Raw genomic sequence first — 47605 nt, forward strand, 5'->3', positions numbered from 1 at the left:
CCCCGCTCTGTTGATCCGCGACGGCTTTTCAACCGCGCGGTGGTCGTTTCAGCGCGGCAGAACCTGCTTTGCCCGTGAGAGCCTCACTCTGCGGGAAGTCGCGACCGATAGGGCGCGGTCAGCAGCAGCATGAACAGCGCGCGGTCAGCTTGGTACTTTGCGGCTGGACGACTTGGTTCCCGGCCCTGCACAATGACCGCGCCGTCGCTGGTGCAGATGCTCCAGGTCCATTTCCTTCGCCTGCGTTGCACCAGGTTCACTTCGAACATCGGAAACTCCGGTCTGACCATTCGCCGCCGCTTCTCGTCAAACATCCAGCTCTGGACTTGAACTCGGAGGGCCGACTTGTGTCTTCACCCATTTGGGTGATGAGCGGCTTGCACTGTCTGGGCAGTCCGGTCGAAAACGCGAGGTCGATGATCCCAGTCCGATCCGCGGCCTGCGGACGGACGACAGCTCAGCCGCCGTGTAAGGCCTTCCCGGCGAGCAGGCTGACGAGTTCCTGCTGGCGCGAAAGACCGGTCTTCGAAAGCACGGCTTTGAGCTGCGTACGCACCGTCTCTCGCGTAACGCCGATTGCTGCGGCGAGCGCATCCAGCGATTCCGCCCGTGCGACGCCGCGCGCGACCTGGGCCTCGGCCGGCGTCAGGTCGAATAGCCCTTGCAGGACTTCCGCAGTCGGCACCGCGCCGCGATCGACTGGAGTCACGACGACCATGAAGGTGGCGCGAGTGAAGACATCGCGGGCCGATCCGCGCACCGGGAGGACATGCAGGACCATCGCCACGCGATCCATCGCCGCTGCGATGGCAACAGATTTGACGGTCCGTCTGTTGCCGACGAACGGAGTCCCCAGCGCCGCGACGAACAGACCGTCCGCGGTGGCATCGGTCAAAGTCAGACGCTCGACGCGGTCGTGGAACATCGACGGCATCAGCGCTTCGAACAGGCCGTTTGCCGCGAGCAATCGGCCGCCTTCGCGCAAGATCGCTCCGGGCAGCCCGATCACCTGCAGCGCATCGGCCTGTGCGCGAGCACGCTCGAAGCCCAGGCGGTTTGCAGTCAGGCACGCCCGAGCCAGATGCGGCCTCAAGTCATCCAGGAACGAGACGATTTCGCGCGGCACCGGTCCATTGTCCTGGTGGCGTGGCATGACGATCGCAATCGAATCGCCACTCGGTATCGGGATGATCGTTCCGGCTCTGTAACCGAGCCCGTGCTTGCGGTAGAAATTGCAGTACACGTCATTGGTCGCAATCTCCTCCTCCGACACGAGGTCTCCATCGTTGAGGAAGCCGGCGTAGTTGAGCGCGGCGGCACGCGGCAGCAACGGATCGCGCTCGCTCCATCCTTCCTTCAGGAAAAGAGGCATGGCCTCGTTGTGATTGACGGAGTTGACCGCACTGACATAGCCGTCGCGGACGGCGAAGAGCAGGCCGCCATTCCCACCAATAGCGTGACCGATTTCACCGAGGATCTCGGGCCACAATGAGGTGATCAGCCCGGCCTCGTAGATGCGGTCAATCAGATGATCGAGATGCCCAAATCCGTTCATGCGCAGTACGACAACATCAATGACGCAATTATAGCCGGACGACCGGGCGACGCAATCAGCCCTTATGTGGAGGGATCGGCCTGGCTCTTCAGTGGTTCCCACTATGAGAGAACGGAGCCCGACGCTCTTGGCAGGCAGCGTAGCGCGGCAGTGGCGGAGCAGACATCGTCATCTTGGCGGTCGGAGCCTCACGCACCGTAGCCCATATTTGTCCTGAGCCACGAGCCGCTTCGCGCCGCAACATATGCAGCACAGAGGGCGGCGATTATCGAGACGTGATACTATGCGCATTGGTCCTCGCGCCGTGATGAGGGTCGAATGCAACGCCGGACGTTCATAGCAGGCACTGCGGCGCTGCTTATTTCGCTCCGTTGTTCGCGCGCCCAGGGGAAACGTCGTCGGCTCGGCTTTCTTGCTGTAGGTGATGGAGGCGGGAAGGCACTCAATCAAGCCGAACTGGCTCTGTTTGATGGGCTGCGAAGGCACGGATGGATCGATGGAGAAAACCTGGCAGTCGAGTATCGTTTCTCTCAACCGCCGGATCGACTACCAAGCTCGGTTGCTGAGCTGATTGCTCTCCGGCCCGATGTGCTGATCGCTGCGGGACCGCGGGCTGCCGAAGCCCTGAATTCGGCGACCGCGACAATTCCCATCGTGTTCGTGGCTGTGTTTGATCCGGTGGGGCTTGGCCTGGTGCGAAGTCTGTCACGGCCAGGAGGCAACATAACAGGCCTTGCGACCTCCCAGGGGGTAGCGATGGCAAAACAGATAGACATCCTCCGCGAACTGGTGCCTGGCGCATCGAACATCGCGATCCTGGTCAATCGCGGTAACCCAATGCACAGGCTGGTATTGGCCGAGGAGGTACCTCGCACCGCGCGGAATCTGGGCATAGCTCTGCAGATTGTCGAGGCAACCACGCCAGAGGAGCTCGATACCGCTTTTGCCTCGGCCGCCGCCCAACGCGCGGATGCATTGATTGTCCTGGGCGATCCCTTGACCGTTGTCCAAGGCCCACGAGTTGTCGAACTCGCCGCGAAGCATCGACTGCCGGCGTTGCATCTCTGGCGTCAATTCGCCATCGGCGGATTGATCGTCTACGGGCCCGATGTGACAGAACTGTTCCGTCGCGCAGGAGCCTACGTCGATAAGATATTCAAAGGCGCCAAACCTGCCGATATACCTGTAGAACTGCCGACCAAATACGAGCTGGTGATCAACATGAGAACTGCCAAGGCGCTCGGCCTCAGCGTGCCGACCTCATTACTACTTCGCGCTGACGAGGTGATCGAATAGAGTTCAGTTTGCTCCAAGCGAAGAGCGGCTTGTGGCCGTAGCTGACCTTACGCAAGCGCCGCCGGACTGCGTGTGGACCCAAAGCAGACCTTCTGATGTATTGTGATGCGGAGTGTCTTCCGCTCCATAAGACGAGTGGGCCAGCGTGGTTGTCTCATTCGAGCACCGGGTCGAACCCGCTGCATATGTCTATTTAGGCAGGCATTCCACGTTGTATGCGATAATGATCTGGGCCGGATCCGCTTTGCCGAGGCTCTTCAAATCTTCCAACCCGCTTCTGAGCTTGGCTCCCGCCTCGCTCAAACTTCCTTCAAGCGTGACTTTGGCTTTCCGGCACCGCTCCTCATTGGAGAACTCCTGGAAGACGACCGTTGGAAGCAGCCGCCATTCGGCCTTGTCGTTCGTCGCGGCGGGACTGATGGAATAGGAAAAGACATACATCAGCACCCACATCGACTTTCTCCAGCCTTTGTCTGCTCGATCCCACTGCCTGACAGGCATGGCGAACCTGGCCACACCTGCGCAGGCCGCTGCCGGTCGTCTGCTTTACTTCGACGACTTGCGTTCGAGTCGCAATCGCTGAGCCCTCATTCGCTTGATCTCTCGACTGAGGTCTTCACTCTTTTCGTCCAGGCGTTCGCTGCTCGATTTGGGCTGATCATCCTGGCGCAGCTTTTCGAGAGCTTTCTCGACCGATAGCTTGTTGGTTCCGGCCATAACCGACCTCGCTCCCGTCAACTAGGATAGTAGGAATTCTGTTGCGGGCAGATCCAATTGCCGTAGGTGGCCGGCGGTTGGCAATGTTGATTTAGGTCAACGGTCGGCGACGACGTGCGGCACCTCCACTGCACGCTCGATGCGGATCCAGGCCGCCACGAGCTCCCAGGCAACGGCGAGGATGATCGGCCCGATGAAGAGGCCGATGATCCCGTGCGCGATGGTTCCGCCGATCACCCCGACCAGGATGACCAGCGTCGGCGTGGTCAGCCCGCGCCCCATCACCAACGGCTTCAGGATGTTGTCGAGCAGACCGACGATGGCGAAGAAGATGGTGAACAGCAGCGCCGGCATGACATCCATGCTCATCCAAACCCAGATCACCACGGGGAGGAAAACGACGGCCGCGCCGATCTGCACGATCGAGAGCAACATCACGATGATCGCGAGCAGCCCCGCGCTCGGAATAGCGGCCAGCTTGAAGCCGACGCCGGCCAACAGCGCCTGGATGATCGCAACCCCGATCACGCCTTGCGACACCGCGCGGATAGTGGCACCGGAGAGCTCCAGGAAATGCTCGCTCTGGCCCGGCACGATCCGGAACAGGAAGCCACGGATCGCGCCTGCAAGCCGAGGGCCATGGGGAAACAGAAAGCCGGCCATCAGCACCGACAGCAGGAATTGCAGCGTCCCGACTCCCGCGCTGCCGGCGAGCGACAACAGGACACCTGCAACCGGTTTCAGATAGGGCGTGATCTCGCGCAGCACGGCCCGGACATTGGTGTAGGCGAGGTTCCAGAGGTCATAAAGGTGCGGGCCGATCAACGGCCACCCCTTGATTTGCTTGGGCGCGGCTTGGAGCACGACGTCGCCGGTGCCGATCTGGCTTGCAATGTCCTTGATCCCCTCGACAGCGCTGATGCCAAGCCAGGCCGCGGGACCGATGACGATGCCGAGCATGATCACGGTCAGGATGATCGCCGCCGTCCGCGGGCGACCCCCTAGGCATTTGGCCAGCCAAGTGAAGGCGGGATAGAATGCCACGGCAAGCACCGCGCTCCAGGTCAGGATCGGCACGAACGGCTTGATGATGAAGAAGGTCCACAGGATCAGCAGCGCCAGCAGTCCAAGCCTGATCGCGAGTTGCACGATATCGTCGCTAGAGAAAAGGTGACGAAGCGTTTTCAAGATGTGAGGCCTGCATCCAGTGGATTGACGCCATCCCTGGAGTCGAGGGCCGCCCCCGGTCTGCGAGCTTGATCCAGATCAACGGATGGTCGGCAGAGCACGGCTTCACCACAGATGGCGTGCGGATGCCGCCACCAAACGCGGTGCCAAAACACAGGTCGACGCAGCAAATTATGCTCGCAGTGAATTTCTGCGGAACGGGATGCCAGTCGTCATCCGCTTGCTCCGGCCGAACGATGAGGTCTGCATGCCGGCCGCACTGAGCACGCAAGCCAGCAGTTGCTGCAGCGCCGCTTCTTCACACCGAGGCGGCATTTCTCCGACAGGCAAGCGGTAGGTGATCAAGGCATCTTGCCTAACGAAGGCGGCCTCTGACCCGAACCGGATGCTCACCGAGTTCGTGTATGAACCATTTGAGTTGTGACCCCGACCAAGGGTCGGAAGAGGGTTCGGGAAATAGCGATATCGGGCGGATGAAGAAAGCTTCGAGCCCAAAATGATGAGCAATTGAATTATGCAGAAGCGCTTAACCTTCAATGCAAGGCAATTCGGACTTGATGGTCGAAAGGCGCTCTTCGTGCTGCTTCTGCTTTTCATGATCCCCGCGGGCGACTGCTCCGCACAGACACCGCCGCCGCCAATCGACGAACAAGCGTTCGAGCGCATGAAGCCGACGGTCGTGAAAAGATTGGCAACCCGCTTTTCGCTCGGCGCATTCGCCGGCCGCTTCGAGGAGACACGGCTCGGCGCGGTGCGCAAAGCCGTTGGCGAAGGAGCCATCCACCATCAGGGTGACGCCGGAGGGAGTGTCTATTGGCTCTGTTATAGGCGCGCGCAGCATCGACTATGGATCGTGTCCGGCGGAGAGATAGGCGGCCCGGATCATCTCGTCACGGAGATCATGGAAGAGCTCGCCGAGAAAGGCACGGAGGCCTCGACCGGGTGCCCCACCATCCCCGAACAATTCGCGCCCGTCGTCTTCGACGGCAAGCTGCATTTGGGTATGTCTCGTATGGAGGTCGTTAAAGCGCTGGGACCGCCGTCGCAGTCGGAGGCTGCTCAGATGATGTATTCTCACGCCGGAAAGCTCGCAAACGGTTTCGACGAGACCGCATGGTTCATTCTCCGGTTTCGCGAGGACAAGCTCGTGTCCATGCGGGGTGGCAAGACCACGACGAATTGAAAGTGGCTGCCATCCGCTCGCGCCAAGGTCCGCTTTTGGCCCCCTAGCTGAGTTCGTCGATGCTTGGTCGCAAGTCCACAAGTGACCCTAAGCAGACACCACCGAGCCTTCAGCAGTCTGGGAATTCAGTTTGTTTACAACGGATAAAGTGGCACATTGGACCTTGCGATACGATCTCCACAGAGATGGAGCGATATAGCATGGCCAATGTGGACGAGACGATCCGCGCTTACGGAGCTGCTTGGCTGGAGGTCGACGAAGCGGAGCGCCGTCGGCTCTTGCAATTTGCTTGGAACGAGGATGGAATTTATCAGGATCCGACTGCGAATGTAGTGGGTCGAGAAGCATTAATCCGGCATATCGCCGACTTCCATAAACGTTTGCCGGGTACGACGATCATCTTCGCAAGTGGTGTCGATCATCACCACGGGAAATTTCACTTCTTATGGAAGATGATCGGGCCCGATCGACAGGTTACCGCCGAGGGTCGTGATTTCGGCGAGTTCGATGTTGATGGTCGTATAAGCAGCATTGTGGGCTTTTTTGGTCAACCACCATCACCCGGTCGCCGACTAGCTCGCGAGGCAAACGTCGGAGACCGACTACGCTACCTGTAAGTTCGGCGCGCTTTGCAAAGTGGCGCGATTGAAAGAAGCGGACTTGTGGGTGCTATGTTGCCTTAAGGGAAGATCATCCTTCCGGTCCTGGAATGAAGCAGCGCCACAACGGAATCATTTTTCCCTCGGCGTAGGACGGCCACCACCAAACCATCGCCCTGCCGCTGAGGTTCTGCCGGTCGAGCACGACAGAGTTTGGCACGTCAAACCATTGCCCCCGTTCACTTGGCCGCTGCGGATCTGTCAGAAGGACTCTATAGCCATCCTTTGCCGTGTCCCACTCGGCCTCCGCATGTTGGCCGTCCCCGCCATCGCAGCACGGCTGACCTGCTTTGTTCTTGAGACTCTTGAACCAGGCGTTCAGTTCTGGCCGCATCTGGTCATGTGAATTGGCTGTATTGATGCAAAAGGACGTGATCGCACATAATCCCACCGTGCGCGCTACCATCAAGCAATGCAGATGCACCTGTCCATTGGAGCTGGTCATGGAAACCTCCGTTTCCCTGCCCATGTGCGTGGGTCATCGGAACCGCGCGAAGGTTCATGGTGCCGGTTCCAAAAACGGCCTACTATCACGAGCCCGTAGCCTGTTCGCCGGCTCAAGTCTCCTTCTGGCCCAAAGCTGACCTTGCCCCGCTGTCCGACTAGCGTCAGCTTTAGACCCAGACCGGACGTTCACCCTTTGCGTCGCACTGACGCATACTCAAAGAGGAACTCTACTTCAGGGCTCCGGTTGAGGAGCTCTCACCCAAAAGGAGGTTCGTCATGAAGCTGGTCGCGATACTGGTTCTCGGTACCTTTGCCCTGAGTTCGGCAGCGAAAGCAGATCAACCTGGACCTGACTGGATGCCAATGGAGCAAGTGAAAGCCAAGGTCATGGAGTCGGGCTATTCGCAGGTCACCAAGCTTGAAGCCGACGACGGCCAGTGGGAGGGCGAAGGCGTTAAGAACGGACAGAAAATGGAATTTCATGCCGACCCTAAAACCGGCGTCATCACGCGCGAAAAGCCGGACCATTAAAGCTTGACGGCATCCGGAGGGGGGCGCCGTGACGCTAGGCCGCTTGCGTCCCCGCCCTTGAAGGGAGTGAATTGATCGGTCCGCGATTGGCCCAAAGCTGACCTTGCCCTGCTGTCCGCCTAGCGTCAGCTTTTGACCCGGAGGGAAAATTGAAGTCCCGCCAAAACAGGATTGGATGTCAAGGCCGCCCCAGATGAAAATCCGCCTTTCCGACACCCTGCACCAAGATGAGCCGACATCTTTTTCCGTCTAGCGGTGTGACACGATGCGGGACACCCGGCATAACGTCATATCTCTCACCGACATTAACGTGCACGGCGTTGCCCGGATTGTGAGTTTCGATGACGGCCGTGCCTTCAAGAATAAAGAAAATATCGCATATCTGAGTATGCCAGTGCCAGGCGACACATTCGTCACCAACAAGACTCATAGCCGAAACCCGAAGGTCCGAACCAACCGCTACATGCTCCAAGCCATAAGTGCGCTCGCTAGGCGGCCGAAGATTATTCCCGGGATCCATTGTTGTTCTCCCTTGCTGTGGTTTAGCTCATTTCCTTTCACCTTCAGACCCCAGCTTGCGAAGCCGAGCGCTATCGCAGACTACCCAAAAATGTCCCAGCCGGGCTAAAAAAGGTTCTCTCGGCGGATAGAACAAGTGGGCAATCGCGCGCGTCGAGCGAGACACTTTCATTGTCACTTGCGTCAACTAGCCTGACTTTCCCGACCGCACTCGCCGCATTCTCCGAGCGCGGTGTTCGCGCTGGAGAATGCTGACTCGGAGGAGGAATGCCCGTCCCCGTCGTCGATGATCAATGTTGGCGCGCCAAGCGGTGCAAAATGGCATATACTCCCAAGCCGGTAGTATTACAGCCTAACGAAAGAATGCCCCTCGGGCCAAATGCAACGCGACGTCCTACGTCAGGAGGACGTCGCGATGCAATTGTGCATCACAACCAGAGGGGAAGTTGTCATGAAGCGACCTTCATTGCTCCTGGCATTGTGTTCTTCCGCTTTCATCTCTGCGCCGGCATTCGCCGATGAGGTCAAGCAGGAGGCCGAAAAATTAGCCGTCGCCTACGCCGACTGCGTCGCCAGGAAAGACGCGACCTGTGTCGCTGCGCTCTATACAAAGGACGGGGTTCAGATTAACCCGAGCGGTGTATTTTCCGATCTTAAGACCGTATACGAAAGCAACTTCAAGAACGGCACCGATCATATTGAGATCAGAGTCGGCAACATGTCGGTCATCAACAACGATCTGGTCGTTGCCAACGGCGAGACCGACATCTTCGGTAAGGACCCTAAGAGCGGCGACGCCACCAAGGTCACAGTGTTCTGGGGCGCCGTCGACATACGTGAAGGCGGCGCTTTGAAAATCCGCCAGTTGACCGTCGGCATGAAGCCGCCTCCAGCTAAGGAAGCCAGCGCCGAGAAGAAGTAGGACGTCATCACGTCGTAAGTCACCACGCGCCCATCCTCTTTGGAGGGTGGGCGTTTGATCTTGCTGCACGTCGTCCGAAAGCAAAGTCCCGGCGCCTCGACACCGCTCGCGCGATGTCTGCAAGTGGCCCATTGCTGACCTGCCGCGCCGCCCGCGCGCGTTCGGCCTTCGACCTGGAGCTTGGTGCGGATTGACCAAACGTGCTTCGGACGGAGCGGCGGCTTAGCGCCGATGATCTTCCCCTTGTTCCAAGGAACGTGCTTCGAGACGGCGGGGATGGTGCTTGGCGTAACGGTCATGTTGACGGTTGGTCATTTCCAACCTGGAGCCCTGCCAATCCGGCGTCCGCTTCTAGACGATCGGAGTTTGGGGCAACGAGCCTGACGTATTGAAAGCCAACTCCTGGTCGAGTTAGATTACCATTATTTCCCGGCCCCCGATAATTTCTAAGAGTGCCTTTTGTAACTGTGGAGGACATTTATGCGAAGCTCTCGCGCAATAATTTATCTCCAACGACTTGGCGAGCTTGCCTCTCAGCTCTCGGAATTGGAAGATCTTCGAGGTCTGGTCGAAGATGCCGAGCGAAGCACCCGCGCTGCGCCTGTATCGCGCTCTAGACGCCATGCTTCGCGCCGGCTTCAAGGTTGTGATCTCGGCCCCACGTCTGTCCGACTCCGTCGCTACACGCCACCAAGCGGAAATGCAGGAGCTCTCAGGCCCGCTGAGAACGACAACCAAATCGAATGGACAGTGCTTGAGCCATTTCCCAACGGATGGTGGGCTTCCCCCTAGCGGTGGCGTCCACGACCGCTGTTGACCCTTCGCTGCCGTTGAAGCGGAGCCGCTACCCCGTCGGCTCACCGGCCCAGGATGTTTGCAGTCGAGCGCAACGCTCCGGCGATGCTGATGGAATGCGGACCTGTTCGCGGCTTGTGACTTAAAACCCATATTCCTGAGCGCGCTGCGGACCAGATGACCGTGGGCAGTTCGTCCGATAGAATGGTGTTCCAAGCCCTCGAACCTGAGTGGGCATGAGCATGGCCCGGAAGCTCGTCGCCATCGTAGCGGCCGACGTTGTCGGCTATAGCCGACTAATGGGTGCCGACGAGACAGGGACCTTGGCGGCTCTCAAGACCCATCGTCAAGAGCTGATCGACCCGAAGATTGCCGAGCACCAGGGCCGCATCGTCAAGACGACTGGTGATGGCCTCCTGATCGCATTCCCGAGCGTGGTCGAGGCTGTCCAATGCGCGGTCGAGGTCCAGCGCGCGATGCAGGATCGCAATACCGACGTGCCGGCGCATCATCGCATTGAGTTCCGCACTGGCATCAACCTCGGCGACATCATTATCGACGACGACGATATTTATGGCGACGGCGTCAATGTTGCAGCGCGGCTCGAAGGAATCGCCGAATCCAACGGGGTCTGCGTAAGCAGAGTCGTGCACGATCAGGTGCGGGACAAGCTGGACTTAGCCTTTGAGGATCTGGGAGAGCGGCAGCTCAAGAACATCGCGCGGCCGGTCCATGTCTTCCGGATTGCAGCATCTGCTCTCGGGGTGCCGACGCAATCGGCAACGCCCGTACTGGCATTGCCAGACAAGCCTTCTATCGCCGTGATACCGTTCACTAACATGAGCCGTGATCCGGATCAGGACTACTTTGCCGATGGCATGGTCGATGACATCATCACCGCGCTATCTCATTTCAAGGCGCTGTTCGTTATCGCTCGCAGCTCCAGCTTCACCTACAAGGGACGGGCAGTTGACGTGAAGCAGGTAGGGCGCGAGCTTGGGGTGCGCTACGTCTTAGAAGGGAGTGTTCGCAAAGCGGCCAACCGCGTGCGCATCACGGGACAGCTCGTCGATACCGCCACTGGAGCACATCTGTGGGCGAACCGGTTTGATGGCGGGCTCGGCGACATCTTCGATCTTCAGGATCAGGTGACCGGAAGTATTGTCGGGGCGATCGCGCCGGCAATGGAAAAAGCCGAGATTGAGCGTGTCAAGCGCAAGCCGACCGAGAGTCTCGACGCTCATGATAGTTATCTACGCGGTTTAGCCAGTTTCTATCGGTTTACTAGTCGAGAAGCGAACAACGAGGCATTGCGCCTCTTTCACAGCGCGATCGATCTCGACCCAGATTTTGCGCCGGCCTACGGTCGTGCCGCCTTTTGTTACGCCCATGCCAAAAGCAGTGGCTGGAGCTCAAACACCGTGAACGAGATTGCTGAAGTGACGATGCTTGCTCGACGGGCGATCGAACTGGGCCAGGGAGACGCGATCGCGCTCGCCGCCAGCGGATGGGCAATCGCTTACGTTGTCCGCGATCTCGAAGGAGGCGCGGCTTTAATCGATCGGGCCCTGGGGCTAAATTCTAACTTGGCCGAGTCATGGTATTACGGCGGCTGGGTGAAAAACTACCTTGGGGAGCCGAAACTAGCGATCGAGCGCTTCGCACGGGCCATGCGCCTAAGTCCACTTGGACCGTGGGTCACGCCAATGCAGAGCGGCGTCGCGCATGCACATTTCATGCTAGGCGACTATGAAGAAGCGGCCGTTTGGGCAGCAATGGCATTGCAAGATAATCCGGACTTTTCATCAGCATTACGTGTCGCTGCAATGAGCAATGCAATGGCCGGGCGGGCAGAGCAGGCACATAAGGCAGTGGTGCGGCTGCAGCAGCTGAATCCCACGCTACGCGTTTCCACTTACAAAGATGTGGCCGGCCCCCATCGACATGCCGCAAACCTCGCGCGATTGGAGGAAGCATTGCGGCACGCCGGGCTGCCGGAATGATCATGGTAGCCTGGTGCTGGGCTGAAGTTATTGAGTGACCCTTACCTGGTGGCTTCGGCCGGCGTCGGCGTATGGACCTAGCGCCTATCTGTACGCCCGGACGTCGGCTTGCGGCGTGCCAAGGGACCAAAGGCTGAAACGGCCGAAAGCCCGCATATGACCCTAGCCGACAGTCCAGCAATGTCGCTATCGCGCCGGAGTTGGCGGAGCAGCGGACATCGGGAACTCAGGAGCGGAACGCTCCGATCCAGCGAGGATGCGATCCTAGGCGCGCTTATTCTTCATCGTCGTCATCTTCGTCGTCCTCGTCGTCTTCCTCCTCCACCTGTACCAGCGTCGCCAGCGGCAGCGTCTCGCGGAACAGATCGCCTTCCATGCCCATCCAGAGGCAGAGCACCTCGTCTTGCTTCACTTCCGCGACGGTCAGCGGCTGGCCGCCGGATTTCAGCATCACGACATCGCCGGCTTTCAATTCCATGGATTGTCCTTCCGATCTGATCAAGCCGGACGAGGCTAACAGGTGGTCATGACAGCGTGATCACCGAGGGCTGGCGTCGGTCCACAGCGTGCACCGTCCTGAATTCCGACGCGATATCAACGCTTGACGGCGAGGATCGGTGTCGTCTTGATCGGGCTGCAAGCGTCGTTGAAGAGACCGACCACGGACGTCACGATCGGGACATGGCAGGCGAAGCTATCTGGACGATAGGCCTCTCGGATTCCGTCCATGTGGAATGTCGCAAGGTTCATGAAGGCGTCGAGCCGCCTGGCTTGAAGGTCAAGCGCGGTCTGAATGTGGTCGCGATCGACTGGTGATGACATCTTTCCCACGGGCTTCGCATCGGGGTCCGCGGCCCAGGAGCGCACCGGCGCCAGTTTTTCGTGCAGATTGCGAAGACAATAGTGCATCACCACCACCTGATGCTTCGCGCTGAACCAGTGAATCGTGACGGACTCGTTTGACCCGGCCTTTTCCCGGTTCTTGGGGCAAATATCGACATATGAATGAGGCGGATCCCAATTGTGCCCGGCCACCGTGCACGCATTCTCGGCGGACACGCGCGGGGTGGCCGTCGCGGCGCCTTTCGCAGGCGCGAATTGCGGCAAGTTATGATTGCAATCGAAGTCGAAGGCCCGGAGCAGTGTCTGGTCGAGCGGATCACTGGTCGGAGTTTGCTGCTCATACGGATTGAGCCTGAAATGCGTGGCCCAATCGATGTGCATCTGCGCCTTGCGCGCCAGCAACGCGCTCGTCTCGAACAAGGCCAGCTGGGCCTCTTCGTAGCCCTTCAGATTTTCCAGAGCGCTCTTGACGGCGAGAGCTTGTTCGTCGGCGCCCGCGTGATCATCGAGTACAATCGCATAGTCGGAAAACAACTGCTGTTGCAGGGCCTGAACCTTGGAAAACTTCGTTGCGATGGTGTCGAACGCCTCCGCCGCGGTCTGCATGTTCTCCTTGGCGTGCGCGCTCACCTTCTCCCGATAGGAGTTCAGATACTGGAAGTAGCCGACGAGGAGGCTGCTCAGCACCGTCACCAGCGAGAGCCCCTTGACGAGGGTCAATCGGCGATCGAATTGCGTTAGCCACCTCAGTGGCCCGGTCCGGGAGTACGCGCGCGCTGCTTCCTTGTTCTGCTCCATGGTGCCTCCAACCCACCCGCGCCATCGCAGCGAGGGTAGCGCAATCCCGGATTGCGGATTGTGAAGCATTTCACTTCAGGTGAGGCAGGGGAGTTGTCGGATATCGCGCGGCCACGGCCCAACGGGGAGCGCGACCAGACCCGATCGCACCCCTCGCGACCATGCCATCATACCCCTGTTTTGCCCGACGGGTCAGAGTTTTTTCGTGAAATCCGTAAGCCCTTGATTTTGCAGCAGTGCGCTACTGTGCATGGGGTTGTTTTCAAGGCTTCCGTTTTGGCACCCAATTACGGCTGTTGCGGCAACAGCTCGGTCAGCGAACGGATGATGCGGTCGGGCTTCACCGTCGAGCCCTCGGGCAGGCCGTCGCCATGCACGTCGATCCAGATCGAATAGATGCCGAGGCGCTGTGGCGTCACGACTTCCCATTCGAGATTGTCGCCGATCATCCAGGTGTCCTTGGCGGTGACGCCGAGCGCCTCCATCGCGTGCAGATAGGCGCGCTCCTCGGGCTTGCCGAAGCCGTGCTCGCCCTCGATCTGGATGTGGTGGAAGCGGTGCGCGAGCTCGAAGCGCTCGACCTTGGCACGCTGGGTATCGGCGGCGCCATTGGTCACCAGCGCCAGCTTGATGCCGAGCGCCTTCAACTTGTCGATCGCATCATGCGCGCCGGGGAAGACGAACATCTCCTCCTCGCGATAGGCGGTGAAGCGATCGGCGAGGCGGATGGCGAGGTCGTCGGGCAGGGCGCGGTGGCCGGCCGCGGCGAGCGCGGCAAAGCCGCCCTTGACGGTGAGGTGCCGCGCTTCGGCGAGCTTCAGCCGCCATGCCGCTTCCGCATTGGCCCAGAAATTTCGCGCAAAGGCCAGCACCGCGGTTGCGACCAGCGGCGGCGGCAGCGGTGCCAGCTCGTCCGCGAACTCGGCCGTGATCGTGTTCCAGGCGATCTCGGGCCGGCCATAGGCCGACAGGATGGTGTCGTCCATGTCGATCAGCATGGCGCGGGGGAGGGGCATCATCGTGGTCACGGCCATTTCACCTCCGGTGGCAGCGACGACAGGATCGAATCCACATTGCCGCCCGTCTTCAGCCCGAAGATGGTGCCGCGGTCGTAGAGCAGGTTGAACTCGACATAGCGGCCGCGCCGGATCAACTGCTCCTCGCGGTCCGCCGCCGTCCAGGCGGTCACGAAATTGCGCCGGACGATCTCGGGATAGATTTTCAGGAAGGCGCGGCCGACGTCTTGGGTGAAGGAAAGATCTGCGTCCCAATCGCCGCTGTCGTGCCAGTCGTAGAAGATGCCGCCGATGCCGCGCGCCTCCTTGCGATGTGGCAGGTAGAAATATTCGTCGCACCACTTCTTGTATTTGTCGTAATCGGCAACGCCGTTCGGCTGCGCGCAGGCTTCCTTCATTGCGGCGTGGAAGGCGACGCTGTCGGCATCCTCCTGCGCCCGCCGTCGCGCCAGCACCGGCGTCAGGTCGGCGCCGCCGCCGAACCAGGCCTTGGTGGTGACGACGAAGCGCGTGTTCATGTGCACGGCAGGGACGTGCGGATTGCGCAGATGCGCGATCAGCGAGATGCCGGAGGCCCAGAATTTCGGATCGTCCGCGGCGCCCGGGATCTGCGCGCGGAATTCAGGAGCGAACTCGCCGTGCACGGTCGAGCAATGCACACCGACCTTCTCGAACAGGCGGCCCGACATCATCGACATCACGCCGCCGCCTCCGGCCGCGCCGGTGTGATCGGTGCGCTGCCAGGGCGTGCGCTTGAAGCGGCCGGCCTCGCCCGGATAGAGGCTTTGCGGCGCGTCGTCCTCCAACCGCTCGAAGCTTGCGCAGATGTCGTCGCGCAAGCGCTCGAACCAGGCGCGGGCGCGGGCCTTGCGGTCGTCGATCAGCGTCGGGTCCATCAGGGATGCCATTCGTCAGCCCTGCGGACCGTAATAGGTGCAGCTCTCGTTGCAACTGTCGCGGTGGATGCTGACGCGGGTGAGCTTGCCGATGTGGGCGAGCCGCTCCCAGACGAAGCGCGAGAGGTTCTCCAGCGTCGGTGTGCCCAGCGCCTCGATCTTGTTGAGGTACTTGTGATCCAGCATCAGGCGCACGTCCTCGATGGCGCGCTGGAGCAGGCCGAGATCGACCACCATGCCGGTCTCGGGGTCCGGCGTGCCGCGCACCGTCACCTCGGCCCGGAAGGAGTGGCCGTGGATCTCTTCGCTCGCCGCCCCGAACGTCGTGCCCGAGAGGGAGTGCGCCGCTTCGAAGCGGAACGATTTCGTCAATTCCCACATCTGTTCGAAAACCAATCCTATCTGATGCCGAGCGACTTGTGCGTCTGCACGCTCAGCCGCCATTGCGGGTGGCGCAGGCAATAGTCGATCGCGCGTGCGGTGTTCTGGACGACCTCGGGTCCGTCCATCGGCTGCAGCGAGAAGCGCTCGAAGGCGAGGTCCTCGAACGCCTCGGGTGCCGCCAGCGCCTGCGGATACACCAGCTTCAGCTCGTGTCCGCGACGCTGCACGAGCTCGCTGCCGCCCTTGGGGCTGACGCAGATCCAGTCGAGACCCTCGGGTGCTGCGATCGTGCCGTTGGTCTCGACCCCGATCTCGAAGCCGCGGGCGTGCAGCGCCTCGATCAGGGCGGCATCGACCTGGAGCAGCGGCTCGCCCCCGGTCAGCACCACGTAGCGGTTGGCGGCCGTCCCTGTCCATTGCGCGGCGATGGTGTCGGCGAGTTCCGCGGCCGAGGCGTAGCGGCCGCCGAGCGTGCCGCCGGTTCCGACGAAATCGGTGTCGCAGAACTTGCAGGTCGCCTCGGCGCGATCCGCCTCGCGGCCGCTCCAGAGGTTGCAGCCGGCAAAACGGCAGAACACCGACGCGCGCCCGGCATGGGCGCCTTCGCCTTGCAGGGTCAGGAAGATTTCCTTGACCGCGTAACTCACTCGTCTCTCCTCAAGCCATCGAACTTACGGGTTCCGGATCTGGCGCAGCGCCTCGCCGGCGGCCATCGCCGCAGTCATGGCCACATTGAGCGACCGCAGCCCTGGGGTGATCGGGATCACCAGCCGGGCATCGGCGGCCTCGACCACCGCGTCGGTGACGCCGGCGCTCTCGCGCCCGAATAGCAGGATGTCCGACGTCTGGTAATGAAAATCGCGGTAGTCGGTGGCCCCTTTGGTGGTGAACAGCAGCAGGCGGTAGCCTTGTGCCGCACGCCACTCCTCGAATCTCGCCCAGGAGTCGTGCCTGGTGATGCTGACATGGTCGAGGTAATCCATTCCCGCCCGGCGGAAATGGCGGTCGGAGACCGGGAAGCCGGCGGGTTCGATGATGTGGGCTGCAATTCCGAGACAGGCGCAGAGCCTGAGAATCGTGCCGGTGTTCTGGGGGATGTCGGGCTGAAAAAGAGCTATCTGCATGGGCGACGACAGGCTGGTTGCGGGCGCAAAATGTCTCAATAAAACATCGCTCGCCCGGGAATTCGTGCATTGCACGCTCCCGCGCCGATAGCGGGCTTGCGCTCGCCCGGCAAGGGTGCCAATAGAACGATTCTGGACTGCTGTTTTCCCCATTTTGGGCGTGAGCAAGCAAAGTTCTGCCGCCGCGGGGGGGCCGCGGGCGCCGGCAGCCTTTCCGGGGACCTCATGGGCGCCCCCTGGAGCGGTTCCACCGGTCGCACAGAAGAAAGGGTTGGAATCGTGACGACAGCGTCTTCGGCGGACCATCCGACACGCCGTGATTTCTTATTCGTTGCAACCGGGGCATTTGCAGCAGTAGGGGGTGCGGCTGCGCTCTGGCCCTTCATCTCTCAAATGAATCCGGACGCTTCGACCATCGCCGCCGGTGCGCCGATCGAGGTCGATCTCAGCCCGATCGCCGAGGGCCAGGACATCAAGGTGTTCTGGCGCGGCAAGCCGATCTACATCAGCCACCGCACCAAGAAGCAGATCGACGAGGCGCGCGCCGTCAACGTGGCGAGCCTGCCCGATCCGCAAGCCGACGATGCCCGCGTCAAGTCCGGTCACGAGCAGTGGCTGGTCGTCATCGGCATCTGCACCCATCTGGGCTGCATCCCGATCGCTCATGAAGGCAGCTACGACGGCTTCTTCTGCCCCTGCCATGGTTCGGTATACGATACGTCCGGCCGCATCCGCCAGGGCCCTGCGCCCTCGAACCTGGCTGTGCCGCCGTACACGTTCGTTTCCGACACCAAAATCCAGATCGGCTGAACTTCGGGCCTTAGTCCGAAGCTTCGCGCCGTCTCGTCGTACTATTTCCTCAGGATCGCATCATGAGCGGACCATCCGACTACCAGCCGAGTCATCCGGCCCTGCAATGGATCGAGCGGCGCCTGCCGATCTTTGGTCTCATCCATTCCTCCTTCGTCGCCTATCCCACCCCGCGCAACCTGAACTATTGGTGGACCTTCGGCGCCATCCTCTCCTTCATGCTGGGGATGCAGATCCTGACCGGCGTGATCCTGGCGATGCACTACACGCCGAACGCCGATCTCGCCTTCAAGTCGGTCGAGCTGATCGTCCGTGACGTGAATTACGGCTGGCTGCTGCGCAACATGCACGCGGTCGGCGCTTCGATGTTCTTCGTTGCGGTCTACGTCCATATGTTCCGCGGCCTTTACTACGGGTCGTACAAGGAGCCGCGCGAGGTGTTGTGGATCCTCGGCGTCATCATCTACCTCCTGATGATGGCGACGGGCTTCATGGGCTACGTGCTGCCGTGGGGCCAGATGAGCTTCTGGGGCGCCACCGTCATCACCAATTTGTTCTCCGCGATTCCCTATGTCGGCGAGAGCATCGTGACGCTGCTGTGGGGCGGGTACGCAGTCGGCAACCCGACGCTGAACCGCTTCTTCTCGCTGCACTATCTGCTGCCCTTCGTGATCGCGGGCGTCGTCGTGCTCCACGTCTGGGCGCTGCACGTCGCCGGCCAGAACAACCCCGACGGTGTCGAGCCGAAGACGGAGAAGGACACGGTGCCGTTCACGCCGCATGCCACCATCAAGGACATGTTCGGCGTCGCCTGCTTCATGCTGCTCTACGCTTGGTTCATCTTCTACATGCCGAATTATCTCGGCGACGCCGACAACTACATTCCGGCGAACCCGGGCGTGACGCCGCCGCACATCGTGCCGGAATGGTACTACCTGCCGTTCTACGCGATCCTGCGCTCGATCCCGGACAAGCTCGCGGGCGTCATCGCGATGTTCGGAGCGATCATCATCCTGTGCTTCCTGCCCTGGCTCGACAGCGCCAAGACGAGGTCATCGAAGTATCGTCCGCTGGCCAAGCAGTTCTTCTGGATCTTCGTCGCGGTCTGCATCCTGCTCGGCTATCTCGGCGCACAGCCGCCGGAAGGCATCTACGTCATTGCAGGTCGGATCCTGACGTTCTGCTACTTCGCCTACTTCCTGATCGTGCTGCCGGTGCTCGCACGCATCGAGAGGCCGCGGCCGGTTCCGAACTCGATCTCGGATGCGGTGCTGGCCAAGACCGGGAGCCGGTCGACGCCGATGGTCTCGACCGCGATCGTGCTGGCGCTCGCCGCTTCGTTGTTCGCAGGCTCGATGGACAGCGCGAAAGCGGCCGAGGGCGGCGACAAGCCGCCGGGCAACAAATGGTCGTTCTCGGGCCCTTTCGGTAAGTTCGACCGCGGTGCGCTCCAGCGCGGCCTGAAGGTCTACAAGGAGGTCTGCGCCAGCTGCCACGGCCTGTCCTACGTCGCCTTCCGCAACCTCGCCGAGCCCGGCGGGCCCGGCTATTCGGTGGCCCAGGCCTCGGCGTTTGCATCCGAGTACAAGGTCAAGGACGGCCCGAACGATGCAGGCGACATGTTCGAGCGGGCGGGCCGGCCGGCGGACTATTTCCCCTCGCCGTTCCCGAACGAGCAGGCTGCGCGTGCCGCGAACGGCGGTGCGGCGCCGCCCGACCTGTCCCTGATCACCAAGGCGCGCTCCTACAAGCGTGGCTTCCCCTGGTTCATCTTCGACGTCTTCACCCAGTACCAGGAGCAGGGGCCCGACTATGTCACCGCGGTGCTCCAGGGTTATGAGGAGAAGACACCGGAGGGCGTCACCATCCCGGAGGGTTCCTATTACAACAAGTACTTCCCGGGCCACGCGATCAAGATGCCGAAGCCGCTCAGCGACGGTCAGGTGACCTATGACGACGGCGCGCCGACCACGGTCGCGCAATATTCCAAAGACGTCACGACATTCCTGATGTGGACCGCCGAGCCGCACATGGAAGCGCGCAAGCGCCTCGGCTTCCAGGTCTTCGTCTTCCTGATCATCTTCGTGGGCCTGATGTACTTCACCAAGAAGAAGGTCTGGGCCGCCTCGCACTGAGCGGCGTGACACGAGAAATGAAGAAGCCCCCGCAAGGGGGCTTTTTTGTTGCTGACCTACGTGTGTCCCGGACGCGCTGCAGCGTGCAACGCTGCTGCGCAGAGCCGGGACCCAGCATCCTTGTCGCTGGGCCCCGGATCAGCAACGCATCACGCCGCGAAGGGCGGCGCGCTGCATTGCATCTGGGGCACGAGACTGTGTTGTTTGGCGCGATTGCGTCCCACGCTCGTACCCGCCAAAATACCGCCAACCGCTCTCCCAAAAACGCGTCGGAGGACACCATGGGAACCGCCATCACCTTCAAGCGCCCGGACGGCAAGGACGCCGCCGGCTATCTCGCCAATGCCGCGCGCGGCAACGCGCCGGGTGTGGTCGTGATCCAGGAATGGTGGGGTCTGTCGGACCAGATCAAGGGCCTGTGCGATCGGTTTGCGCTCGCCGGCTTCGATGCGCTGGCGCCTGATCTCTACAAGGGCAAGGTGGTGCCCTATCACGACACGGACAGCGCCAACAAGGAGATGAATTCGCTCGACTTCATGGACGCCACCACCCAGACCGTGCGCGGCGCCACGCAATATCTGTCGCGCAATGGCGCCAAGGTCGGCCTGACGGGCTTCTGCCTCGGTGGCGCCGTGACCATCATCGGCGCGACCAAGATCCCGGAGCTCGCGGCCGGCGTCGTGTTCTACGGCATCCCCCCGGAGCAGGCGGCCAAGCCCGCCGACGTCAAGATCCCGCTCCAGGCCCATTTCGCCAACAAGGACGATTGGTGCACGCCGGAGCTGGTCAACGGCTTCGAAAAGGCGATGAAGGCGGCCGGCAAGTCGCTCGAGTTGTTCCGCTATGATGCCGAGCACGCCTTCGTCAACGAGCAGCGCCAGGCCGTGCACGACCGCGAAGCCGCCGAGCTCGCCTGGGGCAGGGCGACGGAGTTTTTCCGGAAGCATCTGGGGTAACATCCGCGGTGGCGCGCGGGTTGATCTGCGCACCTGTTGCGTAGCTATTGATAATTGCTCATTGCAATCATAGGATGCAGTCGCGTGGTCCTTCGCTGCGCGACTGTGGAGGGGCGATGATTGTGGGTGGTCGTTTGACGACGGTTATCGTGCCTCGCAAGGCGTTGGAAGCGGCTCAGGACGCTGAGAAGGCAGAATATCTAACCGGCGCTGTAGTCGACTACGTCAACGAAATGCAACGCGTCGGCGTCTACTCGGGACGTGAGCTGCCCGCCGTGGCCATGCAGGCCTATCACGCTGACTACTATCTCGCTCAAGTTAATAACGGCGGTCACAGCCAGTTCATCGGTAACACGGCCATTGCGATGTTTCGCACAACGTTTGGCGACGCGCTTGCTGGACTGAAGGCGATGGGGGCGAGCGCGCAATACCAGATATTGCAGGAGATGATTGCCTGGGTGGAGGAACACCCCGGGGAGGCTGCGCTCCAGAATGGATTCGAAAATCGCCCCGCGGCGCTCAATGCGCTTGATGATCGCTTCTATGAGGCAGAACGACATCAACCAGTGACACAACTTGCGGCCAGCTGGATCGCAAGCTGGCCCGAATTGCACGCTGTTGCGCAGGAGCAGTACGCTTCCGAAATCGAGCGGCTCGCCCAGCTTCACCCGCATCGGTCGCATCGCCGGATCTGGCAGAGCGTTCGCCAGATCAGCTTCCAGATGACTGACAGCCTGCAGATCACGGTCGCTGCGGCATGCGGGGCGGTGGCGCCCGAGCCAGAACTCAAGCTCATGGTTCTTCCGGGATTCGACATGGAGGTCGAGGGAGCGCAATGCAAGGCGTTCGGCGTCAAGACTGACAAGGGCTCGCGCCTATGCGTCTTTGAAGAGTGTGGTGGCCGGCTTTATGAAGTTGCCGCGCGTAGTCCGATAGTGGGCGCGCGGCTGTCGACTGTAGGGGCTGACACGATCCGAGACTTTTCCAGAATTGCCGAGCAAAACTTGGCGGCGGAAGCCGTCGATCTGCTGTTGCGGAAGTTGGGTATGGATCCCACCGCGATGATCACGGCGTTGAGCGTCAGCGACGACCGGGCCACATGGTGTGCGGTCACCGGAAAGACCGGCGTTTTGGTTGAAATCTTGGGCGACTGCGCCAACGTCATCGGATCTGACGGCGAGGCCGTGCTCACGGTAACGCGAGCCGAACTCGAGCGGCATGCCGCAGAGGCGGCCGTAGGGCGCGACAGCCTGCAGGACCGGCCGTAACCCTCGCTGCAATCCGCGCCATTTTGCCGGGCGAGGCGGCTCGCCGCCCTTGACGCCACCCCCGCGCCGTGGTGAGTATCCGCCCCATGAGCACCGCCGTCCGCCCAGCCCGTCTTTGGTGGCGCACCTCCTGACGAGGTGGCCGGTGCGATTTTCCTTTCCCAAATCGTCTGAGGTCGCCAGCACAGCGCGGCGGCCTGATCGTTTGTCCTGTGTGGCGTTCCCTCGGCAAGTTTCGTAAGAGGACGACATGAACAGGACCGTCTTTGCCCTCCCGGCCAGAAGCGACTACGTGACCCGCGCAGGTCTTGCGATCACGCGCGTGGCCGAGCAGTTCACCGGCGGCGCCAACCGGCTCGACGACCTCATCAGCTTGCTCGACCGCCGCCGCGGCGTGGTGCTGTCCTCGGGCACGACCGTGCCCGGCCGCTACGAGAGCTTCGATCTCGGCTTCTCCGATCCGCCGCTCAAGCTCGAGACCACGGGCGTCAATTTCAAGCTGGAAGCGCTGAACGAACGCGGGCAGGTGCTGATCGCCTTCCTCGGCGACGTGCTACGCGAGCCCTGCGTGGTGATCTCCGAGAAGACCGTCACGTGCTTGGCCGGCCACATCATCCGCGGTGATGCTCCGGTCGAGGAGGACCAGCGCACCCGGCGCGCCAGCGTGATGTCGCTGGTGCGCGATATCATTGCCGCCTTCTCCGCCAACGATGACGGGCTGCTCGGCCTGTTCGGCGCCTTCGCCTACGACCTCGTCTTCCAGATCGAGGACCTCGTGCAGAAGCGCCCGCGCGAGGCCGACCAGCGCGACATCGTGCTCTATGTCCCCGATCGCCTGTTGGCCTATGACCGCGCCACGGGCCGCGGCGTCGTGCTCGCATACGACTTCGCCTGGAACGGCAAGTCCACCGACGGACTGCCGCGCGAGACCGCGGACAGCCCCTATCTCAAGACCCCACGCCAGGGCTTTGCCGATCACGCGCCCGGCGAGTATCAGGCCACGGTCGAAACCGCGCGCGCCGCCTTTGCGCGCGGCGATCTCTTCGAGGCGGTGCCGGGACAGCTCTTCGCGGAGCCCTGCGAACGCTCCCCGGCCGAAGTGTTCCAGCGGCTCTGCGTCATCAATCCGTCGCCCTATGGCGCGTTGATGAATCTCGGCGACGGCGAGTTTCTCGTCTCGGCTTCGCCGGAAATGTTCGTGCGCTCGGACGGCCGCCGCGTCGAGACCTGCCCGATCTCCGGCACGATCGCGCGCGGTAGGGATGCGATCGGCGACGCCGAGCAGATCCGCCAGCTGCTGAACTCGGAGAAGGACGAGTTCGAGCTCAACATGTGCACCGACGTCGATCGCAACGACAAGGCACGCGTTTGCGTGCCCGGCACCATCAAGGTGCTGGCGCGGCGGCAGATCGAGACCTATTCGAAGCTGTTCCACACCGTCGATCACGTCGAGGGCATGCTGCGCCCCGGCTTCGACGCGCTCGATGCCTTCCTGACCCATGCCTGGGCCGTCACCGTGACCGGTGCGCCAAAGCTCTGGGCGATGCAGTTCGTCGAGGATCACGAGCGCTCGCCGCGGCGCTGGTACGCCGGCGCGATCGGCGCGGTGAATTTCGACGGCAGCATCAACACCGGCCTCACCATCCGCACCATCCGCATGAAGGATGGCCTCGCCGAAGTGCGCGTCGGCGCCACCTGCCTGTTCGATTCAGATCCCGCCGCCGAGGACCGCGAATGCCAGGTCAAGGCTGCCGCGCTGTTCCAGGCACTGCGCGGCGATCCGCCGAAGCCACTGTCGACCTTCGCGCCCGATGCCACCGGCTCGGGCAAGCAGGTGCTGCTGATCGACCACGACGACAGCTTCGTGCACATGCTCGCCGATTATTTCCGCCAGGTCGGCGCCAGCGTCACCGTGGTTCGCTACGTGCATGCGCTCGACATGCTCGAGCAGAAGAAGTGGGATTTGCTGGTGCTGTCGCCCGGCCCCGGCAGGCCGGAGGATTTCGCCATCAGGAAGACCATCAATGCGGCGCTGGAGAAGAAGCTGCCGGTGTTCGGCGTCTGCCTCGGCGTACAGGCGATCGGCGAATATTTCGGCGGCGAGCTCGGTCAGCTCACCCATCCCGCCCACGGCCGGCCCTCACGGGTGCAGGTGCGCGGCGGCCGGCTGATGCGCAACCTGCCGAACGAGATCATCATCGGCCGCTATCACTCGCTCTATGTCGAGCGCGACAGCATGCCCGAGGTTCTGAGCGTGACAGCGAGCACCGAGGACGGCGTTGCCATGGCGCTGGAGCACAAGACACTTCCGGTGGCCGGCGTGCAATTCCATCCGGAATCGCTGATGTCGCTCAGTGGCGAGGTGGGACTACGTATTGTCGAAAATGCGTTCCGGCTGGATGTTGGGGCGAATTGAATGAGTGTCGTCATTGCGAGGAGCCCGCGACAAAATTGCGAAGCAATTTTTGCGCTGGCGACGAAGCAATCCAGGCTGCCGCCGGGAAGAAAGTCTGGATTGCTTCGCTTCGCTCGCAATGACGGGGAGACAACCAACGCGAGATAACCATGACTTTTGATCACGACATCAAGGCCAGCGTTCGTACCATCCCGGACTATCCCAAGCCCGGGATCATGTTCCGCGACATCACGACCCTGCTTGCGGACGCGCGGGCGTTCCGCCGCGCGGTCGACGAGCTCGTCAATCCCTGGGCCGGCAACAAGATCGACAAGGTCGCCGGAATGGAAGCGCGGGGCTTCATCATCGGCGGGGCGGTGGCGCACCAGCTCTCGGCCGGCTTCGTGCCGATCCGCAAGAAGGGCAAGCTGCCGCACACCACGGTACGCATCGCTTACTCGCTGGAATACGGCATCGACGAGATGGAGATGCACGTCGACGCGATCCATCCCGGCGAGCGCGTCATCCTGGTCGACGACCTCATCGCCACCGGCGGCACCGCCGAGGGCGCGGTGAAGCTGCTGCGCCAGATCGGGGCCAATGTGGTTGCCGCCTGCTTCATCATCGACCTGCCCGAGCTCGGCGGCGCCGCCAAGCTGCGCGCCATGGACGTGCCAGTCCGCACGCTGATGACGTTCGAGGGGCATTGAGCGGGCGAAGACTATTGTCCCGGGCGGCCGGATATCACGACCGCTGCAGGATCAGGCTGAGCTCCAGCTCGCGGAAGGCGATGTAGTTCCGCCGCGTCCACTGGTGCAGCTCGGTCGAGGAGTCCTTCTCCTGGCGCAGGTAGCCGGTGAAGGAGAAGTTCAGCCGGTCGATATAGGTCTTCAGGAAGCCGGGCAGTGCGGGCAGGCGGAACAGCCGGCCGCCTGCCATCGCGGGCGGCAGCTCGCCGCGCACGACATGTTCGTTGTCCACCGTCACCAGGTTCATGCGCGGGATCTGCCCGCGCAGCATCTCGTGGGCGCGGGCCGAGGCGCGGTCGGTGTCGGCGACGAACAGGATCATCGGCGCCACATGGCGGCGCGCCGCCTCCTTCAACAGGCCGATCTCTTCGGTCATCTTGAAGAACTCGTCGAAGGCGTGGAAGCCGAGATCGATCACCTTGGCGAGACCGTCATCGACGATGACGCGGTCCATCAGCTGCATCTTGCCGTAGGTGTCGATGACGTCGGCGGTCTCGGTCACCTTCGGCAGGTAATCGAGCAGCGACGGCTCCTTCAGATTGACGTCGAAGGCCGCGACGTTGCCGTTCTTGAGCAGCAGGAATTCGCTCAAAAGCCGCGCCAGCAGGGTCTTGCCGACCTGCGGGCGGGGCGAGCAGATGATGTAGACGGGCGTTGCGGGCATTGACAGCTATATCAGGCCAACTCACCGCCCAATCCAGCCGTATCAGCCCGGGCTTCGCAACTATTTTTCGCTGTTGCGGGTGACGGATTTCGAACCGACGATGTCGGTCAGGCGGATGCGGTCGAACTCGCTCCAGACGTTGGCCAGCCAATGCCGGACATAACCACGCAGCACGAAGGAATAGTTCGCGGCCTCGTCGTTGATGCCCTTATTGGCGACGAATTTCAGGAACGGGACGGAGGACACTTCGACCTGCTCATAGGCCATTTCGTTGAGCTTGGGGATGGTCAGCTCGGTCGCGTCCTTGATGCGGTGGAAATAGGAGTTGTAGGTCGCCTGGTCCCACTGGAAGAACTGGGTGTCGTTGATGAAGTTCTTCACCAGGAAATATTTCGCGCCGGTCATGAAGCCCGCCGTTTCCGCGATTTCCTCCAGCGAGGCGATCGAGGGTCCGAGGATGTGGAACACGGCGAAGGTGATCTGGCCGGCCTTGGCGGCGTCGAGGAAGCCGATGTCGCGCAGCGAAGCCAGGGCCGGCGAGAGCAGGCCGGCGCGGACGTCGATCACGGTGACCGAAGGGCTGACCGCATTGAGCGTGTCGAAGATCTTCATCTGGTCGGCCGTGGTCGTCATGTCGACGATCTCGGTGATGTCGGGGTGGAAGCGCTTCAGGGTTCCGCGCGGCGACTCCGTGTCGAAGGCGCGCGTCGGCACGTTGTTGGCTGAGAAATAATCGAGCAAGGTCCGCGACACCGTGGTCTTGCCGACCCCGCCCTTGTCCGCGCCCACCACAACCACTGCCGGCTTTGCCATTGCTGTCCCCTAACGCGCGCCCCCGATCGCGAGGTCGCAATCGGCCGGGCCCCAAATCGATGTCCCAAGGATGCCCCAAGGATGTCCCAAGTCTGCTGTTGGGCGCGAACATGGCAGAAACAAGGGAGAATTCAATTCCTCGGCACATCGTTGGGCCAATTCCCGAGGTTTTTCCCGGTCGCGGGGAAACCTGACGCAATCGCGGCCAATCGCGCCGGTTCAGTGGCGGCCCCAGGGCCCCATCGGATTGCCGGCCGGAGTTCCTGAAGTGCCTGGCGCGGGCACCGCCGGTGGATTGACCGGGCTTCCGGCATCGTCCCACGGGCCATGGCGCAGAGGCGGCGGCTCGCCCTGCGGATCCGCCTGTGCCTCGGGCTGATTGGTGTTATCCGCGACGTCCGGCAGCGGGCCGGGATCATGGCCGCCGCCAAACTTGACCAGCGCGTCGATCCGGGACGGCACCGAGGGGTGAGTCGCAAAAAGATCGGCGAAACCCTCGCGGGGATTGTCGACGCAGAGCTCCATCACCGCCGAAGTGGCGCCCGGCAGCTCGCCGCGGCCCTCGATCTTGCGCAGCGCCGAGATCATCGCATCGGGGTCTTTCGTCAGCTCGACCGAGCCGGCATCGGCGAGGTATTCGCGCGAACGCGACAGCGCGAGCTTGACCACCTGCGACAGCAGCCAGGCCAGTACGATCAGCACGACCGCGATGATGATGACGATCACCGCGCCGCCGCCGGAGCTCTTGCTGTCGCTCGACGAAGAGGATGACCGCGGCGACGAGGACGAGCCCGAGGACCACGAGCCGCCCGAGCCGGAGCTCCAGTTGAGATTGGTGAACAGGCGGAAGAACATTTCGCCGAAGAAGCCGACCACACCGGCGATGATGACGGCGACCACCATCAACTGCACGTCGCCGTTCCTGATGTGGGTCAGCTCGTGGCCCAGCACCGCCTCGATCTCCTTGTCGTTGAGCGCATCGAGGAGGCCGGTGGTGACGGTGATGGAATATTGCCGCGGATTGAGGCCGGTCGCGAACGCGTTCAGCGCCGGGCTCTCCATGATCTTCAGCTTCGGCATGGTGATGCCGCGCGAGATGCAGAGGTTTTCGAGCAGATTGTAGAGCCGTGGTTCTTCCTGCCGGGTGACACCGTGGCCGCCGGTCACGGCATCGATCATCGACTGGTGGAAGAAATAGGCGATCGCGATCCAGGCGATCGCCACAACGGTGGCGAAGGGCGCGGCCTTGAGCAGGTCGGCGAAGGCGCGGCTCAGGTAGTAGGCGACGGTCCCATTGCCGTTGATGACGACCTCGGCGACCAGCGCGCCGGCATAGACCAGCACGTAAACGAGCATGAACAGGCCGGCGAGCAGCAGCATCGAACGAAACTTGTTCGAGGCGATGTGCGTGTAGAGACCATACGCGGCCATGACGCGGGTGTCCTGCCGGCCTATCGGCTCGAGATCAGAACTTCACCTGCGGCACCGTCTCGACCTCGGCGCGGCTGGCGCCGAGATCGAAGAAGTCCTTTTTGGTGAAGCCGAACATGCCGGCGAACAAGGCGGCGGGCAGCTGCTGGATGCCGGTGTTGTATTCCTGGACCGCGTTGTTGAAGAAGCGGCGGCTGGCCGCGATCTTGTTCTCGAGGTCGGAGAGCTCGGATGCGAGCTGCTGGAAATTGGCGTTGGCCTTGAGGTCGGGATAGGCTTCCGACAACGCGATCAGCCGCCCGAGCGCGCCGGAGAGCTGGTTCTCGGCCGCGGACACCTGCGCCGGTCCCTGGGCCGACATCGCCGAGTTGCGCGCCTTGATGACGTCGTCGAGCGTGCCGCGCTCATGCGAGGCGTAGCCCTTCACGGTCTCGACCAGGTTCGGGATCAGATCGTGACGCTGCTTGAGCTGGACGTCGGTGTCGGCAAAGGCCTGGCCGACCCGCTGGCTCAGCGCCACCAGGCGGTTGTAGGCGCTGAAGGCGAACAGCGCGAGGACGACGATGACGCCGAGAACGATCCAGCCGGTCGACATGGAGAACTCCTGAAGAGGGAAGAAGGCGGGCGCCAGCGTAGACCAAATTAACGCCGAACGAGAGCCCGTCGCGGAGGGGAGGTAGGATTTGGTCTGGCGAAGAGCCATCGGAGTTCAAGGCGAAAGCCCTGAACGAGGTTAACTTTCGGCAACAACCGCCTCACCCCAGCGCCAGCGGCGGGCACTCGCATAGGCGGCCTTGTCGCGCCGTGGGACTTTCGTCAGCGCGACACCGCTTTCCGTGCAGAGCTTCGCCGCGATCTCGGCCTTGCCGACATCCGGCGGCGCCAGCACGCGCGCGACGCGCGCGGAGGGCGGCGTCCGGGTCAGGGCGACGTAGATGAAACGCTCGTCCTCGAACGGCACCTCGGCGCCCTTGATCTGCCGATGCGCCTGGGAGCGCGGCAGCCGCTGGGAGAAATGGCACCAGTCGGGCGCGCTGAGCGGGCAGGGCCTTTCGTGCGGGCAGGGCGCGGCGACGTAGGCGCCAGCCGCGATCAGTTGCTGACGCAGGGCGAGGATGCGCGCATAGCCGGCGGGTGTGCCGGGCTCGATCACCACGAGCGCGTGGCGCGCCTTCGCCCACATCGCCTCCGTCAGCGCGCGCTGGTCGGCCTCACTGAGCTCGCCGATGACGTAGCTGGCAATGACGAGATCGGCTTGTGAGACCTCCGCGAGGTTCGCACCGGCGTCACCAGGCAGATAGCGGCACTCCGCCAGTCGCGTGCTGTCGCGCGCCAATTCAAGCGCGAGCCGGCTCAAAGTGGCATTGGCGTCGAGCAGGGTGAAGTCGTGCAGCGACGGAAACGCCTCCGCGGCGGCCCAGCTCGCGGTGCCCGGGCCTGCACCGACGTCGAGTAGCGTCTCCGGGGCAAGGTCGGGTGCGATCTCGGTCAGCGCGTTCAGGCTTGCCGCCACGGCTGCGTAGGTCGCCGGCATGCGCGCCAGCGCGTAAGCGAGCGCGTCGGCGTCCGACTTGATCGTGCCGGAGGTGCCGCCGGCGCGATAGGCGGTCGAGATTTTCTGTGATCGCTGGGCGGCGTCGATGCGCGAAAAGCCCTGGAGCTTGCCGTCGAGGGCCGCTTTCAGTTCGGCGGGGAGGGTGGGTGAGATCATCTTCGCTCACCGTCATCCCGGGGCGCGACGAAGTCGCGAACCCGGGATCCAGAGATTGTCGCGCGGGATTCCGGGTTCTCGCTTCGCGAACCCCGGAATGACGCTGGCGATATCAAGCCACGTTCTGGTCGAGGATGTCCACGGCCTCGGCGAGGCTCACCGAGACCAGCTGCGAGACGCCGCGCTCGGCCATGGTGACGCCGAACAGACGGTTCATTCGCGCCATCGTGATCGGGTTGTGCGTGATGATGATGAAGCGCGTGTCGGTCGAGCCGGTCATCTCGTGCAGGAGGTTGCAGTACCGTTCGACGTTGTGGTCGTCGAGCGGCGCGTCGACTTCGTCCAGCACGCAGATCGGTGAGGGGTTCGTCAAGAACACCGCGAAGATCAGCGCCATCGCGGTCAGCGCCTGCTCGCCGCCCGAGAGCAGCGACAGCGTCTGCGGCTTCTTGCCCGGCGGCTTGGCGATGATTTCAAGACCGGCTTCCAGCGGGTCGTCGCTCTCGATCAGGTGCAGCGCGGCCTCGCCGCCGCCGAACAGCTCGACGAAAAGGCGCTTGAAGTGGTTGTTGACGACCTCGAACGAGGTCAAGAGCCGCTCGCGCGCTTCCTTGTTGAGGCTCTGGATGCCCTGGCGCAGCCGCTTGATGGCCTCGACCAGGTCGTCGCGCTCGGTGACGAGGCCGGTGTGCTGGGTCTCGACCTCGCGCAGCTCTTCCTCGGCGCGCAGATTGACGGCACCGAGGCGCTCGCGGTCGCGGCGCATCCTTTCGAGGTCCTCCTCGATGTCGTGCAGCGGAGGCAGCTCCGCGCCGGGCTCGAGCTCGGCGAGGCCCGCCACGGCCTGCGGCTCGACCTCGAGCATGTCGCGGATCTCACGCTCGATGTCCTCGAGCCGGCGCCGCGCGCCTTCCATGCGCTCCTCGGCGCGAGCAGTCGCCTCGCGGGAGCTGGAGAGCGCCTCCAGCGTCAGCTTTGCGACGCGGTCGGTCTCCGCCATCGCGGTCTCCGCGGTGGCGAGCGCGTCGGCGGCCATCCGGCGGTCGTTCTCGGCGTATTCGATCTCGGTGATCAGCGCGCTGCGCTTCTCGGCGAACACGGCCGGCGCGTTCTCGAGCTCGCTGCGCTCGATCGTGAGTTCGGCGATGCGGGCCTGGATGGTGTCGATGTGGGAGGCCGCGCTCTCCTTGCGGTTCGCCCACTCGGTACGTTCGGCGAGGATCGCCTGCACGCGGCGGTCGGCCAGCTCTGCCTCGCGCGCCAGCGCCTGGGCCTCGGCGCGGACCTGGGCGGCCATGCGGCGATGACCCTCGATGTCGCTGCGGACGGCAGCGAGACGGGTCTCGGTGTCCTCGCTCGACGGCAACTCGCCGATGCCGGCCTGGGCGTATTCGTAGGCGGCCTCGGCCTCGGCGCGGTCGGCGGCGAGACGGCTGTGCGCTTCCGACAGCGTCGCCTTGCGCGCGGCATGGCGGCTGATCTCGCGCTCGGCATTGGCATGACGCTCCCGCGCGATGTTCAGCTCGCGCTGCGCGGCGCGCCAGGCTTCGCGGCTGGCGCCTTCGGTGCTGGCGGCCATCTGCAGCTCGGACTCGGCATTCTCCAGCGCCTGGCGCTTGATCTGCGCGTCGATGCGGGCCTGCTCCAGCTCGTTCTCGATGTCGACGAGGCGGGCGCGCTCGGCCAGCCGCCGCGCGGCGCCGGTCGGCGCGTGAGCCGCGGCAACGAAACCGTCCCAGCGCCAGACGTCGCCTTCGGGCGAGACCAGCCGCTGGCCGGTCTTGAGCTGCGAGACGAGCTCAGCGCCGCGTTCGCGCGGCACGACGCCGATCTGCGCGAGGCGGCGGGCCAGCTCGGCCGGCGCCTGCACGTGATTGGCGAGCGGGGTGACGCCTTCAGGCAGCTCGGGATCGCCGTCGGTGACGCCGGCATTGGTCCAGCGCATCGGCGCCGACGGATCGACAGGCGCGTCGAGATCGTCGCCGAGCGCGGCGCCGATCGCCTTTTCAAATCCCTTGTCGACGGTGATGCCGTCGATGATCGGCGGCCACAGGTTCTTGGTCTCGCCGTTGAGAATCTTGGAGATCGTGCGCGCCTCGGTTTCGAGCCGCTGTGCGCGCTTGTCGGCTTCGACCAGCGGCGAGCGCGAGGATTCCAGCGTCTGGCGCGCGGCGACGTGGGCGGCTTCGCTCGCCTGCGCCGCGGCTTCCGAAGCAGCGAGCGTCTGCTCGGCGGTCTCGACCGTCGCGGTCAGCTCGTCGAGATCGCCGAAGCCGCCGGTCTCGGCCGCAAGCTTCTGCTCCTCCGCGGCGACGTTCGCGATCTCCTGGTCGAGCCGGGCGAGCTTGTCGCGATGGGTGCGGACGTTGGCCTCTAACTGGTTGCGCTTGGCGGTGAGGTCGGCGAGTGCAGTGGTGAGCTCGGCGAAGCGCTGCTCGGTCTCGGTCAGCACCGCCTCGGCTTCCGCGACGCGCTCGTCAACGCCGGAGCGCTTCTCGACGCGCGACTTGATCTCTTCCTTCAGCTCGGCGTCCTCGGTGTCGAGCCGTTGCAGCGCGACGTCGGCGTCCATGGTCTGCTGCTGGGCGCGCGAGATGTCGCCCTCGAACTGGGCGAGACGACGCTCGAGCTCGGCGACGCGCTCCTTGGCGCGCTCTTCCTCGCGGTCGAGCAGTTCGCGGGCGTTGGTCAGGCGCTGCAGCCCGGCCGCGGCACGCGCTTCGGCATCGCGCAGCGCCGGCATTTCGGCGGCGCGGATGGCCTGGATGCGGGCAGCCTCGGCCTGGTGCTGGGTGCGCTCGGCCATTTCGCGCACGGCGATGTCATGGGTCTGGCCGGACTCGTTGACGTCGGCATGGGCGCCGATCCAGCGCAGATGGAACAGCGTGGCTTCGGCCTTGCGGACTTTGGCCGCGACCTCGCGGTAGCGCACGGCCTGGCGGGCCTGCTTCTTCAGGCCTTCCATCTGGCCGGAGAGCTGGCCGATCACGTCCTCGACGCGGGTGAGGTTGGTTTCGGCCGCCTTCAGCCGCAGCTCGGCCTCGTGGCGGCGGGCGTGCAGACCGGCGACGCCGGCGGCGTCTTCCAGCACGCGGCGGCGCTGCTCGGGCTTGGCCTGGATGATCTCGCCGATCTTGCCCTGGTGGACGAGAGCGGGCGAACGCGCGCCGGTGGCGGCATCCGCGAACAGGATCTGCACGTCGCGTGCGCGCACGTCGCGGCCGTTGATGCGATAGACCGAGCCGGCCTCGCGCTCGATGCGGCGGGAGATTTCGAGAAGCTGGCTGTCGTTCATCGCCGCCGGCGCGGTGCGATCGGCGTTGTCGATCGTCATCGTCACTTCGGCGTGGTTGCGCGCCGGACGGTTGCCGGAGCCGGCGAAGATCACCGCGTCCATGTCGGCGGCGCGCAGCGACTTGTATGAGGTCTCACCCATCGCCCAGCGCAGCGCCTCGACGAGATTCGACTTGCCGCAACCGTTCGGGCCGACCACGCCGGTCAGGCCGGGCTCGATGACGAAGTCCGTGGGCTCAACGAAGGACTTGAAACCGTGAAGGCGCAGGCGGGTGATTTTCATAAGCACGCATCTCTGTTGGCAGGCGCGAATCCCCCTGCCGGGACAATACCATGGAAGGCAATGTCGCTGTCTGGGCGAGTCGCGCAAAGCGGCTCGTGCGGCTGGACAATGGCCGCGGTGCGCCGCGAGGGCAACCGGCGAAAGCTGCTTTTCCCAAGGGATTTATGCCGGGATGATACGGCTCTCGATGCGCGAATCAGGTTTGTCGCGTTGCGAATCAGCTCTTGAGCAGCGGATTGATCTTCTTGGCGAAATCCTCGAACGAGGTCTCGCCCTTGATCTTCTCGCCGTTGATGAAGAAGGTCGGCGTCGAATCCACCTTGAGAACGTCGCTGGCATATTTCTGGTCGGCGGCGATCTTGTCGAGCAGCGCCTGATCCTTCAGGCAGGCTTCGACCTGCTGCTGGGTGAGGCCGGCCTGCTTGCCGATCCGCGTCAGCGTCTCGGTGGTGTTCTTCAGCACCCAGTCGTTTTGCTGGCGGAAGAGCATGTCGGTCACCGCGAAGTATTTCGAGGCGTCGCCATTGGCGATGCAGCGCGACAGCATCGAGCCGGCGGCGGCTTTGATGTCGAGCGGGAACTCGCGGAAGATGTAACGCACCTTGCCGGTGTCGATGTATTCCTTCTTGATCTTGGGGAACACCTGCTCGTTGAAGGCGGCGCAATGCGGGCAGGTCATCGAAGCGTATTCGGTGATGGTGACGGCGGCGTCGTTCGGGCCGAGCGCCATGTCAGGCAGCGACACCGGCTTGGCCACATCGGCGGCAGCCTGCGCCATGGCCTCGGACACGAACCGCAGCGGCGAGAGCCCGGCCAGCGCGGCAAGCCCGGTCAGCGACAGCATCATGGTGAAGGCGCGGCGGGTGATGATCACGGTCGGCTCCCGAATTGGCAAAATTATCGGCCCAGGAGTCCATCAAGTTCCACCCGGGCGGCCTGTCGCTAGCTTGAAACGTCGATTGAGGCAATGGCGAGCGGCCAGGACAGGTCCAGATTAGCCGCCGAATGAGGCTCAATTTCGCTTGATGGCCGCCCCGAGGCGGGCCAGCGCCGTCTTCAGCTGTTCATCTTCGATATCGCCCAGGCTCTCCGCCACCTTGGCCACCGATTGAGCGTCCGGCGGGCCGGGCCGCTTCCGGGCCCGGGGCCGCGACAGGGGCGCTTGCCGGAAGGCCAGCTTGCCGACCGCACTCCAGCCGAAGAAACGGTTGACCCGCTCCAGGATCACGTCGGCGGAGTGCTGAATCTCCAGCGCCATCGGCCCCTCGACCCGCAGCACCAGCGTCGCCGGCTCCTGCGGCTGTCCCTCCACCGGCCGCGGCCATTGCATCTTCAGCGGCTCGGCATGGGCCGCGATCTCCGGCCCGGCGATCTGCGCCCACCGCGTCACCAACTCGCGCGCGGCAAAGCCCTGCTTGGCGTAGGCCTCGGCAAAGACGTCGTCGAGCAGGAGCGACAGCGGCTTAGCGCTGATGGGACCGGGCTTGGGAGGAAATTTGGACATGGGGGCTTATAGCATCACCGCGTGCAACCGGCAGGTTCCTAGTCGTCATGGCCGGGCTTGTCCCGGCCATCCACGTTCTTCCTGCGAAGAAAGACGTGGATGCCCGCGACGAGCGCGGGCATGACGTGGAGAGATCGGCGCGTCATCGCTACAGTCAGACATGAGCTCGAAATCCCTTAAGACGAAGCCGGAACCATTTGAGGCGGTCGTTTCGACCCGCCCCACCTTGCTGCTCGCCTGGTACGACCGCCACCGCCGTCGTCTGCCCTGGCGCGCCGCGCCCGGCGAGGCCTCGGACCCTTACCGCGTCTGGCTGTCGGAGATCATGCTGCAGCAGACCACGGTGAAGGCGGTCGGTCCGTATTTCGAAAAATTCGTGGCGCGCTGGCCGGATGTCACGGCGCTCGGCAAGGCTTCGCAGGATGACGTGCTGCGGATGTGGGCCGGGCTCGGCTATTACTCGCGGGCGCGCAACCTCCATGCCTGCGCGGTCGCGGTGACGTGCGAGCATGGCGGCGTCTTTCCCGATACCGAAGACGGCCTGCGTGCGCTGCCCGGCATCGGGCCGTACACCGCGGCGGCGATCGCCGCGATCGCGTTCGATCGCCGCACCATGCCGGTCGACGGCAACATCGAACGCGTGGTGTCGCGCCTGTTCGCGGTCGAGGAGGAGCTGCCGCAGGCCAAGCCGCGGATACAACAACTGGCCGCAACGCTGCTGGCAGACTCCCGCGCCGGCGACGAAAAGTCCCGCGCCGGCGACAGCGCGCAGGCGCTGATGGATCTGGGCGCCTCGATCTGCACGCCGAAGAAGCCGGCCTGCTCGCTGTGTCCGTTGAACGAGGACTGTACGGCGCGCGCGCAAGGGATGCAGGAGACGTTTCCGCGCAAGGCGCCGAAGAAGAGCGGAACGCTCAGGCGTGGCGCCGCCTTCGTCGTCACCCGCGGCGATGAGCTGCTTGTCCGCTCGAGGCCGGAAAAGGGCCTGCTCGGCGGCATGACCGAAGTGCCCGGCTCAGACTGGCTCGCCGGTCAAGACGATGCGGCGGCGAAGCTGCAAGCGCCGGAATTGAATGGGCTGTCCCGCTGGCAGCGCAAGGTGGGCGTCGTCACCCACGTCTTCACGCATTTCCCGCTGGAGCTGGTGGTCTACACGGCGAAGGTAGACGCCCGCGCCCGTGCGCCCGAAGGCATGCGCTGGGTGCCGATCGCAACGCTCGCCGGCGAAGCACTGCCCAATGTCATGCGCAAGGTGATCGCGCACGCGCTCGATTGAACCTTCAGGCGGCGCGGGCGGCGCGCTGGTCTTCCGCCGGCATCAGGAACGTGCGGTTGCGGCCGGTCTTCTTGGCGACATAGAGGCCCTGGTCGGCGCGCTCGATGACGTCCTGCACGTCGCGGTCGCTCTCGTCGAACAGCGCGAGCCCGATCGAGACCGTGAGGGGAATGACAATGTTGCCGTGGCGCACCGTCGCGCTCTCGATCGAGGTCCTGATGCGATCGGCGAGCAGCACGGCGGTCTCCTGGTCGATCTCGCGCAGCAGCACCACGAACTCCTCGCCGCCGAACCTGGCGGCCTTGTCGGTGGTCCGGATCGACTGGCTGACGATCTCGGCGACGCGCTTGATGGCGTCGTCGCCGGCAGCATGGCCATGGGTGTCGTTGATCCTCTTGAAATGATCGATGTCGATCATCAGCGTCGCCATGTTGCGCTTGTAGCGGCGGCAGAACGCGACCGCGTCGTCGGCGACGGCGAGGAAGGACCGGCGGTTCATCAGACCGGTCATGAAGTCGGTGTCGGCGAGCTGGCGCAGCTTCAGCATGTCCTCCTGAAGCTGCATCGCGTTTTCGGTGGCGCGCAGCTCGGCCTCCTTCGTACGCTCTTCGGCAAGGCCGATGCGGCGGAGCAGCGAGCGCAGCGCGCGCGAGAGCTGCACGACCTCGGCCGAGCCGCTCTGCCGCGCCAGCATGGTGGGGCCGTGGGCGCGACCGATACGGTCGGCTTCCCCGGTGATGGCGATGATCGGACCGGCGATCCGGCGCGAGACCAGGATGGCCAGGGACAGTCCTGTCAGTGCCGTCACGGCACCGATGGCCAGGATCGTGTACGCCGACGAGATCGCGGCCGCGAGCGCCACACTCGCCGGCTGGCTCGCGGTGACGATCCAGTTCAGTCCCTGATAATCGCGGTAACCCGTGCCGACGTGGAATGCGGTCAGCATCTGCTGCTCGTCCGCGGTCTCGCGGAAGGTGCCGACGCGGGTCTTCAGAATGCCGGCGAGGTCCTCGCCGCCATAGCGGACGGTCTCCTGCTTTGGTCCGACCAGGACCATACCGCCCTTGCTGAGTATAGACAGCTGCGTCTTGGCGCTGCCATCAGTGGCTTCGGCGTCCTTGATCAGGTTGCTGGCCCAATTCCAGTCGAGATGTCCGCCGAGCACGCCAAGCAGCTTGCCCGCGGCGTCGTGCACGGGAACGGCGATGTCGACGAAGCGATAGGGTTCGTTGTTGGCGCGCTGCGTCAGCAGGGAGGCGAGCAGGAGAGCCTCATGCACGTCGCCAATGGCGACGCTCTTCAGGCCCTGCCTGAACCACGGCCGCGCTGCCACGGACTTGCCTTGCAGCAGGCCGCCGGTTGCTGCGACGACGTTGCCTTCGGCATCGGCAAAGCCGATCCATGCGAAGTCGGAAAAGGAGCGCTGGAGAGCTTCGAGCGCGCTGCGCAGCGCGGCCGGATCGCCCTGCCATAGCGGCTGCATCGGTTGCAGCTCCGCGAACAGCTTGATTTCCTGCTGGCGCGTCGCCATGAAGCGGTCGAGGCGGCCCGAAGTTGTGGAGGCGATCTGCGTCAGACTGCTCTCGATGAGGGTCGCCGTATTTCGATAGCTGATGAGCGCGGCGCCGGCAGCGAGGGTGCCAACGAGGACGATCGACAAGGCCGCCACGGCAGCGGCGATCTGCGTCCGTACCGTCAGGTGGTCTTCAATTGCGTGCAGGCGGTTCTTGGCCTGGTGCAACAGCGCGCGCATGGGAAAGCTCCGGTGTCACGGTGACTTGTCCCATGCGGTAACTTCCAACCGCTTACCGCCAGGGATTCCCTTGGCAATGTGTTGAATCGGCCGTGAAGCCGTTTGGTTGAAATGACCTTAATTTGCGCGGAAGCCGCGGGTCTCGCCGGAACGTGCAGGTCTTCACCTGCCGCGATGCGGGATGATGGTTGCTGACACCAGGTTGTCAGCAGCCCTGGACTACCCATGATGGGCAACGGAGGTTCGCATGGTCAAAACAGCGCTCGACAACTTTCCAAGGCCGCCCTGCGCCGAGCTGCTGGGCTGGCGCCTCCTCGATGCGCGCCCGCAGGCGGGCTGGATCAGGCTCGGCTTCGAAGGCAAGCCGGAGTTTTGCAACCCCGCAGGTTTCATCCAGGGCGGCATGCTCTCGGCGATGCTCGACGACACGATGGGCCCGGCGGTGCTGGTGATGAGCGAGGGCCGGCTCTACACCACCACCATCAGCATGACTGTGAACTTCCTCAGTCCTGCCAAGCCAGGGCCGATCATCGGCGAGGCCAGGGTGACGCAGCTCGGCAAGACGATCGCGTTCGTCGAGGGTAAGCTGATGGCGGAGGACGGCACCGTGCTGGCGACGGCAAGCGCCAGCGAGCGGTTGCTGGAAGCGGCGAGGGTGGTGAAGTAAGAGAGCGTAGCGCTAGCCGCGCGCTACTTCTTCCTGCTCCCCTTGTGGGAAGGTGGCGCGAAGCGCTGGATGAGGAATTCCTCTCCACGAACCCAGATGACGAGATGAACGCGCCGAGACTCTCACCCGAGCAAGTTCGCGTCCGCCACCTTCGCTGCCCTCTCCCGCGAGGGGCGAGGGTGCATTCATGCGCACCTCGCTCTCAGCTAGCGCATCATGCCCCGACCCGCCTTGCGTCCCTGCTTACAATCGCCGGCTTCGCATTCAGCGCTTCCACCTGGAATCCCGCGACGCGCTTGTAGTTGGCGGCGATGTCTTCCAGCTCCTGCTGGGACAGCACGTCGGTGACAACGTCGTAGCCATCGGGCGCGCGCTCCTCGACCAGCTGCATCACCTGCTCCGGACCGTTCTTGCGGTTGAGCAGGACGAGGTCGGTGGTCGCGGGCCGCCGCTCGGCTTCATAGGCGAGTAGCGCGGCTTGGGTGGGTCCATGCGCCAAAATCTCGCGCGTGATGGTGCGGGCATCGAGGATCGCCTGCGAGGCGCCGTTCGAGCCGATCGGATACATGGGGTGCGCGGCATCGCCCATCAGCGTGACCTTGCCGAACGTCCATTGCGACAACGGATCGCGGTCGACCAGCGGATATTCATAGGCATGCGGGCAGTTCCTGATCAGGCCGGGCACGTCGAGCCAGTCGAACCGCCAGCTTTCGAACCAGGGCAGAAACTCCTCGAGGCGCGCGGTGCGGTTATAGTCTTCACGCCGCCATTGATAGGTCGGCGGCATATGGCGCTCGGCGACCCAGTTGATCAGGTGATTGCCCGCTTCGTCCGGCGCCTTCGAAATCGGATAGCAGACGAACTTCAAGATCTCGTGGCCGGCCATGATCATGGTGCGGCCTGTGAGGAACGCCTTCGCCGGCGTGACGCCGCGCCAGAGGATGCGGCCGTTCCAGATCGGCGGGCCTTCGCCGGGATAGAGCTTTTCTCGCGCGGCGGAATGGATGCCGTCGGCGGCAATCAGGATCGCGCCGTCGTAGCTCCCTGCGGCCTTGCCGGTCGCCCTGTCGATGAAGTCGGCGCGCACGCCGTCGGCGATCTCGGTCCAGCCGGTGAGGTGATGGCTGGTGAGGATGTTCTCGCGGCCGAGCCGCTCGACGGCAGTGTCGAGCAGGAGCTGCTGGAGCGTGCCGCGATGGATCGAGAATTGCGGCCATTTGTAGCCGGCTTCGAGGCCCCGCGGTTCGCTCCAGATCGGCTTGCCGTGCTTGGAGAAATAGGCGAGCTCGCGCGTCCGCACGCCGCTGGCGTCCAGCTTCTCCATCAGGCCGAGCTCGATCAGCTCGCGCACCGCATGTGGCAGCACGTTGATACCGACGCCGAGCGGCTTCAATTCCGCGACGCTCTCGAACACTTTTGCGGGAACGCCGATCCCGTGCAGGCTGAGCGCAAGCGTCAATCCGCCGATGCCGCCACCGGCGATGAGTACGGTCATGAGAATGCCCCTCCGATTGGAGGCGTCTTCGCACAGGCGGGCGGCGGTGGGCAACTGCGAAGAGGATTTCGTGCTATGGACCTCGGGGGCGACAGCCGTTATTTTCCGGCTTTCCCATGAGGTCCGACATGCTCAAGCTCTACTACGCCACCGGCACCTGCGCGCTCGCCACCTACATCACCCTGGAGGAGGCCGGCGCCGACTACACGGCCGAACGGCTGAGCTTCAAGGACAACCAGCAGAACAGCCCGGCCTATCTCGCCATCAACCCGAAGGGCCGCGTCCCGGCGCTGGTGACCGATCGCGGCGTCCTGACCGAGACGCCGGCGATGCTGGCTTACCTCGCGCAAGTCTTCCCCAACGCGAAGCTCGCGCCGCTCGACGATCCCTTCGATTTCGCCCAGGTGCAGTCGTTCAATTCCTATCTCTGCTCGACCGTGCACATCAATCACGCCCACAAGATGCGCGGCGCGCGCTGGGCGACGCAGGAAAGCTCGTTCGCCGACATGAAAGCGAAGGTCCCGCAGACCATGGCCGCCTGCTTCTCCCTGATGGAGCAGAAGATGTTCAGGGGACCTTGGGTGATGGGCGAGCAGTTCACGATCTGCGATCCCTATCTCTACACGCTCTCGACCTGGCTCGAAGGCGACAGCGTCGACATCAATGCCACGCCGAAGATCGCCGACCATTTCAAGCGCATGTCGGACCGGCCCGCGGTCCGCAAGGTGATGGAAGCGCAGAAGGCGTAGGGAGCAAAGCTCTTGTAGGGTGGGCAAAGGCGCGCAGCGCCGTGCCCACCATGCTTCCAAGATTGCCGCACAAGTGGTGGGCACGCTTCGCTTTGCCCACCCTACGGGAGCTTGCGCTTGGCTTGCTCCAACTCCCGTCCCGTCTCCAGCATCAGCCTTCTCAGCCAGATCGAGCCCGGGTCCATCTGCGCGCGGGTCGGATGGAACATGAACTGCTCGTCGATCCCCGGGTCGAGCGGCGGCGTCACCGTGACCAGACCGAGCTGCTTCGACAGCGCTGCGATCAGCCGGCGCGGCACGAAGGCGACGAGATCGGTGCGGGCAGTGACGTGCAGCGCTTCGAGATAGCCTGACACCACCAGGGCGATGTGCCGCTCGATCCCCTTGGTGCGCAGCCAGGGGTCGATCAGATCCTCATTGCTGCCGCGAATGATCACGCCGACATGGCGCGCGGCCAGGAACGTCTCCCGCCGCTTCAGCTTCGCGCCGATCGGATGGCCGCGGCGCACGGCCAGCGCGTCGCTGTCGGTATAGAGCAGCTGGCGGTGGAAACCCTTGAAGGCGTTGCCGATCGAGATCACGAGGTCGATGGTGCGGGCGAATTCGGCATGGAAGATCGCCGATCCGCGCCACGGCACCACGTCGATGCGGACGTTGGGGGCGGCCCGCGTCACCTTCTCCATCAAGGGCGGCATCAACAGCTCGACCGCGAGATCCGGCATCATCAGGCGGAATTGCCGCTCGCTGCGCGCCGCGTCGAAATCCTCCGGCACGAACAGTCCGCGCACCTGGTCGAGCGCCTGCGCCAGCGGCACGCGCAGGGCCAGCGCTCGCGGCGTCAGCTCCATCCGTGCGCCGGTGCGCACCAGGAGCGGATCGCCGAAGATGTCACGCAGGCGCTGGAGCGCGTGGCTCGTCGCCGGCTGAGACAGGCCGATGCGCATGGCGGCGCGGCTGACATTGGCCTCGCGCAGCAAGGCGTCGAGGGCGGTCAACAGATTGAGGTCAAGCGAATTCAAATTCATGAAGTGAATAGATATCATATTCTATATCGATTTGAAGAATGCCATTTGCCCGGCGATCATCTCGGCGTTGTCACACAAGGAGATGCCGCCATGAGCGCGAGCGCCAACAAGAAACTGCTGCAGGATATCTTTGCCGCGGCCGCCAACCCTGATCCCGCCGCGCGCGACCGCGCGCTGTTCACCGCAAGCCTCGCCGATGACGCCCAATGGATCGTGACCGGGCAGTATTCCTGGTCGCGCACCTTTGCCGGCAAGGAGGCGATCCTCAACGATCTGCACGGCTACGTCCGCACACGCCTGCGCGACCGCACGCGTACCGTCGCCCACCGCTTCATTGCCGACGGCGACATCGTCGTGGTGGAGGCCAAGGGCGACAACGTCACCCCCGCGGGCGTGCGCTACGACAACGACTATTGTCTCGTGTTTCGCCTGGAGGACGGCAAGATCAAGGAAATCCGGGAATATTGCGACTCGATCCTGACCGAGAAGGCGCTCGGTCCTTTTCCGCAGGCACTGCTGAGGCCTGCGAGCTGAGTGGATCGCATGCAGAGTCCGCCGACCGATCTCATCCTGCACAGATGTCGATGCTCGTGCGCGCCTGGCAGGCGCTGGCCGGGACCGTCCGTATCAGGCGCGAGCGGTCCCGGGCTCGGTATCAGCTCGCCGCCATGACCGAGCGGGAGCTTCTGGACTTTGGGATGACCCGGGCGGAGATCGCGTACGAGCTGCATAAGCCCCGGCGGAGGAAATGACGAGGGAGGTGGCCGGTCCGGCGGAACCTTTTGGGTTCCGCCGGCGTTTCCTTCGCTTCCGGGGCAATTGCGCCCCCGGCATCGCGCGCGTTTGGGAATTTCATGCTGGTTGGGGCTTCGGACGTTTCGACACGGGTGGGCCGCAGCTTCCCAGGACTCCGTGAGCGACTGAGAGATACGACTGCGGCTGCGCACCGGGAGCTCGATGCGCAGCTTTCATCGTTCGATCTCACCGTCGTGGCGGGCTATCGTCGCTTTCTTCAAGCCAGCGCCGGCGCGCTACTTCCGCTTGAAGCGGCGCTCGTCGAGGCAGGCGTCGCCAGCATGTTTCCGGATTGGCCGGAGCGGTCGCGTAGCGCCGCGATCGCGGCCGATCTCGGACGGCTCGGCAGTGCCGCGCAACCCACCGTGTCCGTGCCGCCGCTGACGCCTGGCGGCATGCTCGGCACCATGTATGTGCTGGAAGGCTCCCGGCTCGGAGCCAAGTTCCTGCTGAAGGAGGTCGCCGACGCCGCCGACCCGCGCATCACGGAGGCGACCAGCTATCTGAGCCATGGCGCGGGCAAGCGGCTGTGGCAGAGCTTGCTGTCGAAGCTGCAAAGCGAAGAGGTCAGCGACGAAGATGAGGTGATCGAAGCGGCGCGCGCGGCCTTCGCGGCGTTCGAGCGGGCGGCGGACCGGGCATGAACGAAGCCGTCAATCTCACCAATTGCGATCGCGAGCCGATCCACATTCCCGGCAGTGTGCAGCCCTTCGGCTTCCTGCTCGCGGTGCTCTCGGACTTCACGATCTGCATGGCCTCAGACAATGCCGGCAGCTTCCTCGGGGCCGACGTCGCCGATCTGTTGCAGCGGCCGTTATCGAGCGTGATCTCGGAAGCGGCCGTCGAGACGATCCGCAACCGTGTCGATCATCTCGCAGGGCCGGACGCGACCGAGCGTCTGTTCGGTGTCGAGCTCCAGGCCGGCAAGCCGCTCTACGATCTGTCGATCCATTTCTCCGGCGCCTATCTCGTGGTGGAAGCCGAGCCCAGCGTCAACGAGCCCGGCGTCAATTCCGGCGAGCTCGTGCGCCTGATGCTGGAGCGCATCCGCAAGACGCGCGGCATGACCGATCTCGCCCGCGAGGCGGCGCGCCAGCTCAAGGTGCTGACCGGCTTCGACCGGGTGATGGTCTACCAGTTTCACCCGGACGGATCGGGCGAGGTCATCGCGGAGACGGCGGAGGCCGGGCTCGAATCGTTCTTCGGCCTGCGTTATCCGGCTTCGGACATCCCGCGGCAGGCCCGCGCGCTCTACCAGCGCAACTGGCTGCGCATCATCGCCGACGTCAATACCCGGCCGGCCGCGCTGGTGTCGACGGCCACGCACAATGCCGGACTGCTCGACCTCTCGATGAGCGTGCTGCGTTCGGTGTCGCCGATCCACATCGAATACCTCCGCAACATGGGCGTCGCCGCCTCGATGTCGGTGTCGATCCTGCGCGACGGTAAGCTGTGGGGCCTGTTCGCCTGCCATCATTATTCGCCGCGTTACATCTCGTTCGACAAGCGTACGGCGTCCGAGCTGTTCGGCCAGATGTTCTCCTGGATCGTCGAAGGGCGCGAGCGCGAGGGCGACGTCGCCTATGAGGCCCGCGCGCACCAGGTGCAGGAGCGGCTGATTGAGATCGCAGCCTCGCACGAGCACAGCCGGCGCGCGATCGTCGATTTTCTCGGCGACTATCGCAAGATGATCGCGTGCGACGGCGTCGCGGTCTGGTCCGACGACAGGATTGCATGCGAGGGTGAGACGCCGACGGAGGACGAGGTGAAGGACCTCGTCGCCTTCATCAACCGCACCTCGCCGGGCCGGATCTTCGCCAGCGCCGAGATCGCCAAGGTCTACGCCGCCGGTGAGGCCTTCCGCGACCGCGCCGCCGGCTTTCTCGCCATCCCGATCTCGCGCACGCCGCGCGATTGCCTGATCTTCTTCCGCCGAGAGGTGATGCGCTCGGTCAACTGGGCCGGTGCTCCCGACAAGGTCTATGACGAGGGCCCCAACGGTCCCCGGCTGACGCCGCGCAGAAGCTTCGAACTGTGGCAGGAGACCGTGGCGGGCCAATCGAAGCCGTGGTCGGTCGCCGACATTCGCATCGCCGAGAGCCTGCGCGTCACCCTGCTCGAGGTGATCCTGCAACTGTCCGACCTCGCCGCGCGTGAGCGGCGCGGCGCGCAGGAGCGGCAGGAACTGATGATTGCCGAGCTCAATCATCGGGTCCGCAACATCCTGAGCCTCGTCCGCGCGCTAGTGGCGCAGAGCAAGGACACCGCGACCAGCATCGAGGAATTCGCCAGCGTTCTCGGCGGCCGTATCCAGGCACTGGCGCGCGCGCATGACCAGATCACCAACCTCAATTGGGCACCGGTGGCGCTGCGCACCCTGGTCGAATCCGAGGCGGGCGCCTATCTCGGCTCGCGCGCCGACCGCGTGAAGATGGGCGGCCCCGACGTGGCGCTCGATCCCAAGGCTTTCGCGACGCTGGCGCTCGTCGTGCACGAGATGATGACCAACTCCGCCAAATACGGCGCGCTTGCCGATTCCACCGGCAATGTCGAAGTGGTCTGGCGCCTCGATCCGTCTTCCAGCCTCGTCATCGAATGGAAGGAGAGCGGCGGTCCGCCGGTGCAGCCGCCCTCGCGGCGCGGCTTCGGCACGACGATCATCGAGCGGTCGGTGCCGTTCGATCTCAAGGGCGATGCCGAAATCCGCTTCGACCTTCTGGGTGTGCACGCGAAATTCGTCATTCCCCCCAATTTCGTCCAGCTATTGCCGTCCATCGCGGGAGCCGCCATGCGCATTGAAGAGCACAAATCCGCCAAGCCCAGGATTTCCGAGACGGCCCTGATCGTCGAGGACAACCTGATCATCGCGATGGCCGCCGAGGTCATCCTGCTCGACCTCGGCGCCCGTCACGTCGACACCGCCGCGACTGTCGATCAGGCGCTGCGCTCGATCGAGCGCACCCGGCCGAGCTTTGCCCTGCTCGATCTCAACCTCGGCAGCGAGAGCAGCATCAAGGTGGCGCACAAGCTGAAGGAGATCGGCGTGCCCTTCATGTTCGCGACCGGCTATGGCGAGCGCGCGCCGCTTCCGGCGGAGCTGGCCTCGGTGCCGGTGGTCCAGAAGCCCTACACGCTGGAAGTGGTCGAGAACGCGCTCGGGAAATTGCAGCAGGTTAGCGCCGGGTAAACCTTCGTGGGCCGAACTCTGCATGGCGCTGCGGATTTCTGCTCGGCTGTGCACGGCTGCCGATAAAATCAGCACGTTTTGTGCGGGGCGGTCCTGCGCGCGCGAACAATTTGAAGGTTCAATTAACGAGTGTCCCCCATTGTGCCGCGGTGCAGCGTGAGTCGCATCGACGCGATGTGAGGCTGCCGGGGTGGCCGCGACATCGCCGGAATCGTTCGGCCGCTCGAAGTGACATGCATCTGGGTGGACAGTGGGAATGGCGAAGTTTCGTTTGCGGATCAGGGGACGCCTGTACGCAGGCTTCATGGCCCTCGTGGCGGTCGGTCTGGTGATGGCGGTGGTTGCCGTCTGGAATTTGCGGGCGGTGCAGGATCAGGTTGCAAGACAATCCGCGCTGTCGGACAGCACGGCGCGCGTGCTGGAGATCTCGACCCATCTGCAGGCGATCCAGCGCGCCAATCTGCGCTACGTCTATGACGCCAATGAGTCCGCCATGAAGGAAGCCCAGGAGCGGGAAGCCGCGGCGACCGAGCTGTTGCAGGTCGCGGCGAAAGGCGCGCTCTCGGAGGAGCGGAAGAAGCTCTACAACGGCCTCATCGACGACATCGCCAAGATGCGGCGCCTGCGCGACAATCTCTCCGACGCCGTCAATGAAGCGAGGACGGGCAAGGCGTCTCTGCTGCCGGGCGGGGAAGAGCTGGCGGCCAAGATGAGCAAGCTGGCCGATACGGCGCGCGCCGCCGTCGATGAAGACACCGCGGCCCTGGTCGCGGACCTCGAATCCAGGGTCCTCCTGGTCCGGATCGCGAACTGGCGTTTTCTGGCCTTGCGCGATGCGCAGGGGCCGGCCAACTTCAGGGCGAGTGTGGACAGGGCGGCACAACGGCTCTCGGCGCTGGAAAAGAGCCCTCAAGCGACGGAGTTGCGCGCCACGCTCGCGCCCGTGAAGACCTCGCTCGGAATCTACAAGTCCGCGTTCGAGACGACCTCGGCTGCGATGCTTCAGGCCGACGAGATCTATCACAAGAGCCTCGCCCCGCTGATCGTCGACAGCATCGCCAGGCTCAAGGCCGCGGAAGCGACGCTGAAGAAAGACTATCAGGACTCGCGCAGCCACGCCGAGGCCGTGATCGCGGGCACGACGACCGTTCAGGAAGTCGCAGGCGGTCTCGCCATCCTGTTCGGCGGCATCGTCGCCTTCCTGATCGCCCGCAGCATCGTCGGGCCCCTGGCCTCGATGACGCGCGCGATGGGGCAGCTGGCCGGCGGCAATCTTGCGGTCGAGATTCCCGGGCGCGGCAAGGCCGACGAGATCGGCGACATGGCCAAGGCGATCCAGGTGTTCAAGGACAACATGATCGACACCGAGCGCATGCGCGCCGAGCAGAGCGAGCTCGAGGCGCGGCAGGCCGAGACCCGTAAGCAGGACATGGTCAGGCTTGCCGACCAGTTCGAGCAGGCCGTCGGCGAGATCGTCAATACCGTGTCGTCGGCATCGAACGAGCTCGAGGCCTCGGCCGGCACGCTGACCACGACCGCCTCGCGCGCCCAGGATCTGTCGACCGAGGTGGCCTCCGCATCGCAGGAAGCCACCGCCAACGTGCAGGCGGTCGCCTCGGCCACCGAGGAGTTGTCCTCCTCGGTCGGCGAGATCGCCCGTCAGGTGCAGGAATCCGCCCGGATCGCCGGCGAGGCCGTCGGCCAGGCCAGCAGGACCAATGACCGCGTCGGCGAGCTCTCCAAGGCAGCGGCGCGGATCGGCGACGTCG

45 protein-coding genes are annotated in these 47605 nt (G+C 63.8%); 20 read left to right on the plus strand and 25 right to left on the minus strand.

Annotation, left to right across the window (positions count from 1 at the left end; translation table 11 throughout):
• Positions 1 to 83: 83 nt before the first annotated feature.
• Both SE91_RS36045 and SE91_RS06515 read right to left on the minus strand, forming a co-directional pair.
• Positions 84 to 314: a hypothetical protein gene (locus SE91_RS36045; protein WP_245318379.1), complete on the minus strand. Its 231-nt coding sequence runs from the start codon at positions 312 to 314 to the stop codon at positions 84 to 86.
• A gap of 143 nt (positions 315 to 457) precedes the next feature.
• Positions 458 to 1657, minus strand: coding sequence for a helix-turn-helix transcriptional regulator (locus SE91_RS06515; RefSeq protein ID WP_156489494.1), 1200 nt, complete (start codon positions 1655 to 1657; stop codon positions 458 to 460).
• Between the two features lie 216 nt (positions 1658 to 1873).
• On the opposite strand from SE91_RS06515, the gene SE91_RS06520 reads away from it, so the two are divergent.
• Positions 1874 to 2851 carry an ABC transporter substrate-binding protein gene (locus tag SE91_RS06520; protein WP_061846997.1) on the plus strand — a complete coding sequence of 326 codons (978 nt, stop codon included), beginning with the start codon at positions 1874 to 1876 and terminating at the stop codon, positions 2849 to 2851.
• Between the two features lie 189 nt (positions 2852 to 3040).
• Here SE91_RS06520 and SE91_RS06525 read toward each other — a convergent pair whose 3' ends face one another.
• From SE91_RS06525 to SE91_RS06530, 3 genes are all read right to left on the minus strand, one after another.
• Positions 3041 to 3304, minus strand: a complete 264-nt coding sequence (locus SE91_RS06525; RefSeq protein ID WP_060736755.1) for a hypothetical protein — start codon at positions 3302 to 3304, stop codon at positions 3041 to 3043.
• 93 nt (positions 3305 to 3397) lie between these two features.
• Positions 3398 to 3568 carry a hypothetical protein gene (locus SE91_RS36935; RefSeq protein ID WP_197489433.1) on the minus strand — a complete coding sequence of 57 codons (171 nt, stop codon included), beginning with the start codon at positions 3566 to 3568 and terminating at the stop codon, positions 3398 to 3400.
• A 96-nt stretch (positions 3569 to 3664) separates the two neighbouring features.
• Positions 3665 to 4756, minus strand: coding sequence for an AI-2E family transporter (locus SE91_RS06530; RefSeq protein WP_061846998.1), 1092 nt, complete (start codon positions 4754 to 4756; stop codon positions 3665 to 3667).
• A 514-nt stretch (positions 4757 to 5270) separates the two neighbouring features.
• Between SE91_RS06530 and SE91_RS06535 the strand changes: the two genes are divergently transcribed.
• Positions 5271 to 5939: a hypothetical protein gene (locus tag SE91_RS06535; protein WP_061846999.1), complete on the plus strand. Its 669-nt coding sequence runs from the start codon at positions 5271 to 5273 to the stop codon at positions 5937 to 5939.
• A gap of 200 nt (positions 5940 to 6139) precedes the next feature.
• The gene (locus tag SE91_RS06540; protein ID WP_063921343.1) at positions 6140 to 6556 is read left to right on the plus strand and encodes a hypothetical protein; all 417 of its coding nucleotides are present in this window, start codon (positions 6140 to 6142) and stop codon (positions 6554 to 6556) included.
• A gap of 73 nt (positions 6557 to 6629) precedes the next feature.
• On the opposite strand, the gene SE91_RS36050 is transcribed toward SE91_RS06540, so the two are convergent.
• On the minus strand, positions 6630 to 7043 hold the full coding sequence (locus SE91_RS36050) for a hypothetical protein (protein ID WP_156489495.1): 414 nt from the start codon (positions 7041 to 7043) through the stop codon (positions 6630 to 6632).
• 278 nt (positions 7044 to 7321) lie between these two features.
• On the opposite strand from SE91_RS36050, the gene SE91_RS06545 reads away from it, so the two are divergent.
• Positions 7322 to 7576, plus strand: coding sequence for a PepSY domain-containing protein (locus SE91_RS06545; RefSeq protein ID WP_060736752.1), 255 nt, complete (start codon positions 7322 to 7324; stop codon positions 7574 to 7576).
• 178 nt (positions 7577 to 7754) lie between these two features.
• Here SE91_RS06545 and SE91_RS38225 read toward each other — a convergent pair whose 3' ends face one another.
• The gene (locus SE91_RS38225) at positions 7755 to 8096 is read right to left on the minus strand and encodes a cupin domain-containing protein (protein ID WP_156489496.1); all 342 of its coding nucleotides are present in this window, start codon (positions 8094 to 8096) and stop codon (positions 7755 to 7757) included.
• A gap of 450 nt (positions 8097 to 8546) precedes the next feature.
• On the opposite strand from SE91_RS38225, the gene SE91_RS06555 reads away from it, so the two are divergent.
• Both SE91_RS06555 and SE91_RS06565 read left to right on the plus strand, forming a co-directional pair.
• Complete coding sequence (locus SE91_RS06555; protein ID WP_060737872.1) at positions 8547 to 9017, plus strand: Cif family virulence factor; 471 nt, start codon at positions 8547 to 8549, stop codon at positions 9015 to 9017.
• A 1031-nt stretch (positions 9018 to 10048) separates the two neighbouring features.
• Entirely contained in the window at positions 10049 to 11815 is a 1767-nt protein-coding gene (locus SE91_RS06565; protein WP_063921290.1) for an adenylate/guanylate cyclase domain-containing protein, read from the plus strand.
• 274 nt (positions 11816 to 12089) lie between these two features.
• Here the strand turns inward: SE91_RS06565 and SE91_RS06570 are convergent, their stop codons facing one another.
• The 7 genes from SE91_RS06570 to SE91_RS06600 form a co-directional block, all read right to left on the minus strand.
• Positions 12090 to 12293, minus strand: coding sequence for a YodC family protein (locus SE91_RS06570; RefSeq protein WP_008560792.1), 204 nt, complete (start codon positions 12291 to 12293; stop codon positions 12090 to 12092).
• A gap of 116 nt (positions 12294 to 12409) precedes the next feature.
• Entirely contained in the window at positions 12410 to 13456 is a 1047-nt protein-coding gene (locus SE91_RS06575) for a hypothetical protein (RefSeq protein ID WP_156489497.1), read from the minus strand.
• 287 nt (positions 13457 to 13743) lie between these two features.
• Positions 13744 to 14490 carry an HAD family hydrolase gene (locus tag SE91_RS06580; RefSeq protein WP_156489498.1) on the minus strand — a complete coding sequence of 249 codons (747 nt, stop codon included), beginning with the start codon at positions 14488 to 14490 and terminating at the stop codon, positions 13744 to 13746.
• Positions 14481 to 15368, minus strand: coding sequence for an oxygen-dependent coproporphyrinogen oxidase (gene hemF, locus SE91_RS06585; protein WP_197489561.1), 888 nt, complete (start codon positions 15366 to 15368; stop codon positions 14481 to 14483). Before hemF ends, SE91_RS06580 begins: the two co-directional genes overlap by 10 nt.
• Positions 15369 to 15383: 15 nt before the next feature.
• Positions 15384 to 15749, minus strand: coding sequence for a 6-pyruvoyl trahydropterin synthase family protein (locus SE91_RS06590; RefSeq protein ID WP_008560771.1), 366 nt, complete (start codon positions 15747 to 15749; stop codon positions 15384 to 15386).
• Between the two features lie 17 nt (positions 15750 to 15766).
• On the minus strand, positions 15767 to 16399 hold the full coding sequence (gene queE / locus SE91_RS06595) for a 7-carboxy-7-deazaguanine synthase (RefSeq protein ID WP_061847004.1): 633 nt from the start codon (positions 16397 to 16399) through the stop codon (positions 15767 to 15769).
• Positions 16400 to 16423: 24 nt separating this feature from the next.
• Positions 16424 to 16876, minus strand: coding sequence for a tRNA (cytidine(34)-2'-O)-methyltransferase (locus SE91_RS06600; RefSeq protein WP_061847005.1), 453 nt, complete (start codon positions 16874 to 16876; stop codon positions 16424 to 16426).
• A 279-nt stretch (positions 16877 to 17155) separates the two neighbouring features.
• Between SE91_RS06600 and petA the strand changes: the two genes are divergently transcribed.
• The 6 genes from petA (at position 17156) to SE91_RS06630 (ending at position 25150) form a co-directional block, all read left to right on the plus strand.
• Positions 17156 to 17686 (plus strand): ubiquinol-cytochrome c reductase iron-sulfur subunit, encoded by a 531-nt coding sequence (gene petA / locus SE91_RS06605; protein WP_060736750.1) that lies wholly within the window; start codon positions 17156 to 17158, stop codon positions 17684 to 17686.
• 62 nt (positions 17687 to 17748) lie between these two features.
• A complete protein-coding gene (gene fbcH / locus SE91_RS06610; RefSeq protein ID WP_008560753.1) occupies positions 17749 to 19821 on the plus strand; it encodes a cytochrome b/c1 in 2073 nt (690 codons plus the stop codon).
• A 281-nt stretch (positions 19822 to 20102) separates the two neighbouring features.
• A complete protein-coding gene (locus SE91_RS06615) occupies positions 20103 to 20777 on the plus strand; it encodes a dienelactone hydrolase family protein (RefSeq protein ID WP_061847006.1) in 675 nt (224 codons plus the stop codon).
• Between the two features lie 116 nt (positions 20778 to 20893).
• A complete protein-coding gene (locus SE91_RS06620) occupies positions 20894 to 22045 on the plus strand; it encodes a DMP19 family protein (protein ID WP_245318381.1) in 1152 nt (383 codons plus the stop codon).
• A gap of 250 nt (positions 22046 to 22295) precedes the next feature.
• A complete protein-coding gene (locus tag SE91_RS06625) occupies positions 22296 to 24461 on the plus strand; it encodes an anthranilate synthase component I (RefSeq protein ID WP_061847007.1) in 2166 nt (721 codons plus the stop codon).
• A 149-nt stretch (positions 24462 to 24610) separates the two neighbouring features.
• A complete protein-coding gene (locus SE91_RS06630) occupies positions 24611 to 25150 on the plus strand; it encodes an adenine phosphoribosyltransferase (protein WP_025038155.1) in 540 nt (179 codons plus the stop codon).
• Between the two features lie 34 nt (positions 25151 to 25184).
• On the opposite strand, the gene SE91_RS06635 is transcribed toward SE91_RS06630, so the two are convergent.
• The 8 genes from SE91_RS06635 to SE91_RS06670 form a co-directional block, all read right to left on the minus strand.
• Complete coding sequence (locus SE91_RS06635; protein WP_061847008.1) at positions 25185 to 25853, minus strand: hypothetical protein; 669 nt, start codon at positions 25851 to 25853, stop codon at positions 25185 to 25187.
• 60 nt (positions 25854 to 25913) lie between these two features.
• The gene (locus tag SE91_RS06640) at positions 25914 to 26666 is read right to left on the minus strand and encodes a P-loop NTPase family protein (protein WP_008565118.1); all 753 of its coding nucleotides are present in this window, start codon (positions 26664 to 26666) and stop codon (positions 25914 to 25916) included.
• Positions 26667 to 26885: 219 nt separating this feature from the next.
• Positions 26886 to 28097 (minus strand): M48 family metallopeptidase, encoded by a 1212-nt coding sequence (locus tag SE91_RS06645; RefSeq protein ID WP_061847009.1) that lies wholly within the window; start codon positions 28095 to 28097, stop codon positions 26886 to 26888.
• A 34-nt stretch (positions 28098 to 28131) separates the two neighbouring features.
• Positions 28132 to 28692, minus strand: coding sequence for a LemA family protein (locus SE91_RS06650; RefSeq protein ID WP_061847010.1), 561 nt, complete (start codon positions 28690 to 28692; stop codon positions 28132 to 28134).
• 138 nt (positions 28693 to 28830) lie between these two features.
• The gene (locus tag SE91_RS06655) at positions 28831 to 29808 is read right to left on the minus strand and encodes a small ribosomal subunit Rsm22 family protein (protein WP_061847011.1); all 978 of its coding nucleotides are present in this window, start codon (positions 29806 to 29808) and stop codon (positions 28831 to 28833) included.
• A 112-nt stretch (positions 29809 to 29920) separates the two neighbouring features.
• Positions 29921 to 33385 (minus strand): chromosome segregation protein SMC, encoded by a 3465-nt coding sequence (smc, locus tag SE91_RS06660; protein ID WP_061847012.1) that lies wholly within the window; start codon positions 33383 to 33385, stop codon positions 29921 to 29923.
• 217 nt (positions 33386 to 33602) lie between these two features.
• The gene (locus tag SE91_RS06665; protein WP_008565102.1) at positions 33603 to 34259 is read right to left on the minus strand and encodes a DsbA family protein; all 657 of its coding nucleotides are present in this window, start codon (positions 34257 to 34259) and stop codon (positions 33603 to 33605) included.
• 138 nt (positions 34260 to 34397) lie between these two features.
• On the minus strand, positions 34398 to 34889 hold the full coding sequence (locus tag SE91_RS06670) for a DUF721 domain-containing protein (protein WP_008565099.1): 492 nt from the start codon (positions 34887 to 34889) through the stop codon (positions 34398 to 34400).
• 160 nt (positions 34890 to 35049) lie between these two features.
• Here SE91_RS06670 and mutY point away from each other — a divergent pair, with 160 nt between their 5' ends.
• A complete protein-coding gene (gene mutY / locus SE91_RS06675; RefSeq protein ID WP_061847013.1) occupies positions 35050 to 36165 on the plus strand; it encodes an A/G-specific adenine glycosylase in 1116 nt (371 codons plus the stop codon).
• Between the two features lie 4 nt (positions 36166 to 36169).
• Here mutY and SE91_RS06680 read toward each other — a convergent pair whose 3' ends face one another.
• On the minus strand, positions 36170 to 37918 hold the full coding sequence (locus tag SE91_RS06680; protein ID WP_061847014.1) for a sensor domain-containing diguanylate cyclase: 1749 nt from the start codon (positions 37916 to 37918) through the stop codon (positions 36170 to 36172).
• Positions 37919 to 38165: 247 nt separating this feature from the next.
• Here SE91_RS06680 and SE91_RS06685 point away from each other — a divergent pair, with 247 nt between their 5' ends.
• Positions 38166 to 38585: a PaaI family thioesterase gene (locus SE91_RS06685; RefSeq protein ID WP_061847015.1), complete on the plus strand. Its 420-nt coding sequence runs from the start codon at positions 38166 to 38168 to the stop codon at positions 38583 to 38585.
• 214 nt (positions 38586 to 38799) lie between these two features.
• Here the strand turns inward: SE91_RS06685 and SE91_RS06690 are convergent, their stop codons facing one another.
• The gene (locus SE91_RS06690; protein WP_061847016.1) at positions 38800 to 40080 is read right to left on the minus strand and encodes a flavin-dependent oxidoreductase; all 1281 of its coding nucleotides are present in this window, start codon (positions 40078 to 40080) and stop codon (positions 38800 to 38802) included.
• A gap of 128 nt (positions 40081 to 40208) precedes the next feature.
• Between SE91_RS06690 and SE91_RS06695 the strand changes: the two genes are divergently transcribed.
• Positions 40209 to 40829, plus strand: coding sequence for a glutathione S-transferase family protein (locus tag SE91_RS06695; protein WP_061851016.1), 621 nt, complete (start codon positions 40209 to 40211; stop codon positions 40827 to 40829).
• 101 nt (positions 40830 to 40930) lie between these two features.
• Here the strand turns inward: SE91_RS06695 and SE91_RS06700 are convergent, their stop codons facing one another.
• Positions 40931 to 41854, minus strand: a complete 924-nt coding sequence (locus SE91_RS06700; RefSeq protein WP_061847017.1) for a LysR family transcriptional regulator — start codon at positions 41852 to 41854, stop codon at positions 40931 to 40933.
• Positions 41855 to 41944: 90 nt separating this feature from the next.
• Here SE91_RS06700 and SE91_RS06705 point away from each other — a divergent pair, with 90 nt between their 5' ends.
• The 5 genes from SE91_RS06705 to SE91_RS06720 form a co-directional block, all read left to right on the plus strand.
• Positions 41945 to 42388: a nuclear transport factor 2 family protein gene (locus tag SE91_RS06705; protein ID WP_061851017.1), complete on the plus strand. Its 444-nt coding sequence runs from the start codon at positions 41945 to 41947 to the stop codon at positions 42386 to 42388.
• Positions 42389 to 42438: 50 nt separating this feature from the next.
• Positions 42439 to 42606: a YjiS-like domain-containing protein gene (locus SE91_RS35095; protein WP_082813903.1), complete on the plus strand. Its 168-nt coding sequence runs from the start codon at positions 42439 to 42441 to the stop codon at positions 42604 to 42606.
• A gap of 30 nt (positions 42607 to 42636) precedes the next feature.
• Positions 42637 to 43293: a biliverdin-producing heme oxygenase gene (locus SE91_RS06710; RefSeq protein WP_349540735.1), complete on the plus strand. Its 657-nt coding sequence runs from the start codon at positions 42637 to 42639 to the stop codon at positions 43291 to 43293.
• Entirely contained in the window at positions 43290 to 45836 is a 2547-nt protein-coding gene (locus SE91_RS06715) for an HWE histidine kinase domain-containing protein (RefSeq protein ID WP_061847019.1), read from the plus strand. The genes SE91_RS06710 and SE91_RS06715 overlap by 4 nt, the downstream gene beginning before the upstream one ends.
• Positions 45837 to 46092: 256 nt before the next feature.
• On the plus strand, positions 46093 to 47605 hold a 1513-nt coding region (locus tag SE91_RS06720), incomplete at its 3' end, for a HAMP domain-containing protein (protein WP_061847020.1).

Source organism: Bradyrhizobium sp. DOA1 (genome assembly GCF_001593325.1).
In the GTDB taxonomy this organism is placed as follows: Bacteria; Pseudomonadota; Alphaproteobacteria; order Rhizobiales; family Xanthobacteraceae; genus Bradyrhizobium.

Excerpts from the sequence above, each read along its gene's own strand:
- SE91_RS36045 (WP_245318379.1), bottom strand. The coding sequence starts at position 314 with ATGTTTGACGAGAAGCGGCGGCGAATGGTCAGACCGGAGTTTCCGATG.
- SE91_RS06520 (WP_061846997.1), top strand. The coding sequence starts at position 1,874 with ATGCAACGCCGGACGTTCATAGCAGGCACTGCGGCGCTGCTTATTTCG.
- SE91_RS06525 (WP_060736755.1), bottom strand. The coding sequence starts at position 3,304 with ATGTGGGTGCTGATGTATGTCTTTTCCTATTCCATCAGTCCCGCCGCG.
- SE91_RS36935 (WP_197489433.1), bottom strand. The coding sequence starts at position 3,568 with ATGGCCGGAACCAACAAGCTATCGGTCGAGAAAGCTCTCGAAAAGCTG.
- SE91_RS06535 (WP_061846999.1), top strand. The coding sequence starts at position 5,271 with ATGCAGAAGCGCTTAACCTTCAATGCAAGGCAATTCGGACTTGATGGT.
- SE91_RS06540 (WP_063921343.1), top strand. The coding sequence starts at position 6,140 with ATGGCCAATGTGGACGAGACGATCCGCGCTTACGGAGCTGCTTGGCTG.
- SE91_RS36050 (WP_156489495.1), bottom strand. The coding sequence starts at position 7,043 with ATGACCAGCTCCAATGGACAGGTGCATCTGCATTGCTTGATGGTAGCG.
- SE91_RS06545 (WP_060736752.1), top strand. The coding sequence starts at position 7,322 with ATGAAGCTGGTCGCGATACTGGTTCTCGGTACCTTTGCCCTGAGTTCG.
- SE91_RS38225 (WP_156489496.1), bottom strand. The coding sequence starts at position 8,096 with ATGGATCCCGGGAATAATCTTCGGCCGCCTAGCGAGCGCACTTATGGC.
- SE91_RS06555 (WP_060737872.1), top strand. The coding sequence starts at position 8,547 with ATGAAGCGACCTTCATTGCTCCTGGCATTGTGTTCTTCCGCTTTCATC.
- SE91_RS06565 (WP_063921290.1), top strand. The coding sequence starts at position 10,049 with ATGAGCATGGCCCGGAAGCTCGTCGCCATCGTAGCGGCCGACGTTGTC.
- SE91_RS06570 (WP_008560792.1), bottom strand. The coding sequence starts at position 12,293 with ATGGAATTGAAAGCCGGCGATGTCGTGATGCTGAAATCCGGCGGCCAG.
- SE91_RS06575 (WP_156489497.1), bottom strand. The coding sequence starts at position 13,456 with ATGGAGCAGAACAAGGAAGCAGCGCGCGCGTACTCCCGGACCGGGCCA.
- SE91_RS06580 (WP_156489498.1), bottom strand. The coding sequence starts at position 14,490 with ATGGCCGTGACCACGATGATGCCCCTCCCCCGCGCCATGCTGATCGAC.
- hemF (WP_197489561.1), bottom strand. The coding sequence starts at position 15,368 with ATGGACCCGACGCTGATCGACGACCGCAAGGCCCGCGCCCGCGCCTGG.
- SE91_RS06590 (WP_008560771.1), bottom strand. The coding sequence starts at position 15,749 with ATGTGGGAATTGACGAAATCGTTCCGCTTCGAAGCGGCGCACTCCCTC.
- SE91_RS06600 (WP_061847005.1), bottom strand. The coding sequence starts at position 16,876 with ATGCAGATAGCTCTTTTTCAGCCCGACATCCCCCAGAACACCGGCACG.
- fbcH (WP_008560753.1), top strand. The coding sequence starts at position 17,749 with ATGAGCGGACCATCCGACTACCAGCCGAGTCATCCGGCCCTGCAATGG.
- SE91_RS06615 (WP_061847006.1), top strand. The coding sequence starts at position 20,103 with ATGGGAACCGCCATCACCTTCAAGCGCCCGGACGGCAAGGACGCCGCC.
- SE91_RS06620 (WP_245318381.1), top strand. The coding sequence starts at position 20,894 with ATGATTGTGGGTGGTCGTTTGACGACGGTTATCGTGCCTCGCAAGGCG.
- SE91_RS06625 (WP_061847007.1), top strand. The coding sequence starts at position 22,296 with ATGAACAGGACCGTCTTTGCCCTCCCGGCCAGAAGCGACTACGTGACC.
- SE91_RS06630 (WP_025038155.1), top strand. The coding sequence starts at position 24,611 with ATGACTTTTGATCACGACATCAAGGCCAGCGTTCGTACCATCCCGGAC.
- SE91_RS06635 (WP_061847008.1), bottom strand. The coding sequence starts at position 25,853 with ATGCCCGCAACGCCCGTCTACATCATCTGCTCGCCCCGCCCGCAGGTC.
- SE91_RS06640 (WP_008565118.1), bottom strand. The coding sequence starts at position 26,666 with ATGGCAAAGCCGGCAGTGGTTGTGGTGGGCGCGGACAAGGGCGGGGTC.
- SE91_RS06645 (WP_061847009.1), bottom strand. The coding sequence starts at position 28,097 with ATGGCCGCGTATGGTCTCTACACGCACATCGCCTCGAACAAGTTTCGT.
- SE91_RS06650 (WP_061847010.1), bottom strand. The coding sequence starts at position 28,692 with ATGTCGACCGGCTGGATCGTTCTCGGCGTCATCGTCGTCCTCGCGCTG.
- SE91_RS06655 (WP_061847011.1), bottom strand. The coding sequence starts at position 29,808 with ATGATCTCACCCACCCTCCCCGCCGAACTGAAAGCGGCCCTCGACGGC.
- smc (WP_061847012.1), bottom strand. The coding sequence starts at position 33,385 with ATGAAAATCACCCGCCTGCGCCTTCACGGTTTCAAGTCCTTCGTTGAG.
- SE91_RS06670 (WP_008565099.1), bottom strand. The coding sequence starts at position 34,889 with ATGTCCAAATTTCCTCCCAAGCCCGGTCCCATCAGCGCTAAGCCGCTG.
- mutY (WP_061847013.1), top strand. The coding sequence starts at position 35,050 with ATGAGCTCGAAATCCCTTAAGACGAAGCCGGAACCATTTGAGGCGGTC.
- SE91_RS06680 (WP_061847014.1), bottom strand. The coding sequence starts at position 37,918 with ATGCGCGCGCTGTTGCACCAGGCCAAGAACCGCCTGCACGCAATTGAA.
- SE91_RS06685 (WP_061847015.1), top strand. The coding sequence starts at position 38,166 with ATGGTCAAAACAGCGCTCGACAACTTTCCAAGGCCGCCCTGCGCCGAG.
- SE91_RS06690 (WP_061847016.1), bottom strand. The coding sequence starts at position 40,080 with ATGACCGTACTCATCGCCGGTGGCGGCATCGGCGGATTGACGCTTGCG.
- SE91_RS06695 (WP_061851016.1), top strand. The coding sequence starts at position 40,209 with ATGCTCAAGCTCTACTACGCCACCGGCACCTGCGCGCTCGCCACCTAC.
- SE91_RS06700 (WP_061847017.1), bottom strand. The coding sequence starts at position 41,854 with ATGAATTTGAATTCGCTTGACCTCAATCTGTTGACCGCCCTCGACGCC.
- SE91_RS06705 (WP_061851017.1), top strand. The coding sequence starts at position 41,945 with ATGAGCGCGAGCGCCAACAAGAAACTGCTGCAGGATATCTTTGCCGCG.
- SE91_RS35095 (WP_082813903.1), top strand. The coding sequence starts at position 42,439 with ATGCTCGTGCGCGCCTGGCAGGCGCTGGCCGGGACCGTCCGTATCAGG.
- SE91_RS06715 (WP_061847019.1), top strand. The coding sequence starts at position 43,290 with ATGAACGAAGCCGTCAATCTCACCAATTGCGATCGCGAGCCGATCCAC.